Annotated in this window: 41 protein-coding genes (1 of these 41 running past the window's edge); 23 read left to right on the top strand and 18 right to left on the bottom strand. The window is 56.0% G+C overall.

The features are described 5' to 3' along the window. The 3 genes in view from BXY66_RS19715 to BXY66_RS19705 are tightly spaced (at most 28 nt apart) and all read left to right on the top strand, a layout consistent with a single transcriptional unit that may run on beyond the window. Nucleotides 1-1,242: the 3' portion of a sugar ABC transporter permease gene (locus BXY66_RS19715; protein WP_132862134.1), read on the top strand. It extends 24 nt beyond the left edge of the window; the window shows 1,242 of its 1,266 coding nt (coding positions 25-1,266); its start codon lies beyond the left edge, outside the window; it ends in the stop codon at nucleotides 1,240-1,242. 22 nt (nucleotides 1,243-1,264) lie between these two features. After that, nucleotides 1,265-2,029: an ATP-binding cassette domain-containing protein gene (locus BXY66_RS19710; protein WP_132862133.1), complete on the top strand. Its 765-nt coding sequence runs from the start codon at nucleotides 1,265-1,267 to the stop codon at nucleotides 2,027-2,029. 28 nt (nucleotides 2,030-2,057) lie between these two features. Further along, nucleotides 2,058-2,981: a glucokinase gene (locus BXY66_RS19705; protein ID WP_132862132.1), complete on the top strand. Its 924-nt coding sequence runs from the start codon at nucleotides 2,058-2,060 to the stop codon at nucleotides 2,979-2,981. A 53-nt stretch (nucleotides 2,982-3,034) separates the two neighbouring features. On the opposite strand, the gene katG is transcribed toward BXY66_RS19705, so the two are convergent. Next, a complete protein-coding gene (katG, locus tag BXY66_RS19700) occupies nucleotides 3,035-5,218 on the bottom strand; it encodes a catalase/peroxidase HPI (RefSeq protein ID WP_132862131.1) in 2,184 nt (727 codons plus the stop codon). Between the two features lie 112 nt (nucleotides 5,219-5,330). On the opposite strand from katG, the gene BXY66_RS19695 reads away from it, so the two are divergent. The 3 genes from BXY66_RS19695 (at nucleotide 5,331) to BXY66_RS19685 (ending at nucleotide 10,304) form a co-directional block, all read left to right on the top strand. Beyond that, nucleotides 5,331-6,260: a hydrogen peroxide-inducible genes activator gene (locus BXY66_RS19695; RefSeq protein WP_132862130.1), complete on the top strand. Its 930-nt coding sequence runs from the start codon at nucleotides 5,331-5,333 to the stop codon at nucleotides 6,258-6,260. Nucleotides 6,261-6,384: 124 nt separating this feature from the next. Further along, nucleotides 6,385-8,787 (top strand): GcvT family protein, encoded by a 2,403-nt coding sequence (locus tag BXY66_RS19690; RefSeq protein WP_132862129.1) that lies wholly within the window; start codon nucleotides 6,385-6,387, stop codon nucleotides 8,785-8,787. Further along, on the top strand, nucleotides 8,784-10,304 hold the full coding sequence (locus tag BXY66_RS19685) for a trimethylamine methyltransferase family protein (RefSeq protein ID WP_132862128.1): 1,521 nt from the start codon (nucleotides 8,784-8,786) through the stop codon (nucleotides 10,302-10,304). Before BXY66_RS19690 ends, BXY66_RS19685 begins: the two co-directional genes overlap by 4 nt. Nucleotides 10,305-10,363: 59 nt before the next feature. Here the strand turns inward: BXY66_RS19685 and BXY66_RS19680 are convergent, their stop codons facing one another. From BXY66_RS19680 to rlmJ, 9 genes are all read right to left on the bottom strand, one after another. Beyond that, nucleotides 10,364-13,498 carry an efflux RND transporter permease subunit gene (locus BXY66_RS19680; RefSeq protein ID WP_132862127.1) on the bottom strand — a complete coding sequence of 1,045 codons (3,135 nt, stop codon included), beginning with the start codon at nucleotides 13,496-13,498 and terminating at the stop codon, nucleotides 10,364-10,366. Nucleotides 13,499-13,501: 3 nt separating this feature from the next. Then, nucleotides 13,502-14,638 carry an efflux RND transporter periplasmic adaptor subunit gene (locus BXY66_RS19675; protein ID WP_132862126.1) on the bottom strand — a complete coding sequence of 379 codons (1,137 nt, stop codon included), beginning with the start codon at nucleotides 14,636-14,638 and terminating at the stop codon, nucleotides 13,502-13,504. A 161-nt stretch (nucleotides 14,639-14,799) separates the two neighbouring features. Then, nucleotides 14,800-15,189: a Na+/H+ antiporter subunit G gene (locus tag BXY66_RS19670; RefSeq protein WP_132862125.1), complete on the bottom strand. Its 390-nt coding sequence runs from the start codon at nucleotides 15,187-15,189 to the stop codon at nucleotides 14,800-14,802. 7 nt (nucleotides 15,190-15,196) lie between these two features. Further along, a complete protein-coding gene (locus BXY66_RS19665; protein WP_132862124.1) occupies nucleotides 15,197-15,466 on the bottom strand; it encodes a K+/H+ antiporter subunit F in 270 nt (89 codons plus the stop codon). Continuing rightward, complete coding sequence (locus BXY66_RS19660) at nucleotides 15,466-15,954, bottom strand: Na+/H+ antiporter subunit E (RefSeq protein ID WP_132862123.1); 489 nt, start codon at nucleotides 15,952-15,954, stop codon at nucleotides 15,466-15,468. Before BXY66_RS19660 ends, BXY66_RS19665 begins: the two co-directional genes overlap by 1 nt. Next, nucleotides 15,951-17,486, bottom strand: a complete 1,536-nt coding sequence (locus BXY66_RS19655) for a monovalent cation/H+ antiporter subunit D (protein WP_132862122.1) — start codon at nucleotides 17,484-17,486, stop codon at nucleotides 15,951-15,953. Before BXY66_RS19655 ends, BXY66_RS19660 begins: the two co-directional genes overlap by 4 nt. After that, a complete protein-coding gene (locus tag BXY66_RS19650) occupies nucleotides 17,483-17,851 on the bottom strand; it encodes a Na+/H+ antiporter subunit C (RefSeq protein WP_132862121.1) in 369 nt (122 codons plus the stop codon). The genes BXY66_RS19655 and BXY66_RS19650 overlap by 4 nt, the downstream gene beginning before the upstream one ends. After that, nucleotides 17,851-20,715 carry a monovalent cation/H+ antiporter subunit A gene (locus BXY66_RS19645; protein ID WP_132862120.1) on the bottom strand — a complete coding sequence of 955 codons (2,865 nt, stop codon included), beginning with the start codon at nucleotides 20,713-20,715 and terminating at the stop codon, nucleotides 17,851-17,853. The genes BXY66_RS19650 and BXY66_RS19645 overlap by 1 nt, the downstream gene beginning before the upstream one ends. 178 nt (nucleotides 20,716-20,893) lie before the next feature. Continuing rightward, nucleotides 20,894-21,685, bottom strand: coding sequence for a 23S rRNA (adenine(2030)-N(6))-methyltransferase RlmJ (gene rlmJ / locus BXY66_RS19640; protein ID WP_132862119.1), 792 nt, complete (start codon nucleotides 21,683-21,685; stop codon nucleotides 20,894-20,896). A gap of 190 nt (nucleotides 21,686-21,875) precedes the next feature. Between rlmJ and BXY66_RS19635 the strand changes: the two genes are divergently transcribed. The 7 genes from BXY66_RS19635 to rodA all read left to right on the top strand — a co-directional run bounded on the left by BXY66_RS19635 (nucleotide 21,876) and on the right by rodA (nucleotide 29,163). Beyond that, nucleotides 21,876-22,532 (top strand): TorF family putative porin, encoded by a 657-nt coding sequence (locus BXY66_RS19635; RefSeq protein ID WP_132862118.1) that lies wholly within the window; start codon nucleotides 21,876-21,878, stop codon nucleotides 22,530-22,532. A 191-nt stretch (nucleotides 22,533-22,723) separates the two neighbouring features. Next, on the top strand, nucleotides 22,724-23,368 hold the full coding sequence (locus tag BXY66_RS19630) for a TorF family putative porin (protein ID WP_165929255.1): 645 nt from the start codon (nucleotides 22,724-22,726) through the stop codon (nucleotides 23,366-23,368). Nucleotides 23,369-23,530: 162 nt separating this feature from the next. Further along, nucleotides 23,531-24,571, top strand: a complete 1,041-nt coding sequence (locus tag BXY66_RS19625; protein ID WP_093324244.1) for a rod shape-determining protein — start codon at nucleotides 23,531-23,533, stop codon at nucleotides 24,569-24,571. A 79-nt stretch (nucleotides 24,572-24,650) separates the two neighbouring features. Beyond that, nucleotides 24,651-25,544 carry a rod shape-determining protein MreC gene (mreC, locus tag BXY66_RS19620; RefSeq protein WP_132862116.1) on the top strand — a complete coding sequence of 298 codons (894 nt, stop codon included), beginning with the start codon at nucleotides 24,651-24,653 and terminating at the stop codon, nucleotides 25,542-25,544. Next, complete coding sequence (locus tag BXY66_RS19615) at nucleotides 25,537-26,073, top strand: ATP-binding protein (RefSeq protein WP_132862115.1); 537 nt, start codon at nucleotides 25,537-25,539, stop codon at nucleotides 26,071-26,073. The genes mreC and BXY66_RS19615 overlap by 8 nt, the downstream gene beginning before the upstream one ends. Then, nucleotides 26,070-28,013, top strand: coding sequence for a penicillin-binding protein 2 (mrdA, locus tag BXY66_RS19610; protein ID WP_132862114.1), 1,944 nt, complete (start codon nucleotides 26,070-26,072; stop codon nucleotides 28,011-28,013). Before BXY66_RS19615 ends, mrdA begins: the two co-directional genes overlap by 4 nt. A gap of 10 nt (nucleotides 28,014-28,023) precedes the next feature. After that, nucleotides 28,024-29,163, top strand: a complete 1,140-nt coding sequence (gene rodA / locus BXY66_RS19605; RefSeq protein WP_132862113.1) for a rod shape-determining protein RodA — start codon at nucleotides 28,024-28,026, stop codon at nucleotides 29,161-29,163. Here the strand turns inward: rodA and BXY66_RS19600 are convergent. Beyond that, entirely contained in the window at nucleotides 29,160-29,993 is an 834-nt protein-coding gene (locus BXY66_RS19600; protein WP_132862112.1) for a LysR family transcriptional regulator, read from the bottom strand. The genes rodA and BXY66_RS19600 overlap by 4 nt on opposite strands. A gap of 95 nt (nucleotides 29,994-30,088) precedes the next feature. Here BXY66_RS19600 and BXY66_RS19595 point away from each other — a divergent pair, with 95 nt between their 5' ends. Both BXY66_RS19595 and BXY66_RS19590 read left to right on the top strand, forming a co-directional pair. Further along, entirely contained in the window at nucleotides 30,089-30,499 is a 411-nt protein-coding gene (locus BXY66_RS19595; RefSeq protein ID WP_132862111.1) for a VOC family protein, read from the top strand. Further along, on the top strand, nucleotides 30,496-31,425 hold the full coding sequence (locus tag BXY66_RS19590; RefSeq protein WP_132862110.1) for a 2-hydroxyacid dehydrogenase: 930 nt from the start codon (nucleotides 30,496-30,498) through the stop codon (nucleotides 31,423-31,425). The genes BXY66_RS19595 and BXY66_RS19590 overlap by 4 nt, the downstream gene beginning before the upstream one ends. A 27-nt stretch (nucleotides 31,426-31,452) precedes the next feature. Here the strand turns inward: BXY66_RS19590 and BXY66_RS19585 are convergent, their stop codons facing one another. Continuing rightward, a complete protein-coding gene (locus BXY66_RS19585) occupies nucleotides 31,453-32,205 on the bottom strand; it encodes an SseB family protein (protein WP_132862179.1) in 753 nt (250 codons plus the stop codon). 47 nt (nucleotides 32,206-32,252) lie between these two features. Further along, complete coding sequence (locus BXY66_RS19580; RefSeq protein WP_132862109.1) at nucleotides 32,253-32,834, bottom strand: uracil-DNA glycosylase family protein; 582 nt, start codon at nucleotides 32,832-32,834, stop codon at nucleotides 32,253-32,255. An 85-nt stretch (nucleotides 32,835-32,919) separates the two neighbouring features. Between BXY66_RS19580 and BXY66_RS19575 the strand changes: the two genes are divergently transcribed. The 6 genes from BXY66_RS19575 (at nucleotide 32,920) to BXY66_RS19550 (ending at nucleotide 39,221) form a co-directional block, all read left to right on the top strand. Continuing rightward, complete coding sequence (locus BXY66_RS19575) at nucleotides 32,920-33,264, top strand: ArsR/SmtB family transcription factor (protein WP_132862108.1); 345 nt, start codon at nucleotides 32,920-32,922, stop codon at nucleotides 33,262-33,264. Beyond that, nucleotides 33,257-34,291 (top strand): permease, encoded by a 1,035-nt coding sequence (locus BXY66_RS19570; protein ID WP_132862107.1) that lies wholly within the window; start codon nucleotides 33,257-33,259, stop codon nucleotides 34,289-34,291. The genes BXY66_RS19575 and BXY66_RS19570 overlap by 8 nt, the downstream gene beginning before the upstream one ends. A gap of 264 nt (nucleotides 34,292-34,555) precedes the next feature. Next, nucleotides 34,556-35,215 (top strand): ABC transporter ATP-binding protein, encoded by a 660-nt coding sequence (locus tag BXY66_RS19565; RefSeq protein ID WP_132862106.1) that lies wholly within the window; start codon nucleotides 34,556-34,558, stop codon nucleotides 35,213-35,215. Further along, on the top strand, nucleotides 35,193-36,863 hold the full coding sequence (locus tag BXY66_RS19560; protein WP_132862105.1) for a KpsE/RkpR family capsule polysaccharide export protein: 1,671 nt from the start codon (nucleotides 35,193-35,195) through the stop codon (nucleotides 36,861-36,863). Before BXY66_RS19565 ends, BXY66_RS19560 begins: the two co-directional genes overlap by 23 nt. After that, entirely contained in the window at nucleotides 36,863-37,696 is an 834-nt protein-coding gene (gene kdsA / locus BXY66_RS19555) for a 3-deoxy-8-phosphooctulonate synthase (RefSeq protein WP_132862104.1), read from the top strand. Before BXY66_RS19560 ends, kdsA begins: the two co-directional genes overlap by 1 nt. A 28-nt stretch (nucleotides 37,697-37,724) precedes the next feature. Next, complete coding sequence (locus BXY66_RS19550) at nucleotides 37,725-39,221, top strand: phosphomannomutase/phosphoglucomutase (RefSeq protein ID WP_132862103.1); 1,497 nt, start codon at nucleotides 37,725-37,727, stop codon at nucleotides 39,219-39,221. Nucleotides 39,222-39,294: 73 nt separating this feature from the next. Here BXY66_RS19550 and BXY66_RS19545 read toward each other — a convergent pair whose 3' ends face one another. The 5 genes from BXY66_RS19545 to glpD all read right to left on the bottom strand — a co-directional run bounded on the left by BXY66_RS19545 (nucleotide 39,295) and on the right by glpD (nucleotide 46,697). Further along, complete coding sequence (locus BXY66_RS19545) at nucleotides 39,295-40,245, bottom strand: NAD(P)-dependent oxidoreductase (protein WP_132862102.1); 951 nt, start codon at nucleotides 40,243-40,245, stop codon at nucleotides 39,295-39,297. A gap of 114 nt (nucleotides 40,246-40,359) precedes the next feature. Next, nucleotides 40,360-41,172 carry a HEAT repeat domain-containing protein gene (locus BXY66_RS19540; protein WP_132862101.1) on the bottom strand — a complete coding sequence of 271 codons (813 nt, stop codon included), beginning with the start codon at nucleotides 41,170-41,172 and terminating at the stop codon, nucleotides 40,360-40,362. A 379-nt stretch (nucleotides 41,173-41,551) separates the two neighbouring features. Continuing rightward, nucleotides 41,552-42,454, bottom strand: a complete 903-nt coding sequence (locus BXY66_RS19535) for a hypothetical protein (protein ID WP_132862100.1) — start codon at nucleotides 42,452-42,454, stop codon at nucleotides 41,552-41,554. A 265-nt stretch (nucleotides 42,455-42,719) separates the two neighbouring features. Next, nucleotides 42,720-44,936 carry an NADP-dependent isocitrate dehydrogenase gene (locus BXY66_RS19530; RefSeq protein ID WP_132862099.1) on the bottom strand — a complete coding sequence of 739 codons (2,217 nt, stop codon included), beginning with the start codon at nucleotides 44,934-44,936 and terminating at the stop codon, nucleotides 42,720-42,722. 177 nt (nucleotides 44,937-45,113) lie between these two features. Further along, nucleotides 45,114-46,697 carry a glycerol-3-phosphate dehydrogenase gene (gene glpD / locus BXY66_RS19525; RefSeq protein WP_132862098.1) on the bottom strand — a complete coding sequence of 528 codons (1,584 nt, stop codon included), beginning with the start codon at nucleotides 46,695-46,697 and terminating at the stop codon, nucleotides 45,114-45,116. Nucleotides 46,698-47,035: 338 nt separating this feature from the next. Between glpD and BXY66_RS19520 the strand changes: the two genes are divergently transcribed. Then, a complete protein-coding gene (locus BXY66_RS19520) occupies nucleotides 47,036-56,644 on the top strand; it encodes a DUF7933 domain-containing protein (RefSeq protein ID WP_132862097.1) in 9,609 nt (3,202 codons plus the stop codon). A 142-nt stretch (nucleotides 56,645-56,786) separates the two neighbouring features. After that, a complete protein-coding gene (locus tag BXY66_RS19515) occupies nucleotides 56,787-57,551 on the top strand; it encodes a DeoR/GlpR family DNA-binding transcription regulator (RefSeq protein WP_132862096.1) in 765 nt (254 codons plus the stop codon). The last annotated feature ends 120 nt before the right edge of the window (nucleotides 57,552-57,671 follow it).

Here is a 57,671-nt window from a genome sequence, read left to right as displayed (position 1 = left end):
ATCAACAAGCTGGGCTTGGATCCTCGCCTGCTTGGCATGATCGGCGCGCTTGTGGTGATTTGGATCGTCTTCGGCATCGTCACCGAAGGCCGCTTCCTGACACCCCGAAACTTTTTCAACGTCTCAGTACAAACCGCTTCCGTCGCCGTTATGGCCACCGGGATGGTCTTTGTCATCGTAACACGCCACATCGACCTCTCGGTCGGCTCCATGCTTGGCTTCATCGGCATGACCGTCGCTGCCCTTCAGGTGCAGGTTCTGCCGGATCTCCTCGGCCTCGGCCATTGGTCCATCTGGATCATTGCAGTGTTCGCAGCCATTCTGATGGGCGCTGCACTGGGTGCGTTTCAGGGCTGGGTCATCGGTTACCTCGCCGTTCCGGCCTTCATCGTCACTCTCGGTGGGTTGCTGGTCTATCGCGGCGCGATGTGGTGGGTCACCAAGGGCCAGACGCAAGCTCCTCTGGATACAACTTTCCGCCTTCTGGGTGGTGGCGCCGAAGGCACCCTCGGCGAAACACTCAGCTGGGTTTTCGGTATTGTCGCAGCAATCGCGGCAGTCGTGATGATTATCCTGAGCCGCCGTAACAAGGCGAACCATGGCTTTACCGTGAAACCCGCCTGGGCCGAAGGCATCCTGATAGCCATCGCTGCTGGTGGTATCATGCTTTTTGTCTGGATCATGAACAGCTATCCGATCCCGAAAGGTGCAATGAAGCGCATCACAAAGGCACAGGGCATCGAATACACAGACGGCATGGTCTGGAACCATGGCGTAGCCATTCCTGTCGTGATCCTACTGATCGTTGCCATCGGCATGACCATTGTCGCAACCCGAACCCGGTTTGGCCGCTACATCTATGCAACAGGCGGCAACCCAGAAGCAGCCGAACTCTCCGGCATCAACACCCGCTTCCTGACGGTGAAAATCTTTGCCCTGATGGGCGCGCTGACCGGCATCGCCGCGGTGATCGCATCAGCCAGACTGAACGCCGTTGACGTTGGCCTTGGAACACTGGACGAACTGCGCGTCATCGCAGCAGCCGTTATTGGCGGGACCGCTCTGGCCGGTGGTGCCGGCACCATCTACGGCGCAGTTATCGGCGCACTCATCATGCAATCTCTGCAATCGGGCATGGCTTCGGTGGGCGTGGACGCGCCGCTTCAGAACATCGTCGTAGGTGTAGTGCTTGTCTTCGCGGTCTGGGTCGACATCGTCTACCGTCGCCGCACCGGCGCATAACCGCAGAAAAGGGAGAACCATTATGGACACTCAAACCCCTCTCGTAGAAATGCGCGACATCCACATCTCGTTCGGCGGTATCCACGCAGTAGACCACGTGTCTGTTGACCTGAAACCGGGTGAAGTTGTCGGCCTGCTCGGCCACAACGGCGCTGGCAAATCCACGCTGATCAAAATTCTGTCTGGCGCCTATCAGGCCGATGGCGGTGAAATCTATATCAACGGTGAAAAAGCGGAAATCCACAATCCGCGCGACGCGCGGCGTTACAACATCGAGACCATCTACCAGACTCTTGCGCTGGCCGATAACCTCGATGCCGCCTCCAACCTGTTCCTTGGTCGGGAACTCGTCACGCCTCTGGGCTTTGTCGATGACGACGCAATGGAGGCCGAATGTCGCAAGATCATGGGCAAGCTCAACCCGAACTTCAAAAAGTTCAACGAGCCTGTCTCCGCCCTGTCGGGCGGTCAGCGTCAATCCGTGGCAATTGCCCGCGCGGTGTACTTCGACGCAAAAATCCTGATCATGGACGAACCGACCGCAGCTCTTGGCCCCCACGAAACCCAAATGGTTTCCGAGCTGATCCAACAGCTAAAGGCACAGGGCATCGGCATCTTCCTCATCAGCCACGACATTCACGATGTTATGGAACTTTGCGATCGAGCCAGCGTCATGAAGAACGGAAAACTGGTGGGTACCGTTGATGTGAAAGACGTGACCGACGACGACCTGCTGGGCATGATCATTCTGGGCAAACGCCCCGAAGGCGTGAACGTTCAGGGCTAAGACTACTTAAAGAAAAGGTTGCGGGCGCATGGCATTTCTGGTCAGCGACATCGGTGGAACAAACACTCGTCTGGCTTTGGCTGACGGAGACGGCGTCAATGCAGATACTCTGATGCGCGCCCGCAACGATAATTATGCCAGCTTCGACGATGTGCTGGCAGACTACCTCTCCAAACACGACGCCGCCGATGTGGACGGCATTTGCGTGGCGATCGCCGGCCCAGTGCAAGGCACAATGGGGCGGCTCACCAACCGTGACTGGTCACTGAAAGCAGGCTCGTTCGGCGCCCAATGCGGCGCGGCGCGCGCCGCCATCATCAACGACCTTACAGCCCTCGGTTTTGCGCTCTCACGCAACACTCCGGAATATTTTTTCGGCGCAAAAGACGGTCCGAAGAACGGTCAGGCGCTGGTTGTTGGCATGGGTACCGGCTTCAACGTCAGCCCGACCAAGCGCAGCCTCGCGGGGGCGACTGTCGCGATGGAGGCCGAACTCGGCCATGCCGAACTGCCCTACTCAGTAGCTGCAATCATGCGCGATGATCTTGGTGAGGCCGCCACCGAATTCCAGACCTTCGAGGACATTTTCTGCGGGCCTGGGCTCGAACACCTGCACACAGTGATCAGCGGCAAAGAGCTGGGCGGCGCCGACATCATGGCCGCCTTTGAGGCACAGGATACAGACGCACAACGCACCGTACGCCTGTTCGCACGCGCGCTCGGCCAACTTACCCGCGCCATGATGCACCAATATATGCCGCGCGATGGCATCGCCTTTGCCGGTAGCGCATCGCGCGGCGTTCTGTCTTCCGATGCCTTGCAGGAGTTTATTTCCAGCCTGACCGCCGACGGCCCCGGTATCGTGGACGCCGCCAGCTTCCCGCTCGGCATCATTACCGACGACGCAGCAGCGCTGGAAGGCTGCCGACAGTATCTGGTTCAAACCAGTTGAACAAAGAAAGGCGCGACCAAAGCCGCGCCTTCTGATGTCTCTGATCACCAAGATCACTTCAGATCAAAGCGATCCGCGTCCATGACTTTGCACCATGCGGCAACAAAATCGTTCACCAGCTTGGCCTCGCCATCGGACTGTCCATAGACTTCTGACAGCGCCCGCAGTTGCGAGTTCGAACCAAAGATAAGATCGCAACGGGTCGCGGTCCACTTCGTGGCCCCGGACGCGCTGTCCTTGCCTTCAAACGACCCGTCTCCGGCGTCTGTCCATGACGTACCCATGTCCAGAACGTTGACGAAGAAGTCGTTGGTCAATTGTCCAACGCGGTTGGTGAACACACCGTGGGCCGATCCGCCATGGTTCGCGCCCAGCACGCGCAGGCCACCAACCAGAGCCGTCATTTCCGGCGCGGTCAGGGTCAGAAGCTGCGCCTTGTCCACCAGCAACTCCTCTGGCGACACGGTGTATTGTGCCTTTTGGTAGTTGCGGAAACCATCCGCCGCCGGCTCCATCACCGCAAAGCTTTCGGCATCCGTCTGCTCTTGCGTTGCGTCGCCGCGACCCAATGTGACAGGAACGGAAACGTCGTGTCCTGCGTCCAGCGCGGCCTTTTCGACCCCTGCGGCCCCCGCAACGACGATCAGGTCGGCCATGCTGACTGGTTTGCCAAACGATGCCTTCACGCCTTCCAGCGTGTCCAATACACGCGCCAATTCGAGCGGCTCGTTTGCTGCCCAGTCTTTCTGCGGAGCCAGACGCACCCGGGCCCCATTGGCACCGCCACGCATATCACTTCCGCGGAAGGAAGACGCGCTTGCCCAAGCCGTTTTTACCAGATCGCTCACCGACAGACCCGTGGCCATCACGGCTGCCTTCAACTCTGCAACATCATCTTCGGACAGATCTGTTTCAGACGCTGGAACAACATCCTGCCAGATCAACTCCTCGCTGGGGACTTCTTCGCCAAGATAGCGTGCACGCGGGCCCATATCACGGTGGGTCAGTTTGAACCAAGCGCGCGCAAAGGCATCCTGGAACTCTTCGGGGTTTTCATGGAAGCGCTTTGAAATTGGGCCATAGATCGGATCCATACGCATCGCCATGTCGGCGGTGGTCATCATGGTTTTGACCTTTTGGCTCGCATCGTGGGCTGCCGGGGCCATGTCCTCTTCGGTCACTCCGACCGGTTCCCAAATCCACGCACCGGCAGGCGATTTTGTCAGGTTCCAATCGTACCCGAACAACAGGTCAAAGTAGCCATTGTCCCACTGCGTCGGGTTTGCTGTCCAAGCGCCCTCGATTCCCGATGTCGTGGTGTCACCGCCTTTTCCAGAGCCATGCCCGTTGATCCAACCAAAGCCCATGGCTTCAATTGGAGCAGCTTCCGGCTCAGGGCCAACAAGAGCCGGATCACCAGCACCATGGGCTTTGCCAAAAGTATGCCCACCAGCCACCAGAGCGACCGTTTCCTCGTCGTTCATTGCCATGCGGCCAAAGGTTTCACGAATGTCACGGCCAGAGGCAAGAATGTCGGGTTGCCCATCCGGACCTTCCGGGTTCACGTAAATTAGACCCATCTGCACCGCTGCCAAAGGGTTCTCCAGATCACGGTCGCCGGAGTAGCGCGAATTCTCACCGCCTGACTCTTCGAGCCACTCAGTTTCAGCGCCCCAGTACACGTCTTCTTCCGGCTCCCAGGTGTCGGCTCGGCCACCGGCAAAGCCAAATGTCTTGCCGCCCATGCTTTCGATGGCAGCGTTACCCGCGAGAATAAACAAATCCGCCCAGCTGATCTGATTGCCGTATTTCTGCTTGATCGGCCACAAGAGGCGACGCGCCTTGTCGAGGTTGCCGTTGTCTGGCCATGAGTTCAGAGGGGCAAAGCGTTGCTGACCAGTGCCGCCGCCTCCGCGACCATCTGCTGTGCGGTAGGTGCCCGCCGAGTGCCACGCCATGCGAATGAAAAGGCCACCGTAGTGACCATAGTCTGCCGGCCACCAATCCTGGCTATCTGTCATCAACGCATACAGATCTTCTTTCAGGGCCTTATAGTCCAGCTTTCCGAACTCTTCGGCATAGTCAAAGCCTTCGCCCATCGGGTCAGACTTCGCGGAGTTTTGGTGCAGGATGCGAAGGTTCAGCTGGTTGGGCCACCAGTCGCGGTTCCCGCGTGCTTCGTTGCTCACCGCACCGTGCATTACCGGGCAGCCGCTCGCTTTCATGTCTCCGTCCATAGGGTCCTCCTAAAATCAAATAGTGATGTCACGCGATTCTCTGGAATTATTCTAACAAGCGTATTTCATTGATCGAAGTTGCATTTTCCGATCACATTGATAACTCAAGGCTATGAATAACCTTACACTCCGACAGCTCCGCTATTTCGACGCAGTTGCAACCCATGGGCATTTTGGTCATGCGGCAGACGCCTGTGCCATCTCGCAGCCTGCTCTTTCGGTTCAGATCAAAGACCTCGAGGAAAGCTTTGGTGCGCCGCTGCTTGAACGCACAACGCGCCGGGTTCGGCTGACGGCGTTCGGTGAAGACGTGCTCGGGCGGGTCCGCGAAATTCTGCGCAGCGTGGATGAACTCGGCGACATGGCGCGCGCGGCGCAAAGCGGTCTCGCCGGTCGCCTGCGCCTTGGTGTCATTCCCACAATCGCGCCCTACCTGCTGCCGTCTCTCTTGCGCGACGTAAAATCAACCTTCCCGGAAATGTCGCTGATGGTCCGTGAGACAATGACCGCGAACCTGATTTCAGAACTACATGCGGGTAAGATCGACACGGCCATCGTTGCACTGCCGGTTTCGGAACCCGCCTTCGCTGAAGTTCCGTTGTGGTCCGAGGAATTCGTACTGGTGCGCCCTCATTCCGAGGCCCGCTCGCCCGTACCTGCACCAGAAGCCCTGGAGCGGGAGCGGCTCCTGCTACTTGAAGAAGGACACTGCTTCCGAGATCAGGCGCTGTCTTTCTGTTCCCTGCCCACGGCACGCCCGCACGAAGGTCTGGATGGGTCATCCTTGTCCACGCTGGTGCAAATGGTAGGAGCGGGACTTGGTGTCACCGTAATTCCGGAAATGGCCGTGCCGGTCGACACGCCTTCGGCCAATGTCAACGTCGCGCGTTTTTCCGGTGCACAACCAGCTCGTACAATTGGCATGATTTGGCGAAAGACCAGCCCGCTCTCCGGTCAACTGACATCTCTGGCGGATGTCGTCCGTTTGTCCGGCGAGTCGCTTTCTGCAGGCTACAAAGCCGTCCGAACCACGGAAAAATAGGCCACCGACCGAAAACCGACGTTTTACCGACGTGAAACCGACACTCCCAAAACGCCGCCATTGACGCGTTGCAAACGGCCTCCCTAACGTCAGGAAATCACCAATGGCAATGGGGAGGATCGCCATGAAGTCCCACTACCGTGTTGTCGTGATTGGCGGAGGCGTTGTTGGCGCTTCCGTGCTTTATCACCTCGCCAAATTCGGCTGGACAGATGTCTGCCTGGTTGAAAGATCCGTTTTGACGGCTGGTTCTAGCTGGCACGCGGCCGGCGGTTTTCACGCGCTGAACGCCGATCCTAATATTGCAGCACTTCAAGCCTATACCATTGACCTACTTGAGGAAATCGAGGAGGAGAGCGGGCAATCTGTCGGTATGCACATGACCGGGGGCCTGACGCTGGCGGGCACGCCGGAGCGCTGGGAATGGCTTCAGTCGGCCTATCGGGTTTTCCAAACCATTGGCATTGACGACTGTCGCCTCGTCACCCCGGAGGAAGCAGTAGCTCTAAACCCTGTTATGTCCGGAGATGGAATCCTAGGCGGCCTTTGGGCAGATCGCGAAGGATACATTGACACCACAGGAACCGTTCACGCTTACGCAGGCGCCGCCAAGAAACTTGGCGCGCAAGTCATTGAACACAATAGAGTAATCGAACTCGTTGAAAAGCCTGATGGGTGGGAGGTTGTCACCGAGAAAGGCACGATCACCTGCGAGCACGTGGTCAATGCAGCGGGCCTTTGGGCCAAGCAGGTCGGCCGCATGGCGGGAATTGAACTGCCGGTGTCACCGCTCAATCACCACTACCTGATCACCGACTCCATCCCCGAAGTGGCGGAGCTGGATCGCGAGCTGCCGATGACCGTTGATTTGGAGGGCTTCACCTATATGCGGCAAGACCAGAACGGCATGTTGGTGGGCATTTATGAAATCGACCACGATCACTGGATGATGGACGGAGCCCCATGGGACTATGGGTTTGAGCTGCAACAAGAAGATCTCGGCCGGATCGAAAATGAACTGATGCTGGGCTTTCAGCGGTACCCCTGCCTGAATGACGTAGGCATAAAGACATGGGTCAATGGCGCCTTTACTTTTTCTCCCGATGGAAACCCTTTGGTTGGGCCAGTAAGAGGCAAGCGCAACTACTGGACCGCCTGTGCGGTTATGGCCGGATTCCTGCAAGGCGGCGGCGTTGGAAAGTCTCTGGCCGAATGGATGATACACGGCGAACCGGAAGCGGACGTCTATGGCATGGATGTGGCTCGCTACGGCGATTACGCCCAGAACAAACGCTACATAAAAGAGACAACCGGACAGTTTTATTCACGCCGGTTTGTAATGACTTATCCCAACGAACAACTGCCCGCCGGTCGCCCACTCAAAATGGCGCCAGCGCATTCCGAAATGTCAGCGGCCGGATGTAAATGGGGTGTCAGTTATGGCCTTGAAGTTCCACTATACTTTGCACCCCAAGGCTTTGAAGAAACCCCCTCTCTGCGTAGATCAAATGCGTTTGAAATCGTGGCGGAGGAGAGCCGTGCTGTCCGTGAAAATGTCGGGCTCCTCGACATAACAGGATTTTCTCGATTTGAGGTTTCCGGCCCAAACGCTGCCCGTTGGCTCGATCACATTATGGCCTCCAAACTTCCAGCGCCCGGGCGTGCTCGATTAGCCCCAATGTTAGGGGAGAATGGCAAGCTCAAGGGCGATTTGACGGTCTTCAACTGGGGCGACGAGACTTTCTGGATAATGGGCAGTTACTATTTGCGCGAATGGCACATGCGATGGTTCCGCGATCACATGACGGACGGCGTCAAAGTGCGGGACTTGGGGGACGAAATGGTCGGGTTCTCCCTTTCAGGACCGAAATCTCGAGAGGTTTTGCAACGTGTTGCGGACACTGATGTCTCGACCCTGCCCTTTATGGGATGTGCAGAAATGGATGTTGGCCTCGTCCGCGCCAAAGTTGCGCGGCTTTCCGTGACCGGCGAGTTGGGCTACGAAATCAACTGTCATGCAAGTGACCATATCGCGCTCCGTCGCCTCTTGGTGGAAGCCGGCAAAGACAGCGACATTCGTGAAGTCGGTTTCAACACGCTTTTGTCTTTGAGGATTGAAAAAAGCTTTGGCATTTGGTCCGCGGAATTCACGCAAGGCTACACACCGGGCATGACTGGCATGGATCGCTGGATCGATTGGACAAAACCCTTTGTTGGCAAAAGCATGGCCGAAGCCGAGCGCGACGGGAATGGCCCACCGCAGGTTCAGGTCACCTTAGAGATCGACGCTAAAGACGCTGATGCCAGCGGGTATGAACCGATTTGGCGCAATGGCGAACGCGTCGGGTTTGTGACTTCCGGTGCCTACGGCCACACTGTCGGCAAATCGCTAGCCATGGCACTTGTCGATCCTTCTTGCGCAGAGGTTGGCACGGCACTGACAGTTCACATTGTCGGAGATCAGCGCACTGCTCGCGTTATTCCTCCGTCTCCGTACGATCCTGATGGCAAGGCAATGCGGTTATGAGGCGCGGAGGTCGACGGAGGCCGAGAACCGCTGCATCTGATGCTGTGCGCAAGGTCGACTACCACAACCTTCGCAACCCGTTTCCGCAGATGAAGGTTTTTTCAGACGACCGTATCGCGGCCATTCACGATGCATCGCTCACAGTGCTACGGGACCTTGGCATCAAGGTGCTGTTACCCGAGGCGCGGGAGATATTTCGAAAGGCGGGCGCACGGGTAGTTGGAGAGATGGTCTACATTAACCGGGACCTCGTTGATGCCAGCCTGTTGACGGCTCCCCGTAGCTTTAGGTGCAAAGCGGGGACACGCGCCAAAGACCTGAATATGGAACCCGGCGCGCTATTTTTTCAACCTGGAGCAGGCGCCCCGCATGCCACAGACCTTAAGCGGGGACGACGCCCTGGGACAGGTCAGGATTTTCGTGAATTTGTGCAGATTACGCAGGCGTTTGACGTTTTGCACATGATACCTCCTGTGGTCGAGCCACAGGATATCCCGATGAATTTGCGCCACTACTTCATGATGGATGCGCAGCTGACCTTGGCGAACAAGCTTCCGTTTGTCTTTTCTCGTGGAACACCGCAGGTCATGGAGAGCTTCGAGATGATCCGTGATTTCAGAGGGCTATCGGACGTAGACTTTGCCGCCGATAGCCATTGTTACACGATCATCAACACCAATAGCCCTCGTACGCTGGATGTCCCGATGGCCCAAGGTTTGATCGACTTTGCGAGACATGGGCAGGTTTCGATCGTAACACCCTTTACTCTGATGGGCGCCATGGCGCCCATCACGGTAGCCGGCGCATTGACGCTCAGCCATGCCGAAGCCTTGGCTTCGATCGCTCTGACGCAACTTACAAACCCGGGCGCACCCGTATGCTATGGCACGTTTACATCAAACGTGGATATGAAATCCGGCGCGCCTGCCTTCGGAACACCTGAACACTTCAAAGCGTCTCTGGCTGCTGGGCAGTTGGCGAGGCTTGTTGATCTGCCATGGCGATGTGCGGCGGGCTCGGCTGCGAATGTGAACGACGCTCAGGCGGCCAACGAAACTCAATTCGGGCTTTGGGGATGCCTCATGGCCGGTGCCACAGTCGTTATTCATTCTGCGGGCTGGCTTGAAGGTGGGCTGACGGTATCCTTTGAAAAGATGATCACAGATTTGGAAGTCTTGCAGATGGTCGCGGAAATGTGCGCGGAAACCTCTGCGGATGACGCGGAAATTGCACTTGATGCACTGGCAGAAGTCGCACCTTCAGGGCACTTTTTTGGCGCAACCCATACAATGGAACGTTACCAGACCGCCTTTTACGAGCCACTGGTCGGTGATTGGTCAAACTTCGGTACTTGGACAGAGCGCGGGTCTCAAAATGCGAATGATCGCGCGACGGCGATCTGGCAACGCATACTAGAAGAAGACCAGCGCCCAGACTTAGACACGGAGCGTGTCGGCGCCTTGCAGGATTATATCGCTCTAAGAACTGAAGCCGGTGGCGCCAACCCGGAAAGCTGAACAACGAACCCGCGCCAAAACACATTCGGCGCGAGCTGTTTTCAAACTATCGCCTCATTCTAGGCCGTGTCAGCAGCGCTTTTCTTGCCAAGCCCTTTAACCCACTCGCGGGTGGACTGCAGGATCACATAAAGAACCGGGACAAGAACAACTCCGACAACGGTTGCCGCAAGCATACCGCCAAACACGGCAACACCGATCGCCTTCTGGCTTGCCGCGCCTGCTCCGCTGGCGACTAGCAGCGGAACCACGCCGAGCAGGAACGACAACGCAGTCATCATTACAGCTCGGAAACGCTGGCGGGCAGCTTCAAGCGCAGCCTCTTTTATCGACAACCCGGCTGCCCTTCGCTCCATGGCGAATTCGACAATCAGGATTGCGTTCTTGGAGGCCAATCCGATCAGCATGATCATCCCGATCTGGGTGTAGAGGTTCACATCCCCGCCGGACACCAGAACTGCTGCCAAGGCCCCGAAGAGTGCCACGGTTACCGAGAGCAGAATGCCAATAGGCATCGTCCAACTCTCATATTGAGCCACTAGGAAGAGATACCCAAACACAACTGCCAAGAGCAGAATGACAATGACCATTCCCCCCGCAGATTGCTGCTGGAAGGCGGTGCCAGTCCATTCATAGGCATAACCGGGTGGCAACGCAGTCTGAACTTCTTCCTCCAAGACGCGAATGGCGTCGCCCGTCGAAAGCCCCGTGACCGGTACTGCCGTCACAGTCGCGGCACGGAACATGTTGAAACGGTTAAGAGCCACTGGCCCAAGTTCGTTCTTTACATCGATAATCGTCCCCATCGGGACCATCTCGCCGGTCTGAGAACGCACGTAGAGCGAATTGAGGTCCTCAACGTTGTCCCGGTACGCGCCATCCGCCTGTATCATGACGCGATAAACGCGCCCGAACAGGTTGAAGTCGTTCACGTAGAACGAGCCCATGTAAGCCTGAAGCGTTATGAAAACATCCGAAATGGCGACATTGAGCGATTTGGTCTTCTCCCGATCAAGATCAACGAAGACTTTCGGCACGTTAGCTCGGAAGGTCGAGTATGCCTGCGCCAGTTCCTCTCGCTGGTTGGCAGCGTAGACAAGGGACCCAACAGCACTCGCCAGATCCTGCGCTGAACCGCCGCCGGTTTGCTGAACTTTCATCTCCACGCCCGCGCTCAAACCGAGACCAGAGATTGGCGGCGGATTGAACGCAATCACGCTGGCAGAGATTTCCTGACTGGCGAGGGCGTATACTTTCTTGAGAATTCCGTCCGCGCTTAGTTCGTCCGTCGTCCGATCATCCCATGGTTCAAGATTGAGAATGATCATGGCACCGTTTGAACCGGCGCCATTCATCAGACTGAAACCGTTCACATTCACCGAACCAGCGACGCCCGGAATTTCCAGAAGCTGCTCATTCAAACGCTTGGTGACCGTCTCGGTCCGTTCAAGCGATGCGGCATCCGGAAGCTGGACATCCACAAACAGCGCTCCGTTGTCCTCGAGAGGAATGAAGCCCGCAGGGATTTTGCTGAGTAGCGTGCCGGAACTTGCGCCCATCACTGCCAGCAGCAGCAGCGCAAGGACCGGGATGCGAACCAGGCGCTTAACAACCCCCACATAAACTCCGCGGGACGTATCAATACCGCGTTCGAACACTGCCAGAATACCCGTCGGCCCACCTTCTTTGCGCGGTTTTAGGATCAGCGAACAAAGTGCTGGAGACAACGTAAGTGCGTTGACAGAAGAGATCACAACAGCGGTGGAGATTGTAACCGCGAACTGCGTGTAAAGACGCCCCGAGATGCCGGGCATGAACGTCACCGGCACAAAAACGGCCAATAGAACAAGCGTCGTTGCAATCACCGGACCGGTGATTTGCCCCATTGCTTTGCGTGTCGCGTCTGCAGCGTTCAAGCCTTCTTCTGCGATGATCCGTTCGACATTTTCCACAACAACGATGGCGTCATCCACCACGATCCCGATGGCGAGAACCAAGGCGAACAGAGATACGGTGTTCAATGACATTCCGAACAGAAGCAGGAACGCAAATGCGCCAATCAGGGACACCGGAATTGCGACCGCAGGAATGATAGTAGCCCGCCAGCTTCCAAGGAAGATGAAGACAACCGAAATCACCAGCGCAAACGTCATGATCAATGTCGAGATCACGTCCTTGAGCGACTGCTCCACAAACAGGGTCGAGTCGTATGGAACCTCATAAACCACATCATCCGGGAAAGCCCGTGCAAGTCGCGCGAGTTCTGTTTTCACGCCCTCTGCAACGGCCAGCGCGTTTTCACCCGGTGCTTGATATATCGCGAGGACTGTCGCCGGGCGACCGCTCGCGCGGCCAGAAGCGTTGTAGTAATTGGCACCAAGTTCAACGCGTGCAACGTCGCTGATGCGTACGATGCTACCTGCCTCGCCGGCGCGCAGAACAATGTTCTCGAATTCCTTGACCGACGTCAGGCGGCCCTTGGATTTAATCGTGTACTGAAACTGCTGACCGCTTGCGATGGGTGGCGTGCCGATCTGACCAGCGGAAACCTCCAAGTTCTGTTCCCGTACCGCATTGATAATGTCCGACGGGGTCATACCGAGACCCGCCATACGATCGGGGTCCATCCAAAGACGCATTGAATATTCAAAGTTTGTCATCACCTCCGCCTTGCCGACACCGGATACTCGGGCCAGTGCGTCAGCGAGGTTGATTGAGGCGTAGTTGGACAGGAATACTTCGTCGTAGGTGCCCTTGGGAGAAGACAAGGTCACGATCAGAAGCATGTTTGACGAAGATTTCTGGGTCACAACCCCCGAGCTCGTCACCTCGGTCGGCAAACTCGCAGTGGCCTGCGCCACGCGGTTTTGCACGTTAACAGACGCAATATCCGGATCTGTACCCACTTCGAATGTGATTTGCAGATTGTAAGCACCAGTGTCGGTGCTATCAGAGGACATGTAGATCATGTCATCAACACCGTTGACCTGTGCCTCAATCGGCGCCGCCACGGTGTTTTCAACCGTCTCCGAGTTTGCCCCGGTATAGTTGGCACTGACGTTCACAACCGGTGGCGTGATGTCCGGGAATTGCTCTACGGGCAACGCAATGTAGCCAATAATGCCCATCAGCGTGAGCACCAAAGAAATCACAAATGATGTCTTTGGGCGCGCAATAAAAATTGACGAGAACACGGATCAGTTCTCCTCTGTGGGAGAACCGGCGAGCACTGCGTCGACCTCGACGCCCGGGCGCACCCGCTGCAAGCCTTCGACGATCACAGCTTCACCTTCACGCAAGCCGCTCTCGACAACTACTGCAGCCTCAACTTGTCGACCAAGTTCGACATATCGCTGTTCGACAGTTCGTTGCTGACCAACAACAAGAACGAAGTCACCTCGCTGGTCACGCTGCACGCTGGCCTGCGGGATCATCAGGAACTCGGAAGGTTTTTGGCTTTCGAGGCGCACGTTCAGGAACGAACCGTCCACGATCAAACCGGACTCGTTTTCAAACTTTGCGCGCAGCGTTATCGTGCCAGTCGCTGGGTTGATGACATTGTCAACGAAAACGACTTTGCCAATCTCGTCCACTTCGTCACCATTTGGAAGAACCGCGATGACGTTCGGGATGTCGTCCGCTGCATCATGCGCACCAACCATATTCTCCTTGTGTTCCAGCAGGTCGATCAACTGTTTTTCTGACAGCGCAAACTCCACGTGCATAGGTTTGACACGTACCAAGTTGATCAGTGGATCTGTGCTAGGCCCCACAAGCTCTCCAACACTGACAACCGACTTACCCACGCGGCCGTCAAATGGCGCATGGACCTCGGTGTAGCTCAAATCCAGCTGTGCCTGCTGGATGGCCGCTTTGGCGATTTGGACTTGGGCAATCGCTACTTGGTTATCAGCAAAGGCGACATCTCGATCAGCCTCTGTGCCTACATCTCTTTCAAACAACTCGGTTTTACGGGCCAGTTCCACTTCGGTTAGCTGCAGATTAGCTTCGGCCTGAGCAAGATCAGCCTGCCGGGCAGCCAGAGCAGCCTGATAGACCTCAGGTTCGATCTTGTAGAGTTGATCCCCAGCAGAAACGGCATCGCCGTCCGCAACATAAATCTCTTCGACAAATCCGCTGACACGCGCACGAATATCGACTTTGTCAATCGCAGCGCCCTTAGCAATAAACGTCACTTCGCTGATCAGTTCGTCGGTGTACGCGGCCGCAACCGTAACCTTTGGCGCCTGCGCGTCTTGCGCAAAACTCAAACTCGCGCCCAATGCAGCGATCAAAGCAATAGCAGGCGTTCGAAATCTATTTTTTGTGAACATTATAGGCCGTCCTGATTACCAATTAGGAGGCGGGCTCGATTCCGTAGTCTACGGTACGAGCCACGCAGCTAAGGGCATCAAATCACGGCCATAGCTTGCAAACAAGCTTCGCCTTGTGTCAGGCGAAAAAAGTGAAAAGCGCGCTCAGAGAAACACGGCCATCAATCGTCCTGAGGTCCGTCGTCCTCGGGATGAGACGGGCTGTCGTCATACACCGCCCAGCCATAAGGACTTTGGGTTTCCGGAAGCTCTTTCTCTCGAACGCGGCTTTGGATGTATGTTTTCGCTATGAAGTGGGCGCTGACTGGCGCCGTCAGGAAAAGAAAAATTGTGATCAGCAGTTCGTGAAAACTCAGGCTCTCCTTGATCAGGGCAAAATAGAGCATGGATGCTATCAATACCCCTCCCACTCCCACGGTCGTCGCCTTTGTCGGAGCATGAAGACGCTGCATCGTATCCTCGAGCTTGACGAGGCCAAAACTCCCTACAAGGCCGAAAACTCCGGCAATGACGAGAAAGAATGCAATCAAGGCTTCGATCAGAAATTCCATACCGACCTCACTCAATAATGTCGCCGCGCAGAACGAAGCGGCAATAGGCTACAGTTGAAACAAAACCGACCATGGCAACCAACATGGAAGCTTCGTAGTAGACGGCAGTGCTTTCGTAGATCCCGTACAAAACCAGTAGGGCAATGACGTTAATGACCATCGTATCCAGCGCAAGAATACGGTCTGCGTTGCTTGGCCCGCGCGCAATTCGCCAGAGATTGAAAAGCAGTCCAAAAGCAAAACAGAAAACCGCGAACAGAGTTGCAAAGGTCAACATCAGAAAATCTCCTTCAGACGACGCTCATAGCGGTTTTTGATTTCGTCTCGAACGGCCTGTGGTTCATCACAATCCAGGCAATGTACAAGGATACTTCGACCGTCAGCGGACAGCATCGCTGACACCGTGCCGGGTGTCATTGTGATGGTTCCAGCCAGTATGGTGATGGCCTCGGGTGTCGTGATTTCCAGCGGCACAACAACCCAACGGGAATGGATGTTTCTACGGCGCTTGAAGAGAATAATCGCCGCAACCTGAAAGTTAGCGACAACAATGTCCCAAAGCACCACCGCCATATATTCAAGAACACGCACCCCGGATTTCACGTGGGGATGCCCCGGCCAATATGGAGCCGTCAGAATTGGCACGAGGATGGCTAAAATTGAACCTAGTAGGATATTGCCCACGGTGACCTTGTTCACCAGCATCAGCCAGATAATCACCAAAACAAAACTGAAGAACGGATGCGGCAAAAAACGCTTCATCATTCCTGACCCTCCCCAGCACGGGACAACACCGCGGACACATAATCGCTGTTGTCAAACAATTGATCCGCGGTTGCCTCCAGGTAGCGGGACGCAGGACCCGCGAAAATGCTCAGGATCGCAAGCATACCGAGGGCAGCCAGTGTTGGAACAACCTGCAAAGCCCCAATACGTTTCTCCGTTTCCACCTCATTGCCGGTCACTTCGGCAGACATCGATGTGGACTTCCAGAAAAGCATGCTGCCTGCCCGCGCGAAGCCCACAATCGTAACAAGAGAGCCGAGCAGAATGGCTGTCCAAGCAAGCACCATCCAGCTTTGATCACGTACGCCGTCCATCACCATCAACTTGCCCAGAAAACCGGACAACGGCGGCATTCCGGCCATGCCGATCGCCCCAGCAAAGAACAGGGCAGCAAAAAAGCCGTTCTGCAACACAGGAGGTTGGGCCGTTAGCGCGTCATTGCCGCGTTGGCTGACAACCAAATCGGCCAAAAGGAACAATGCGGCGGCTGCGAAAGTCGAATGCAGCAAATAATACAAAGCCGTTGAAAGAGCGTACGGCGTGAAGGCTGAAACGGCCAGCATCAGTGTTCCCATCGAACCGACAACTGAAAATGCAAGAAGTGGCATCAGACGTTTCGCTCCCAACACCCCGATTGCTCCAGCAAACAAGGTAACGACCGCAGCAGGCATCAACCACTCTGTGACGATGCCCTGCGTTGCGGTGACGTCTGGCCCGAATACAACAGTGTAAATACGAATGATCGAATAGGCACCCACTTTGGTCATGATCGCAAATAGCGCCGCAACGGGCGCAGGTGCGTTGGCATAAGTTCCCGGCAGCCAGAATTGAACTGGGAAGAGCGCTGCTTTGATCGCAAACACAATCATGAGCAGGATTGCGGCAACCCGCACAAGCGCAACATCATCAGAAGGCATCGCCTGCACTTTTACTGCAAGGTCAGCAATATTGAGGGTGCCCGTAGTCGCGTAAAGCGTGCCAAGAGCAAACAAAAACAGCGTCGACCCTGCCAAGTTCATCACCACATATTGGAGGCCAGCACGCAATCGTACGCGCCCCCCGCCGTGGATCATCAGGCCGTAGGAGGCAATCAGCAGGACTTCGAAGAATACAAATAGGTTGAACGCATCGCCGGTCAGGAAAGCGCCATTGATGCCCATCAACTGGAACTGGAAAAGCGCATGGAAATGGCGACCTCGGTTGTCCCATCCTGTGGCGATCGCGTGCCACAACACCAACAAAGATAGCAGCGAGGTCAGCAGAACCATGATTGCGGAAAGACGGTCCAGTACCAAAACTATGCCAAACGGTGCTGGCCAATCACCCAGGAAATAGACCTGCGTGCCACCCCCCGCTTCCAAAGCTGTTAGCCCAATCGCAATTCCTGCAAGAACTACTGTACCGACGGAAGAAGCAACACGCGCAAGTACGATGTCGTGGCGCATTACAAACGCCAGAAGCGGTGCCAAAAGCGCGGGCAAGATTACAGGCGCAATAATCCAGTGGTTCATGCGCCCTGCCCTTCAGTTGAGGTCTCTTCGGGTTCATCATCCTCTCGGATGTTGATCCGGTCGTGATCAGCTTCGAGGTAGGCACCCAGCGCAAACATCACCAAAACTGCCGTCATGCCAAAAGAAATCACGATTGCGGTCAGCACCAGGGCCTGTGGAAGCGGATCGGAATAGGGCACGTCGGCGTATTTTTGCAAAATCGGGGGCGCATCCACTGCGAGCCGGCCTGTCGAAAAAAGGAAAACGTTGACTGCATATGACAGCATCGAAATCCCGAGAATAACCGGAAAGGCCCGCAATCGGAGGATCAAATAGACCCCCCCGGCGGTCAACGTCCCAATCGCGCTTGCGACGAGAAATTCCATTACTTTGCCTCCGCTTCAGTTTCATCGGCGGACGCCGAAGGATCGTGATCCATGGGTTCAATGTTGATGGTTTCGCCAGCGAAGCGCGCGATCCGACTGAGGCTGTAAAGCATCAACATGACCGCCCCCATGACTGCGAGAAAGACACCAAGGTCAAATGCGATCGCAGTGGCCCACTCAAACTCCTCGATCGGTGGCCAGTGGATATAGCCATAGGCGCTCGTCAGGAATGGCTTGCCTGCGAACCAGGCACCAACCCCGGTTAGCCCGGCAATCACAACACCCCAGCCCAATAAAGAATGGTACTGAACACGTTGACGCAGCTGCGTCCAGGCAAAGCCCGAAGCCATGTATTGCATCAGGAAGGCAATGGAAACGACCAGACCTGCGATGAACCCACCGCCTGGTTGATTGTGCCCACGCAAGAAAATATAGGCCCCGACCATCAATGCAATCGGCAGCATCGCGCGCGTGGCGACCACCATCATCAGCGGGTGACGGTCACGGGACCTGTCCTGCGAGAAGTCGCGAGCCCGCAACCGCTTTGCTGCTGGTCCGCGCAACAGGGCATCCATCAGCGCATAAATGGTCAACCCAGCGATCCCAAGCACGATAATCTCGCCGTAGGTGTCATATCCTCGGAAGTCGACAAGGATGACGTTCACGACATTCGTACCGCCGCCACCTTCGTATGAGTTTGCAAGGTGATATGCCGAAATGGTGTCAAAGTCCCGCATCAGGAATGCCATGGTTAGCGCAGCCACCGAAACACCCGCGGCAATCGCAATACCAGCATCGCGGATTTTGATGCCTTTAGAACTCTCGCGAGGCGTGGATTTCGGCATGAAATGCAGCGCCAGCAACAGAAGCATTACCGTCACCGTCTCAACCGATATTTGAGTCAGAGCGAGGTCGGGAGCGGAAAGATATACAAAGCCAGCGGCAATCGCCAATCCGATCATGCTGATGAATACCAGTGAAAGAAAGCGTTGGTGATGGTTTGTCACGACAAGCGCAACTGCGCCGACAAGCAGCAACCAGCCAATCGCCACAGGAATTGGAACGGGCAACATCTCGCGAGTTTGCGGAGCAATTTCCCCACTGGAGAAGGCCAAATAGCCAAGCACCACCGTTGCGCTGACAAAGACTGCCAAGTAACGGCTGATGGCGCCATTGTGAACAGTTTCGGTAAACCAACGCGCGAAAGATGCGCAATGTTCCATGAGCCAATCAAAAATCGCCTTGGCTTCAGGTCGGCGCGTTGACAGCCAAGCCCGGTCAAGAGGCGCATGGATCGACAAAAGTATGCCACCAATCACAAAGGCAATCACCGACATCCAGAGCGCCGGTGTCACACCATGCCAAAGCTTGAGATGCGGGTGCGTATCCAGCCCCGTCACCGCGTTCGCAGCAGCCGTCACCATCGGCTCTGCCAAAACTGGCAGCAGTCCGATCAACACAACGAACACGGTCAAAAATGCCGGTGCTGCGTATAGACCAAAAGGAGGATCATGCGGATGGGTGGGATAATCATCCCGTACTTTTCCACCAAATACATGGAAAATAAAACGGAACGAGTACGCCACCGACAGTCCGGCCCCGATCGTGGCCAGCAGCGGTACGATCCAAGGGTTCCCGTACCACGTGGTGTGAGCCGCTTCCTCAAGCATCATCTCTTTTGAAATGAACCCGTTGAGCGGAATGGTCCCCGCCATGGATAGCGCCGTGATAATCCCAATTGTCGCTGTTATGGGCATCAGCTTGGCCAACCCGCCCAACCGTTTTATGTCGCGAGTATGGGCCTCATGGTCGACAATGCCCGCCGTCATAAACAAAGCGGCCTTGAAAGTCAGGTGGTTGATGATGTGAAACACAGCGGCGATGGCAGCGGCTTTGGTTCCAAACCCCAAGAGCATCGTCAAAAGGCCAAGGTGGCTAACGGTAGAGAAGGCCAAAAGCGCTTTGAGGTCATCTTTGAAAAGAGCAATCAAAGCCCCGACAACCATCGTCACCAAACCAGTCGTCGCAACTATGTAGAACCATGCGTCCGTCCCTGCGAGGGCCGGCCACATACGCGCCATCAAGAACACACCTGCTTTCACCATCGTGGCTGAGTGCAGGTAAGCTGACACTGGAGTGGGCGCCGCCATTGCGTGAGGCAGCCAGAAGTGGAACGGGAATTGCGCTGACTTGGTGAAAGCCCCGATCAAAATCAGGATCAAAGCAGGCAGATACCACTCGCTGGCCTTGATGGTGTCTCCTGCAGCGAGAATGTCCGTCAGGTTGTAGCTGCCGACAATATTGCCGAGGATCAGCATGCCCGCGATCATTGCGAGCCCGCCTGCCCCCGTAACGGTCAGTGCCATTCTCGCCCCTTGGCGGCCTTCAGGCAGGTGCTTCCAATATCCGATGAGCAAGAATGATGAGAGACTTGTTAACTCCCAGAAGATAAGCAAAAGCAGTATGTTGTCGGATAGTACAATACCCAGCATCGCTCCCTGAAAGAGCAGAAGGTAGGTATAAAACTGCCCCATCGGGTCATCGGCCGAAAGATAATAGCGCGCGTAGAGGATGATCAGAAGGCCGACCCCCAGGATCATCAACGCAAACAGCAATCCAAGGCCATCAAGGAAGAAACTGACGGACAGCCCAAGAGAGGGCAACCACTCGTAAGACGTGTGGATGACGTCTCCTTGAAGGACCGCAGACGTCAGAGTTCCCAGAAGGATAAGCGCAAGGATCGACGGAATAGCAGCGAAACTGGCGCAAGCGTTGCGCCCTGCTCTGATCATCACCCCTGGCACCAACGCACCAAGAAAAGGGAGAATGGCAATGATCGCCAACAGGTTTGTGCCGTCCGTCATGAACGCGCCTCCTATGAGGATCCGTTTTGGATTTTGTAACAGTTGGGTAGATAAAGCCCGCATATGCAAGGCACAATCCTCATCGCGTCGCAATCTGGCGATTTGAGGTGGCGCGAATTCACGACACTAATATGTGTCAAAAAACCTCAAAAAAATTTCGTGATCTGCCTGAAATTGGTCAGTGAGGCGTTCCAAGTCCGGAAAAATGCGCGTTCAGCCGGTCACATTCGTCTTGAAGGCCGAATGGCGCGTTTACAAAAAACATGCCGGATCCGACCATTCGGTGTCCTTCCCGAGCGGCGGGAAACCGGACTTCGTGGCGCAATGCTTTTGGAAGGCTCAAATCCTCCAGAGCCTTCAGCATTGGAGCATGCGGATTGTCGGTTAAAATAGGATACCAGAGCGCAACAATACCAACGTTCCACTTTCTGTGCAGTTTTGAGATGAACTTCGGGATGGCTGCATAGTCGGCTTTGATCTCATAACTAGGATCAATCAAAATGATACCACGACGCGGCGTTGGTGGACAAAGTGCTTGGGCCATCTCGAAGCCGTCCTGCTCATAGACACGGACCGAATGCATGGCCATCGCGTCTTTTAATGCACCGCATTCTCGCGGATGGAGCTCAGCAAGTTGTATCTTGTCGATGTCTCTCAATAGTGTCGATGCGATTGCGGGAGAGCCGGCATAGGTGGCGTCGCCATGTTGAACCCGCACCTGTTCGAGGGCCCGCGCATATGGATGATCCTTGTCGAACCAGTTGGAAACAGCTTCAATCCCAACCCTTGCTTCGCCTGTTTTCACGGCTTCTGGTGAGTCCAGTTGATAAACTCCCCGCCCCGAATGCGTTTCTAGATAGCTCAGCGGCTTGGGCTTTTGCGTCAGGTATTCTAACGCAGTCGCCATTAATGCGTGCTTGTGAACGTCAGCAAGATTCCCTGCGTGGAAGATGTGTTGATATGACAGCATACCGGCCATTCAATCAGATCAAATCAGGCGCCACAACGCGTTAACTAGATTGAGAGAACTTGCCGTAGTCTTGGGCGATCGAGCCAATTCACAGCTATGCACCGCTGACCCTATTGCCCGTTGAAATTAACGGGTTCATACCGTTCCAGACTACCACCACTCCCCAAAGAAAAGTTCGAGGACTTTAGACATGAAACTCAAAGCAACAGCCGCAGTCGCCGCCTTTTGTGCTCCAATTATCGCCGCAAGTTCAGCTTCGGCCCAGGAGATCACCTGGTACTATGGCGTTGATTTCGTCAGCGACTACATTTCCAGCGGTGTTACCAACTCCGATGGCAAAGCGGCCATCCAGCCTTGGGTCGAGGCCGAGATCGGCAACTTCTACTTCGGCACCTGGATGTCAAACGTGGACTTCGGCGCTGGCGATGACAACAGCTGGGAAACTGACCTCTATTTCGGCTACCGCAACTCGATCAACGATCAGTGGTCCTATGACATCGGTTACGCGCGCTATCTTTACGATGGTAACCTCGGCAACTGCTGCGGTGAAATCGTTGGCCAAGTCTTCTTCTCACCAACTTCGGCTCTCGATCTCACTGGCTACGTGGCATACGATCCAGAGTTCGAATTCTTCAACTACCGCGCCGAAGTTGGCTATGCGATCAACGACAATATCTCGCTTGAAGGCCAATACGGTCACTCTGAATCCCTCGACCATGACTACTGGCTCGTTGGCGGCTCCTATGCATTCAACGACTTTGCTGCTGCGAATGTGACCTACCACGGTACTGCAAACAGCGTCTTTGATGACGCAGGTTGGGTTGCGACCGTCAGCTTCGCGTTCTGATCATCATCGGATCAAAACACTAGCCGGGCAGCCTACGGGCTGACCGGCTTTGGCGGATTCATGCCGCCTTTTCGCAAGATTGCGCCTAAAACCGACCGCTTCCAACAAGTCACGTTGAACCCTTCGTCCCTTGAAACCATATGCGCGTTGAAACGCCATCACTCCCCAACGGAATATCAAGGAAGACGACCATGACCCTCCGCAAAACAGCCGCCATTGCAGCCCTTTGCGCACCGATGATCGCTGCCGGTGGTGCCCATGCCCAAGGCATTACCTGGAACTACGGTGTAGATTTCACATCCAACTACATTCTAGACGGCGTTAGCCAGTCAGACGGGCGGGCTGCAGTACAGCCTTGGGTCGAAGCCGAAATCGGCAAGTTCTATGTTGGTACATGGATGTCCAACGTAGATTTTGGTGCCGGCGACAACAACAAGTGGGAAACCGATCTCTATTTTGGCTATCGCACAGAACTCGGCAGCTCGTTCTTCTACGATGTCAGCTATGCGCACTACTTCTATGACCGTACTGGGTCCGACTACGGTGAGATCAAAAACGAGCTGACCTACTCCGCTTCGGACCGTGTCGATCTGACAGCCTATGTGGCCTACGATCCCGAGAACAAAAACTGGAACTATCGTGGCGAGATTGGCTTTGCCGTAAACGATGCGATCTCGCTTGACGCGCACTATGGTCACTCCGACTTCTACGACCACAAATATTGGCGTGTCGGTGGTACTTACGCCTTCAACGACATGGCAATGCTGAACATCTCCTACAATGGAAGCGAAACCAAAGATGAAGGATGGGCCGCCACTGTCGGCTTCGCATTCTGATCGACAAATCCGGTTGCGGCGGCCAAAGCGGGCGCCGCAACGTGGCGGAAACACGCCAAGGCCAGACACAAGGTCTTTTACAATGCCAAAAGGCTACATATAAGAGCACAGCCCGGACTTGGGAGAGTCGCGGGCTTCGTGAATTTGTGGGAAAGTAATCACATGCTGGGAAATCTGGGCGGGCTGTTCACCTCTGACATGGCCATCGATTTGGGAACCGCGAACACGCTGGTTTATGTCAAAGGCAAAGGCGTCATTCTCAGCGAGCCGTCAGTGGTCGCATACCATGTAAAAGATGGTGTGAAGAAGGTACTTGCCGTGGGCGAGGACGCAAAGCTTATGCTGGGCCGCACACCTGGTTCCATCGAAGCCATCCGACCTATGCGAGACGGCGTGATCGCTGACTTTGACACTGCGGAAGAGATGATCAAGCACTTCATTCGCAAAGTGCACAAACGCTCTACCTTCTCAAAGCCCAAAATCATTGTCTGCGTTCCCCACGGCGCGACACCGGTCGAAAAACGCGCGATCCGCCAGTCGGTTCTGTCTGCAGGCGCCCGGCGCGCCGGATTGATTGCGGAACCGATAGCTGCCGCGATCGGAGCAGGCATGCCGATCACAGACCCAACTGGCAACATGGTTGTCGATATTGGCGGCGGCACAACAGAAGTTGCGGTTCTTTCCTTGGGTGACATCGTGTACGCCCGTTCGGTACGCGTGGGTGGCGACAGGATGGACGAAGCGATCATCAACTACCTCCGCCGCCAGCAGAACCTACTGATCGGCGAGAGCACTGCCGAGCGCATCAAAACGTCGATCGGCACCGCACGTATGCCGGATGATGGCCGAGGAGCGTCGATGCAGATCCGCGGCCGCGATCTGTTGAATGGCGTACCGAAGGAAACCGAGATTTCGCAAGCGCAAGTGGCCGAGGCTCTCGCCGAGCCCGTGCAGCAAATCTGCGAAGCCGTAATGACCGCGCTGGAAGCCACACCGCCGGATCTGGCTGCTGACATTGTCGATCGTGGCGTCATGCTGACAGGTGGTGGAGCGCTGCTGGGTGAACTGGATCTCGCGCTGCGCGAACAGACCGGTTTGGCCGTATCCATCGCCGACGAGAGCCTGAACTGTGTGGCAATGGGCACCGGCAAGGCGCTGGAATACGAAAAACAACTGCGCCACGCGATCGACTACGACAGCTAAGGGTCTGACCCACATGTGAGTTTGGTCGGCGCGCCTCGGCGTGCTACACCTGTAACCACCATCTGATATCGGGGGCACGTTGGCACGGGATCGCAATCAGGGCGAAGACTTTTCTGGCCCGCTGAAGCGGTTGCTTCTCGGTGTGATCCTGCTGGTCCTGATTGGTGTTTTCATCGTCTGGCGTATCGACAGCCCCCGCGTGGAACGCTTCCGCGCGCAAATCACCGACGCTGTGGTTCCGAGCTTTGATTGGGCCATGTCGCCTGTGACCGGCGCAGTGAATTTGCTGCGCGATTTCCAAAGTTATCAGAGGATCGTCGAGCAAAACCGCGAGTTGCGACGCGAGCTTCAGCAAATGAAGGTCTGGAAAGAGGCCGCGCTCCAATTGGAGCAAGAAAATGCGCGACTTCTTGACTTGAACAATGTGCGGCTTGACCCTCGTCTTACATTCATCACCGGGGTCGTCCTTGCGGATAGCGGATCTCCATTCAGACAATCAGTTCTTCTGAATATCGGGCAACGTGACGGTATCGTTGATGGCTGGGCGGCAATGGATGGTGTTGGTCTCGTCGGCAGGATCTCCGGCGTGGGCAACAACTCGTCCCGCGTTTTGCTACTGACTGACAACTCGAGCCGCATTCCGGCGGTAATTCAGCAGTCTGGACAGGCTGCTTTGATAGTCGGAGACAACTCCGTTGCGCCTTTGATAGACTTTGTTGAGACACCGGATTTGGTCCGCCCGGGAGATCGGGTCGTGACCTCTGGAGATGGCGGCGTGTTTCCCGGCGGCCTCCTTATTGGGCAAGTTGCCGTTGACCCATCGGGGCGTTTGCGAGTGAGGCTGGCAGCCGACTACGAAAGGCTCGAGTTCTTGCGTGTCCTACGACACCACGGTCAGGAGCGCATAGATACCCACGGCAGCATCGTTCGACCAGATGGTCGCCCAGGCGGAGCGGGAGAGCGTGATGGCTGAAGGTGTCACATCCCGTGTTTGGGGAATGCGGATTCTGTTCGTGTTCCTGTGTCTGTCGATCATCTTTTTCAAGTTGATGCCCTTTAGCACTGCACCACAACTCTGGGCTGGTCCGAACTTGATGGTGGTTTTGTGCATGGCTTGGGCGGCCCGTCAGCCCGACTATACACCTGCGTGGCTGGTCGCCATTTTGTTTCTCCTTGAGGATTTCTTGCTGATGCGACCTCCAGGACTTGGTGCTTTTGTGATGGTTCTGGCCGTGGAAGTGCAACGCAAACGTGCCCCAACGATCCGAGACGCAACCTTTGTTTCGGAGTGGGCTACTGCGGCGGCTTTGATGGTGGCTATCGCGTTGGGCGCACGGCTTGTTTTAATGATGTTTTTTGTCGATCGACCCTCGCTGGGCCTGACGCTTATTCAAGCGATGATGAATGTAGCAGCCTACCCGTTGGTCGTTTTGTTGTCGCAAGTGTTTTTCGGCGTGCGCAGACAGGCGGCCCGTGACGGTCAGTTCGGAGCGGCGTCATGAGAAAGAACCCGCAAGAAAACGCTGAAACCCATGCCCGTGTGACACGCCGCGCCTTACTGCTCGGAGGAGCGCAGCTCGCGTTTATGGGCGGCCTCGGGCTTCGGATGCGCCAACTGCAACTCAACCAAGCCGACCAGTTTCGTCTGTTGGCCGAAGAAAACCGCATCAACATCCGACTGATACCTCCGGCACGTGGCGAGGTTTTTGATCGCAATGGGGTCGTGCTTGCCCGCAATGAGCCTGCCTATCGCATCACCCTCGTTCCAGAGGATGCAGGTGACGTGGACGCGGTAATAGGTCGCCTATCGTCTCTGATTGAACTCGATCCAGGAGAACTCGAGGCCGCCGCAACCGAAATGGAGCGTTCCCCGCCCTTCTTGCCGGTGACAATTGCTGATCGCATTTCGTGGGATGAACTTTCCCGAGTGGCCGTCAACACTCCCGCCCTTCCCGGTGTAACGCCGGAAGTGGGCTTATCCCGCTTCTACCCCTTGCGCGGCGACTTTGCTCATGTCGTCGGCTACGTCGGACCGGTGTCAGATTACGATTTGTCAAAAATCGAGAACCCAGATCAGTTGCTGCGCATTCCGCGGTTTCAAATCGGCAAGGTCGGACTCGAAGGAAAGCTCGAGACTTCCCTGCGAGGCAAGGCCGGCACAAAGCGTGTCGAAGTCAACGCAGTCGGACGCATCATGCGTGAGTTGGACAGACGGGAAGGCCAGCAGGGCGACGACGTCCAACTGACCATTGATCAGAGTTTGCAGAGCTATACGCAAGCCCGTCTTGGTGAAGAGAGTGCCGCCGCGATCGTTATGGATTGCCGGAATGGCGATCTTCTTACAATCGCCTCTGCACCAACGTTTGATCCAAATCTCTTCGTCGAAGGCATTTCGGTTGCTGACTATCGTGCTCTGACAGACAACGACCACCGCCCGTTGGCGGCCAAGTCCGTTCAAGGCACTTATCCGCCGGGCTCTACTTTCAAGATGATTACGGCACTGGCGGCGCTGGATGCGGGCATAGCACATCCGGAGCAAACGGTCTGGTGCCCTGGCCATTTGGAAGTCTCGAACCGTCGTTTTCACTGCTGGAAACGCGCCGGCCATGGCCATGTCAACCTGGCTCAGGCGCTCCGGGAAAGTTGCGATGTCTATTTCTACGAACTGGCCCTCGAAGTGGGGATCGACAAGATTTCGTCAATGGCGGCTCGTTTTGGTATCGGTCAACGCTTCGATCTTCCTTTGTCGGGTGTCGCATCCGGCCTGAACCCAACACGCAACTGGAAAAATCAGGTTCGGGGAGCCGACTGGGTGGTTGGCGACACAGTCAACGTGTCCATTGGCCAGGGGTTCGTGCTTACTTCTCCGCTACAACTAGCGGTCATGACTTCAAGGCTTGCGACCGGACGGGACGTCGTGCCGAGAATTGTCAAATCAATAAACGGCAAAGATATGCCATCTGCGCCAGCTGAACGCTTGGGTATCAATGAGGCCTTTCTGAACGAGGTCCGACGCGGCATGTACGAAGTCTCCAACCATAGACGCGGAACCGCCTATGGCAGCCGGATTATCGAGGACGGCCTCAGGATGGCCGGCAAAACGGGCACGTCGCAAGTCCGCAACATCACTGCGGCCGAACGAGCACGCGGAGTGACCCGGAATGAAGACTTGCCTTGGAACCGCCGCGACCACGCTCTCTACGTCAATTACGCCCCTTATGATGATCCACAGATCGCCGTAGCAGTCGTTGTCGAGCACGGAGGCGGCGGATCAAAAGCGGCGGCACCAATTGCACGCGATATCACGCTTCAGGCGCTATATGGCGGCCAGCCGCCGCTCGCGGCCTACCCCGCCAAGGACAGGAAACGCATCGAGGAGCAACAAGAAGAACTGCGTGAACTCCTCCCCGGACGGAACATCACTCGTCGGGATCGAGTTTGAGGAGAGCACCGTGAGTTATCTTGAGTACTCCGTCAAACATGTGCCGTCAGGCCCACGCAAAATCCTGCATCTGAATTGGGCGCTTTTTCTGCTGATTTCCGCGGTAGCAGGCGTCGGCTTTCTGATGCTGTATTCTGTCGCGGGCGGGTCGTTTTCCCCTTGGGCAGAACCTCAAATGAAACGGTATGCCATGGGCGTGGTCCTCATGCTCGTCATTGCAATGGTACCGATCTGGTTCTGGCGCTCGATCTCGGGCGCGGCATATCTTGGCTCGCTGGTTCTACTTGTTCTGGTAGAAATAATTGGCAGCGTCGGCATGGGAGCCCAGCGCTGGATTGATCTGGGCTTTATGCGCCTTCAGCCGAGCGAATTGATGAAAGTCACTTTGGTTATGGCTCTCGCGGCCTATTACGACTGGTTGCCACCGCGCAAAACGTCACGCCCTCAATACGTTCTTCTGCCCGTTCTTCTGATCCTGATCCCAACGGCACTGGTTTTGCGTCAACCGGATCTTGGTACGTCTATTCTTTTGCTAACCGGTGGAGCGATTGTCATGTTCGCGGCTGGTGTTCACTGGGGGTATTTCACGGCTGTCCTTAGCATGGGTGTTGGCCTGGTGTTTGCTGTGTTCCGGTCACGCGACACGTCTTGGCAATTGTTGAAAGACTACCAGTATCGTCGCATCGATACCTTCCTTGATCCTGCGTCAGATCCTCTGGGCGCCGGGTACCACATTACACAGTCCAAAATTGCGCTTGGATCAGGCGGATGGACTGGCCGAGGATTTATGCAGGGAACGCAAAGCCGCCTGAACTTCTTGCCTGAAAAACACACCGATTTCATCTTCACTACTTTGGCGGAAGAATTTGGCTATATTGGCGCGGTGTCGCTTCTGGCTCTCTATGCCTTGATCATTCTGTTTTGCGTGGCTTCCGCCGTCACAAACAGGGACCGTTTTGCTTCCCTGCTTACAATTGGGATTGCAGGTGCTTTCTTCCTGTTTTTTGCGGTCAATATGTCCATGGTCATGGGATTGGCACCCGTCGTCGGTGTGCCTCTGCCTTTAGTAAGCTATGGTGGATCTGCAATGCTGGTCTTGATGATGGCCTTTGGCCTTGTGCAAAGCGCCCATGTACACCGCCCTCGCTAGCAAAGCCCCAGAGCTTCCCGGACAAGCCTATTGACCGGCTTCTCTATTTCCCTTTGCCAGCTAACCAAACCGACCTCTCTCAAGTGGCCAACAATCGGTTCGAAATTCAACGCCTCTGCATTCCGTTGGAGCCCGTCCCACCAAGGCAAAACAGCCTGTCCGACACCTTCAGCAACAAGTTGCGCGATTGCCTCCACAGCGTCCATCTCGCATAGCACACGAGGGGTGTTGTGCAATTCCGTCAACGCATCGAAGCAAAGCTTTCCGCCCCAGCTATCTCTGGCGTATATTACGAAGGGAATATCCCGAGGTGCATCACGCGGGCGAACGAGACCAATTGGATGGCGAACAACCGAGTCAAAACGCACCGTCTTGGGCAATTCAAATGGCGGCTTAACCACTAACGCCATGTCGACGGTTCTTTGGGTGAAGCTTTCGTAAGTCGCCTGTGACCCACCGGGGAAAACTTTTAGTTCGAGGTCCGGAGCACTTTTTCCCAGACTTGCAATTATGGAAGACCCAAACTCCCCAAGCGCCGTTGATATCGCCCCAAGTCTCAGCGTGCCGGACAACACCTCGCGCGCCAGCTCAGCTTCCAACCCCGCCCTCAAAGCCAACATTTCCCGCAAATCCGACAGAATTGTCTCACATGCAGGTGTTGCCGCCATATTACGGCCGTTCCTTTGCAGAAGGGACACTTTCAATTCTGCCTCAAGCGCTCCCACTCGTTGCGTAGCGGCCGCTGCTGTAATCCCTTGGGCACGCGCGGCTGCAGCAATCGAACCGCCATCAATCGTCGCCAGAAGCGTCTCAACAAACCTTAAATCCATAGTTTTACTTATGTCTGAAAGTTGAAAAACAATCTATCCTATTGTCACAGCTCCGACTATTCCTGAACGCACACTCTGTTTTCGAGGATCTCTTCATGAGCGTTTTTCACCTTGCCTACCACGTAACCGATCTGAACGAAGCCCGTGCGTTCTATGGCGAACTACTTGGATGTCAGGAAGGAAGAAGCACGGATACCTGGGTGGATTACAATTTCTTTGGGCACCAGCTTTCGCTTCATCTCGGAACACCATTTGAAACAGCTGCAACCGGCAAAGTCGGTGACCACATGGTTCCAATGCCTCACTTAGGAGTGATCCTACCAAAACCCGAATGGGATGAATTGGCAGAGAAACTGAAGGAAGCTGCCGTCGACTTCGTGCTTCCCCCTTTCACTAGGTTTACCGGGGAACCTGGCGAACAAAGCACTATGTTCTTTCGGGACCCTTCGGGCAATCCAATCGAAATCAAGGGGTTTGCAGATATGGCCGGAGTTTTCGCCACATGATCAATGCGCTGTTTGCGGCTCTTCCAGAGCGATGGACGCAATATGAGAAAACGCTGAACGACGCCTTCTTGGAAGCCGGTCTTCAAGTCGATCTCAGAACAAGTTTTGCGCCTGAAGTTGTAGATTACATTATTTATGCCCCGAACAGTCCAGTGCAGGACTTTCGTCCTTACACAAGATGTAAGGCCGTTTTAAACCTCTGGGCTGGTGTAGAAAACGTTGTCGGCAACGTCACTTTGACTCAGCCGCTGGCTCGAATGGTCGATCCGGGCATGACACAAGGCATGGTGGAATTTGTGATCGGCCACGTGATGCGTCACCATCTGGGGATGGACCTGCATATCAACGGTCAAGACGGGCAATGGCGCGACCACGTCCCCCCCCTCGCCCAAGATAGGCGTGTGACGGTATTGGGCCTTGGGGAATTGGGATTGGCTTGTGCTCGGGCACTTTCAGAACTCGGCTTTCCCGTCACCGGATGGAGTCGCCGCGAAAAGTTTGTAAATGGTATTGCCTGCCTAAATGGCGAACACGGTTTGCAAACAGCTCTGGAAAATGCGGACATCCTTGTCCTGCTTTTGCCCATGACCCCTGCAACCGAAAACCTTCTGAACACTGATCGCTTGGCATGGCTACCCAAAGACAGCGTCATCATAAACCCTGGACGGGGTCAGCTTATCGACGATGGTGCGCTCCTTGAATCCTTGGATGCCGAGCACATCGGCCACGCTACACTGGATGTGTTTCGAGTGGAGCCTTTACCCACCAACCATCGTTTCTGGTCGCACCCGCGCGTGACGGTCACGCCGCATATCGCCTCGGAAACTCGTGCAAAAACCGCGTCACAAGTGATCGCTGAAAACATCAGGCGCGGTGAGGCGGAATTGCCTTTCCTGCATTTGGTTGATCGCGCGGCAGGATACTAGCTGCCGGATTGGAGACAGAAAGGCAACTTACTTAAGGATCGGTGGTTTACTTGGATCACTCCCCGGCTTTACGGGATTGTATTCCTGCAAGGTTTCCGGCTCAGGCAGGTCAAAACGCAAACCAGCTCGCGCCAGTTGCGCCGCAACAGGGTCATTTGCCGAAAAAAATCCCACGTCCAAGGCACCTGCTTCGATACCCGAAAATGTGAGTGCCTCGTTAACGGCTTTGGCCAATGCTCCCTGAGCCGCTTCGATAGCGTCCACAAAACCGAGCATATGCGATCGCGCGCCGTTTTCGTAGGTTACGCCGACCAAATAGGCCATCTTTGCAAGTCCGCCGGTTGTGGCCAGTTTGGCATCCAAGGCCGTCACCAGCACCTCAGGAAGGCCGGCTGGTGCTGTGAAGGCTTCGACTTTGGCCTCAACCTGATCCGGCGCGTGCGTGAGTGTGTTGACAAGCCACCCCAAAGCTTCCGGAGGCACCAACATCGAAGACGGCGCAACCTCTGGGTTCAATGCAAGTCCAATCCCCTGATCAGCGAGCATTGTGGCAATGATCCGACCGGACAAAGCTGCATAAGGCGCGACGCGCCCGACGAATTGGCTCAGACGCTCTTCGGTGTCAAAAACCAGAACAAAAGACGCATCCGACGTTTCGAAAATTTCAGGAGCAATACGTTCACCTTCAGGCTCTTTCTCCAGCAAAAGAAAAAGCTCGGCATCTGCAAGCCTTTCAAAAAACCTGAGCCGTGCGCCGTCATCGTCCGGCGACGCCGACATGGCATCGTGAAACTGGTCTAGGGGGGTTATGGACGATGGTTTGTCGCTCACGCCAAGGTCTCCTGAATGCGTCTCCGCAGTTCCGGCAATAGTTCTGCCTCAAACCACGGGTTTTTCTTGAGCCATGCCGTATTCCTCCACGATGGATGAGGCAAGGGAAAGAGCGCCGGTGCGTGATCACGCCACGCCCTAACGGTCTCGGTCACACCGATCTTTGTGCCGATGTGCCACTTTTGCGCATATCCGCCAATGGCCAGAACGAGCGGTGCCTCGCCTAACTGCGTCAAAACTCTCGTTCGCCAGGTTTTGGCACATATAGGTGGCGGAGGCAGATCGCTTCCCTTGGCGTTGTAGCCAGGAAAACAGAATGCCATTGGAACAATCGCAACACGGGACTGGTCATAAAAAATCCTTTCATCAACGCCCATCCAATCCCGCAAACGATCCCCGGACGGATCCGTGAATGGTTTGCCGCTTTCATGCACTCTTGCGCCAGGCGCCTGACCGACAATCAAGATTCGGGCACCAGACTTAAACCAAACCACGGGACGCGGGGTATGTGCTGTCGCCGTTGTCGCAAACCGGTCGGCACAAATGCGACATGAACGAATTTCTTCAAGCAATTCCATGAGCTTGTGATACCGTCAAAACTTTATTTCGACAATTATCGAAATAATGCTTGCGCAACAAAATCATTTCGATAATTCTAGAAACATGAAACATACAGATCCAACAGACATCTCTCTGGAAATTGCCGCTTCGACCTTCGCTGCGCTTGGTTCGGAACAGAGGCTTTCCGTCTTGCGCTGCCTTGTGCGTGCCGGCTCGGACGGACTTTCCATTGGCGAACTCGGGCAACGCAGCGGAGTGACTGGCTCCACTTTGACGCACCACATGAAAATTCTGACGCAAGCCGGCCTGGTCAAACAGCAAAAACAAGGGCGGTCGATCATTTGCGCTGCTGTTGCCTATGACGCGGTGCGGGATCTTTCTTCTTTCCTTCTCAAAGAATGCTGCGCCGACAGCATCAGCCCCAACGAGGACCACACTCATGGCTGACACAACTCAAACCCCATCACCACTTGGCCAGCGCTTGGCAAAGATAGACAAGGCATGGGCTGCTTTTGCTCTGATCCTTGTGAGTGTGGCCCTGTTTGATCCCGGACAGTTTATGCCAACCGTGGATTTCACCGCTTCCGCATTGTTGCACACTGCCCCGTTCATCCTGTTTGCCGTTTTCGCAATTGGATACCTCAAGGCAACCGGTGCGGAGAACCTTCTTGCCAAGGCATTTGAAGGGCGTGAGACGCGCATGATTGTCCTTGCTGCCCTACTGGGCGGCCTTTCGCCATTCTGTTCCTGCGAGGTGATCCCTTTCATCGCGGCACTCCTCGCGGTTGGCGCGCCTCTGTCCGCGGTCATGGCATTTTGGCTAGCCTCGCCTTTGATGGACCCGGCTATGTTTGCCATCACCTCAGGTACGCTTGGCTATGAGTTTGCGATCGCGAAAGCCCTATCGGCAATTGGTCTTGGACTGCTCGGCGGGTTTGGAACCATGCTCCTGAAATCCACGCCGGTGTTTGCTGACCCGCTGCGCGAAAAACCACAGGTGGGCGGGTGCTGCGGTGTTACAAAACCGTTCTCCGACAAACCTGAGTGGAAGTTCTGGCAAGAGCGGGCCCGTCGCGAGACATTCCGCGAAACGACCATCGAGAACGGTATGTTTCTTCTGAAATGGCTGGCTTTGGCGTATGTCATCGAGGCTTTGATGATCCACTACGTACCCGCAGAATGGATCGCCCAGGTACTTGGTGGCGAAGGGTTCCAGCCCATTGTTCTCGGCGCACTTGTGGGCGCACCGGCCTATCTGAACGGTTATGCCGCTGTTCCATTGGTCGCCGGCTTGCTGGAGCAAGGAATGTCAAACGGGGCGGCCATGTCCTTTGTCATCGCCGGAGGTGTAAGCTGCATTCCAGCCGCCATAGCGGTCTGGGCACTGGTGAAACCCCGAGTTTTCGCTGCTTACCTTGGCTATGCTATGCTTGGAGCCCTCATAGCCGGCACCCTTTGGCAAGCCGTAGCTTAACCGGTTTCCCAAAAGAACTTTTCCAAGGGCGCCTTCCGGCGCCCTTTTTTCGACTCACCGCATTCACAGGGAATTTCGGAAAAATCCGCGCCAATTCGCAACACATTACCGTGTTTCCGACGTGTTTTTCGGGCCGTATGCCCAATTTATGCCGCAAGCCGTTGCTAAAACCGCTTGTAATCCGACATATTAGGCCAAACGCCGACAGAGCGTTAACCTTGTTACGATATTAAAAAGTCGGAAGAGCAGTCGCAGGAGCATCAAATGCTCGAATTCGAGAACGTGAGCAAGTCCTTCTGGACGGGCACGCAGCGCAAGGTAATCCTTGATCGCGTGTCGTTTCGCGTGGAACTGGGTAACTCACTCGGCGTACTTGCACCGAACGGCACAGGCAAAACGACTCTCATCAACATGATGGCCGGACTGGAAAAGCCAGACGAGGGCGTAATACGCCGCGATTGCCGCATCTCCTTCCCTTTGGGCTTCATGGGCGGTGTTGTGAACAAGCATACAGCCGTAGAAAACAGCCGTTACATCGCGCGCCTTTATGGCCTTGACCCCGACTACGTCGAGGCATTCTGCCGTTGGCTCTGCAATCTGGGTGAATACTTCGAACAACCACTCGGTACGTATTCCTCTGGTATGCGGGCCCGTTTTACATTCGCCCTCATGCTGGCTTTGGATTTTGACATCTATCTGATCGATGAGGGCATGCCCTCCTCAACGGATGTGGAGTTCAATAGAAAAGCGGGCGAAGTCCTCCGCGAACGCCTGCGGACCACAACCATCATAATCGTGTCGCACCAACCTCAGGTGCTGGAGAAATTTGCCCGATCCGCCGCGGTTCTGCTAAACGGCAAGCTCTATATGTTCGACACCTTGGAAGAGGCCAAGCAGCTCTATGACTACCAAACCCAAGGCTAAGAAGTTCCGTATCCGCAGAAGCGTGCCGCAATCGGCCGCTGAAACCGGCGCTCCTGCGCCTAAGCCCCGCGTCGTTACGGGTGGCGCCACTCCGGCGCAGCCGGTTGAGTCAGTGCAACCACAGCAGGCCGCGCCGCAGCCAGCCCAAGCCGCCACGCCGAAGCCGCCTGCGCCATCCACAAGTGGTTCTCCGGACACGGACATCGATGCCATCAAGCGTGAAGGGCTGACCGGACGCCAACTGCGCCTCGCTCGTCGTATGGCCCAGAAACATGGTTTGGCGGCCACTTCTGACTATGACGCTGTGCGTTTGTTGCGCAACGCCGGTATTGATCCTTTCCAGCGCACAAATATGCTGGACCTGCTACCCAACGACCAGGGCTCGGAAGGCAACGAAGAAACGGGCAAGTCCAACAAGATGTCAATCGGGCGCATTCAACTGCCTCAGACAATGCCTGTGGACAAGGCCAACCTGCCTTCAACGGAAACCCGCTCCCCTGCGGAGATGCGGGCCATGGAAATTGGCGAGATTCAAAAAGACATCGCACGGCGCCGTCGTCGTCGGCTCCTGCTTTTGCTGGCCCGCCTGTCAGCCTTTGTGTTCCTGCCAACCATTTTTGCAGCATGGTACTTTTACGGCGTTGCGACACCAATGTATGCGACCAAATCCGCGTTCCTTGTCCAACAGGCAGACAGCACCGGTGGCTCCGGCCTCGGGTCTCTTTTGCCGAGCCAGCTAAATGCCAACCAGGATGCGATCGCTGTTCAGGACTACCTGACGTCAAAGGATGCGATGATCCGACTGGACAGTGATGTTGGCTTCAAATCGCACTTCTCTGATCAATCTATTGACCCAATTCAGCGCCTAGACCCGACCCCATCAAACGAGGAAGCCTACAAACTCTACAAGAAGTTTGTGAAAATCGGCTACGACCCGACCGAAGGCTCCGTACGCATGGAAGTCATCGCTGCTGACCCTTCTGTGGCAACTGCATTCTCTCGCGCTTTGATCACCTACGCCGAGGAGCGCGTTGACGCGCTGTCTCAGCGTAAGCGGGAAGACCAAATGCGTGATGCGCGCCGCAGCCTCGAGGAAGCAAAAGACGAAAGACGCGAAGCGCAGCTTGCCCTTGTGGAGAAACAGCAAAACGCCGTGGTCGATCCCGACGGCGTGATTGCGTCTCGTCGCCAACAGATTTCAAACGTGCAAGTTCAGCTTCAGGAAAAAGAACTCCAACTGGCGGCGCTGCTTGATAACACTCGTCCCAATCAGGCACGCGTCGAAGGCGTCAAGGGAGACGTGCGACGCCTTGAAAACCTGCTGGCCAATCTCGAAGCACAAATGAGAGAAGCCACAGAAGGTGAAGCGTCGTTGGCGGCACAAGCTGCAGAGATTCAAATCGCACAAGCAGACCTTGCAACTGCGGATTTGATCATGCAGTCGGCATTGCAAACCCTGAAGCAGACCGAACTCGAAGCCAGCCGTCAGGTTCGATATCTCACAACTTCCGTCGAACCAGTGGCATCCGAGGACGCGTCTTATCCGCGTAGTTTCGAGAACACGATCTTGGCCTTCCTGATTTTTTCAGGCATCTATCTGATGATATCGCTCACAGCGTCCATTCTCAGAGAACAGGTGTCTTCGTGATGAAAACTGTCGAGGTCGCGGACCTCAAGATCGGCAACGATCAGCCCCTGACCGTCATCGCCGGTCCGTGCCAGCTCGAAAGCGCGGACCACGCGCAAATGATCGCTGGCACCATGCAAGAAGCCTGCGCAGCAGCCGGTGCGCAGTATGTTTTCAAGGCTAGTTACGACAAGGCGAACCGAACGTCGCTCTCTGGCAAGCGAGGCATGGGGATCGACGCCGGGCTTTCGGTTCTGGACGGCATCCGAAAAGAATTTGGCGTTCCAGTCCTGACGGATGTTCATACAGAAGCGCAATGCGCCGTGGCCGCAGATGCGGTGGACATCCTTCAAATACCTGCTTTTCTATGCCGCCAAACCGACATGTTGCTGGCGGCCGGAAATACCGGCGCTGCGGTAAACGTAAAAAAAGGCCAGTTTCTTGCGCCATGGGAAATGGGGAACATCGTCACCAAGATCGAAAGCACCGGTAACAACCGCATCCTGTTGACAGAACGTGGGACGTCCTTTGGGTACAACACTCTGGTTGCAGACATGCGGGGGCTGCCACAAATGGCGCAAACCGGATACCCCGTGGTCATGGATGCAACCCACTCGGTCCAACAACCCGGGGGCAAAGGCGGCAGCACCGGGGGGCAGCGAGAATTTGCTCCGGTCATGGCAAGGGCCGCGGTTTCGCTGGGTATCGCCTCTGTTTTCATCGAAACTCACGATGATCCAGACAACGCACCTTCTGACGGCCCGAACATGATCCCGATTGACCAGATGGCAGATCTGGTCACGACCCTGATGCAGTTCGATGCTCTGGCCAAAGCCAACCCAATAAACATTTGAATACCCTGTTCAGTACAAGAGACATGTTATGAAAAAACCATTGCCTGAAGTGCGCCCGAACACTTGGGAATTCCTCCGGGATCCCATGATTGCCCCTACCGGCTTCCGCGAATATGACGCGCGTTGGCAGTTCCCCGAAGCCATCAACCTACCGGGTATGACCGCCCTTGGTTTCGGCCTCGGAACCCAAATGCAGCGACGCGGTATCGAGCCTGTGATCGCCGTGGGCAACGATTACAGAGACTATTCAGTGGCTATCAAAATGGCGTTGATCGTTGGCCTGATGAAAGCCGGAATCCACGTCAAGGACATTGGCCCCGCGTTGTCGCCAATGGCGTATTTTGCGCAATTCCACCTGGATACACCAGCCGTGGCAATGGTCACCGCGTCCCACAATCCCAATGGCTGGACCGGGGTGAAAATGGGCTTTGAAAAACCTCTCACGCACGGTCCGGACGAAATGGCAGAGTTGCGCGACATTGTCCTGAACGGCGACTTTGACGCCCACGATGGCGGCAAGCACGAAGTCGTTGACGGTGTTCGTGAAGCCTACATCGATGACCTCGTCGGCGACTTCAAAATGACACGACCGCTCAAGGTTGTTTGCGCAACAGGCAACGGTACCGCTGCGGCTTTTGCTCCGGAAATCTTCAGACGCATGGGCGTGGAGGTCGTCGATAGCCACAATCGACTTGACTATACATTCCCCAACTACAACCCAAATCCAGAGGCGATGGAAATGCTGCACGACATGTCGGACAGCGTCAAAGCCTCCGGTGCAGACCTCGCCCTTGGTTTTGACGGCGATGGCGACCGGTGCGGCGTGGTAGACGACGAAGGCGAAGAGATCTTTGCCGATAAGGTTGGCGTGATCATGGCCAAGGATCTTGGCAAGATTTACCCCAACGCCACCTTTGTCGCAGACGTCAAATCTACCGGCTTGTATGCTGCCGATCCCGACCTTTTGGCCACTGGTGCCAAGACGGACTACTGGAAGACCGGCCACAGCCACATGAAACGCCGCGTTCACGAACTGGGCGCACTCGCAGGCTTCGAAAAATCCGGCCACTATTTCCTCTCCGGCCCAATCGGGCGCGGCTATGACTGCGGCATGCGGGTTGCGGTCGAAATCTGTAAAATGCTCGATCGCAACCCCGACATGAAAATGTCGGACATGCGCAAGGCGCTGCCAAAAACATGGTCCACTCCGACCATGTCGCCTTATGCCGCCGATACCGAGAAATACGACATTCTCGACCGTCTGGTGACCAAGCTGGTGGCCAAACACGAAGCCGGTGAAACCATCGCCGGTCGCGCGATCAAAGAGGTTGTGACCGTGAACGGCGCCCGCGTCATTCTGGACAACGGCAGCTGGGGGCTGGTACGCGCCAGTTCCAACACGCCGAACCTTGTGGTGGTGATAGAAAGCAACGAAAGCGAAGACGAGATGCGCCAGATTTTTGCGGAAATCGACGCAGTGATCCGCACCGAACCCGGCGTTGGCGACTACGATCAGACCATCTGATCCCTTAAAGGATGTTCTCCCGACCCCTTGCGGGGTTGGGCGTGGCTCACGGCTTGCGCCGTGAGCCTTTCCGTTAGACGCGACCCGTGGGGATCACCTCATAGCCAGGCTCTTCCGGCTCATCATCGAGCATCTCCGGCGGAAACCCCGGCGCAAGCACCTCGACGCCCGCCGCCTCTTCCAGCCGCTTGATGATGTTCGGGCTGAGTTCGCGTTCACCATAGCGCGCAATGCCGTCGTCAAACATCTTGATCATCAGCGGGTTCAACTCCAGCGGCACACCCGCCCGATTAGCGACCTCCTGAAACAGGCCAATGTCTTTCTTCACGAGGTCCATGGTGAAACTGATGTCGCGGCTCCCGTTCAAGATCACCTGACTCTCCGTCTCATGGCTGAACGAATTGCCCGAACTGATCTTGATCGCCTCATAGGCCGTGTTGAGGTCCATCCCCGCCGCCGCACAGGTGGTCAAAGCCTCGGCACTCGCCACCAGATGCGCCGTGGCAAGGAAGTTTGTAACCACCTTCAACACCGAGGCCGACCCCAAATCGCCGGTGTGCAAAATCCGCCGCCCCATGGTGGTCAACAGCGGGAGAATCCGCTCAAAAGTCGCCCGATCACATCCTGCGAAAATGGCGATATTGCCGGTATCCGCCCGATGACAGCCGCCCGACACCGGACAATCAACCGCCGCTCCGCCTGCCGCGATCACCGAACCGCCCAGTCGCTTGACCTCTGCCTCATCCGTGGTGGACATCTCCATCCAGATCTTGCCCGGCCCAACTTCCGGCAACATCTCCTGCATGACGGCATCGGAGGCCGCAGGCGACGGCAGACAGGTGATCACCGCATCACAATCGCGCATCATCTGCGCAGGGTTCTCGCCCGCCGATGCGCCAGCTGCAACCTTTGCAGCCACGAGATCGGCGTTCAGGTCATAGACCGTCAGGTCCACGCCATTTCGCAGCAAACTGCCACTCAGCTTGCCGCCTACATTGCCAAGGCCGATAAATCCGATTTTCATGGCCGCACTCCTTGTTGTGTTTTTAAACAGGCTGCGCGGGCGGAGTAAGTATGTCACGCAGTTTTGCGACACGATGAACGCCGCATTTGGACAGACAGCATTCTAGTGAAATCTCTATTGCCCCGGTGCCGACCAGCCAAAATGCACGATGCAATTGTCTTTCAGGGTCACAGATACACTCTCGACTTTTTGAATGGGGTGAACAGAGAAATTCGCGACTTGAATGCCATCCTCGTCACCGTTCAAGAGATTGATCGGAGTTCGCGTTAACTCGGCGTCTCCCCAATCATCCCCATCTTCGCTGAGGACGTAGGCCATGTAAGACTTCGCTGACGCAACAAGTTCTACGTCGCTGAAGGCGCGCCCATCTGGCGGGCAGCTGTTCTTCCACCCGCTCCATTGCTTGGCCTGAAGAAAAAACACAGCACAGACCCACGCGATCGCCGCGAACCCAACAACCAAGAGATTATCAAAGCGTTTGTTGCGTTTGGGCCTTTTGTTTTCTGCATACTCTGGCCAAACTTGCTGCTTTTTCGGCGCCAAGCGTTTCGCCGCGAATCCTCGCACTTTTGGAATGTCACATCGCGACAACCGCTCCAATGCACCCCGCGCTTCCGGCGTTCCAATGTCGGCAAGCGCCCATGTGCATTTGCGGGCAAGCGCAAAATTGTCGTCCCACTCTAGATAGTCCGGACAACTCAAAGCACGCGCTTCAAGTGCCGCTACCGCTGAAGGACACCGCAATTGCTGAATCGCCCGCGCAAGATCCTCGTGGCGAAAATGCCAGTCGCCCGACAGCGCCTCCGTCAAAACATCACAAAGCCCATCCAACTGATTGGCCTGAGCGCATGCCGCCAACGCGTCTTCAAACGCGCCAGCGTTTTCCGCAATAACAGCCTCTCTCACCGCGTAATGGAGTTCTGTCATTTGTCTCTTTCAGTCTGCCCACCCAAAAGATAGGCGAACCGATGCCCGCATCACAACCATTGCGTTATCTCACGTGGACAATACCCGAATAAATGCCGCCCCGCTTGGGAAGGCTCTCATTCTCAAGCTATCGTTCAGCCTTAGCCGATAATTACGTTCAGCTTCGCAGACGGGCTCGTCACTTTCGCCTTCAGTTCCGCCGAAGGACGGAAGTAGCCGCTGCCTGGACCCTACGCCGCTTCCAACTCTGCCAGAGTGGCCGCTTCGCTCTCTGCCGGCGCCTTGGCCACACCCGCGAACTCTTACGCAACAGAGTCGCGGTTACAACGCAAGTTTTGCTTCGGTGTCCAAACCAAACATCTGCGACCTGATTGGCAAATTACATCCATCGCTTTTTGGTTTTTGCGAGCCGGTTGTATTCCGACAAGAAAATCCGAGCTCTTCGATGCATTGGAACTCCAGAGCTCCACCAAGCAAAAAAATCCTCCTCGATATCGCTCACCAACTGCGCGACATGCTCGCTACTTTGCAACTCAAGTCCATTATTTGGTGGCACGTATGGCGAGAACGGATGGTCCAGCTTGCCTAACAACCAGTCTATATCTGGCGCCGACCCGTGAAGCGAACTCTCGATCAACTCAGGCGCTAAAGAAAACTGGCTTTGCCCAAAGCCAAGAACCCCATTTGCCAACTGCCTCGCAAAAGCGCTGTATTTGCACTCGTTAATGATCCAACGGCGTTTTTTCTCTGCCAGTTGATGGAAATGGTTCGCCAAGATAATGGCTTCGCCGGAGGGCGAAACATTGTGCTTGGTTTTGTAAATTTGCGAAGGTGTAATTCCCATTTTGAAACAATAGTCTAATACGACATCCCCTTCGTGCAGACGGTCTTTTTCGAAGGGGACCAAATCGACATTTTCAGCACCTAGGCACTTTAGCCAGGGAGAAAGCTTTGACTGAAATTCTCTGGGTCGAACCACTTTTTCAAACGAACGCGAAGAAGTGGTCCGCATGATTTGCTGCGTTCGGCTGACCAAATCTGACGCGGGTTCCCTGATATACGCAACCGCCGAAATCTGACCGAACGCTTCACGCAAATCAGAAACCATGCGCTCGATAGCGGCTTTATTGAAAGACTGCGTTAACTCTTCAGCGGAAATGATTACGTCGCGGTCGTCCTTTTTCAGCTCCGCGATTATTGCCCGCCTTGCATCGCTCGCCGCCATGCCTCCTTGACCGAGGATATTTCGGGCCGAACCCTCTAGATACGCCGCCATCAGCATCTGGGAGTGATTGGCATCACTAAGTCTCAGATATCTGACTCTGGAGTTTTCAAACCCCTTCAAAGCTTGCTGAATCGACGTTGACCCAGTCTTGTGCAAGCCGAGATGGATGTGACACGTCCTCTTTTGCATCAAACTCACAATATCCCGAGATAAGAAAGACGGTGTTTGGAGCAAAACCATACCACCCCGTACACCTCAGGCTAGACCCCAACAGAAAAACAGGCCACCCAAAGGTGGCCCGCTGATAAAACCGCTTTCGTTCTTAGCCGATAATCGCGTTCAGAGTCGCGCTTGGGCGCATCACTTTCGCCTTCAGCTCCACCGACGGACGATAGTAGCCGCCGATCTCCGCTGCCGGACCCTGCGCCGCTGCGAATTCTGCCAGAATGGCTGCTTCGCCCTCTGCCAGCGCCTTGGCCACACCCGCGAACTCTGCCGCCAGATCCGCATCGTCAGACTGCGCCGCTAGGGCTTCGGCCCAATAACGCGCGAACCAGTAGTGGCTGTCGCGGTTGTCAGGCTGGCCCACTTTGCGCGATGGCGAACGGTTGTCGTCCAGAATGCCTTGGGTTGCGGCCTCGGCAGCGACACCCAGAACACCAGCCTTAACGTTGCCTTTCACGTCCGCGAGGAAGTTCAGGCTTTCGCCAAGTGCGCAGAACTCACCCATGGAGTCCCAACGCAGGTGGTTTTCTTCGACCAACTGCTGCACGTGCTTGGGCGCGGAACCACCGGCACCGGTTTCAAACAGGCCGCCACCTTTCATCAGCTTCACGATGGAGAGCATTTTGGCGGAGGTGCCGAGCTCAAGGATCGGGAAGAGGTCGGTCAGGTAGTCACGCAGCACGTTGCCGGTGATGGCGATGCTGTCGTTGCCGGCGGTGATGGTTTTGAGCGACTGCGCCGTGGCTTCGCGTGGGGCCATGATCTGGAACAGGTCGGCTTTGCCAGCCGCTTCCAGAGCTGGGGTCACGTATTTGATCAGCTCAGCATCGTGGGCGCGGTTTGCGTCCAGCCAGAAGATCGCCTCAGAACCGGTCAGGCGCTGACGGTCCATCGCCAGCTCGATCCAGTTCTCGATGGGGGCTTTCTTCACGGTGCAGGAGCGCCAGATGTCGCCGGTCTCCACATTATGTTCATGCAGCACGTCGCCATTTTCCAGCACGATACGGATGGCCCCCGCCGCTGGTGCTTCGAACGTGGTTGGGTGAGAGCCGTACTCTTCGGCCTTCTGTGCCATCAGGCCAACGTTGGCCACAGAGCCAGCGGTCGTCACGTCAAGCGCGCCATTGGCTTTGAAGAAATTGATGGTTTCGTCGTAGACGGAGGCGTAGCAACGATCCGGGATCACACAGTTGGTGTCACCCTTGTTGCCGGCTTCGTCCCAGCCTTTGCCGCCAGCGCGGATCACGGCGGGCATGGAGGCATCGATGATCACATCGGATGGCACGTGCAGGTTGGTGATGCCTTTGTCGCTGTCGACCATATACATGGACGGACGATCCAGCGCGGCGATTTCAGCTTTGATCGCCTCGGCGTTGTCCAGCGTGTCGATCGCGGCCAGAACCGCACCCAGACCGGAATTCGGGGAACCGCCGGCGGCTGCAATCGCGTCGCCGTGTGCGTCCCAAACCGGACCCAGCCATGCTTTCACGGCGTGGCCGAAGATGATCGGGTCGGAGACCTTCATCATGGTGGCTTTCATGTGCAGGGAGAACATGGTGCCGTCGGCCTTGGTGTCATCGATCGCGCCTGCAAGGAAGCTGCCGAGTGCTGCTGCAGACATGAAGGTCGCGTCGGCCACGGTACCTTCTTCCAGCGGGTAGCTGTCTTTTAGCACTGTCACGTCGCCGTCTTTGGCGACAAATTCGATTTTCGCGTCACCAGCCTGAGCGGCGGAGATGGTGGCGGAAACTTCGTTTGCATAAAAGTCGTTGCCTGGCATGGAAGACACCTTGGTCTTGGAGGAGCCTTCCCATGCGCCCATGGAGTGAGGGTTGTTCTGAGCGAAGTTTTTCACCGCACGAGCAGAGCGACGATCCGAGTTGCCTTCACGCAAAACCGGGTTAACAGCGGAGCCCTTGATAGCGTCAAAACGTGCGCGTATCGCCTTCTCGTCGTCGGTCTGTGGATCTTCCGGGTAAGACGGGATGTCGTATCCCTGACCTTGCAGTTCTTCAATGGCCGCCACCAGTTGGGGCACCGAAGCAGAGATGTTCGGCAGCTTGATGACGTTGGCGTCCGGCGTTTTAACCAGTTCGCCCAGAGCAGCCAGATCGTCGGATTGGCGCTGCGCGTCTGTCAAATTCTCCGGGAAGGTCGCGATGATGCGGCCCGCGAGAGAAATGTCCGGTGTACCCACAGTGATACCTGCAGCGGATACGAACTTGCGAATGATCGGCAGGAAAGAGGCCGAGGCCAGCTCGGGCGCTTCGTCTACAATTGTATACAGAATGTCGGGGGTCTTGTTTTCTGCCATTTTTCTCACAACCTTTTTTCGGGTTCGGGGTGTCTGTGACTGGTCCTTCGAAGGCGGATACCGCCGGAATTCTCGTCAAAATCTCCTCAGCTGCCGCAACAGAAAAGCCTGCACGACAGCAACGTGCAGGCTTCCTATATGCCGCCAACGGGCAAAGATCAATTGTATGGGGTGTCTCTAGGCAGGAGCATTTTGCCGCGCTGCCGCAACATGCGCGTCAAGTGCCTCAATCTCCGCGTTCGACATCCGCAAACCTAGCTTGGAACGACGCCAGACGATGTCTTCAGCAGAGGTGGCGTATTCTCTTTGCATCAACCATCGCACTTCCCGTTCCGTGAGGGTCGCGCCAAAGGAAAATCCCAGGTCTTCGGAAACTTTCGCGTCCCCAAGCATCTCCTGCGCCTCGGTTCCATATGCTCGCACAAGCCGCTTCGCCCATGCTGCGGTGAGGAATGGGTATCTGGATTGAAGCGATGCAATGAGGTCCTCGACACCATCAACTTCAAAATTTCCACCCGGCATTGGAACACCCGCCGTCCAAGCGCTGCCTGCATCCTTAAAGAACGGCATCAGCTTTTCCATCGCTGCTTCTGCGAGCTTGCGGTAGGTCGTGATCTTTCCGCCGAATACATTCAATACCGGAGCATCATCCCCTTCCAGCTTCAGCACATAATCGCGGGTCGCGGCAGTCGCGGAACTTGCGCCATCATCATAAAGCGGACGAACGCCACTGTATCGCCAAACGATGTCGCTCATTGAGACAGGCCGTTTGAAATACTCCGACGCGAAGTTGCAAAGATACTGGGCTTCCTCGTCTGTGCACTCCGGTCTTGCGTTGGCGTCTTCGTGCTCTTTGTCGGTCGTGCCGATCAGCGTGAAGTCTTCCTGATATGGAATTGCAAAAATGATCCGTCCGTCAGAACCTTGAAAAAAGTAACATCGGTTATGGTCAAACAAGCGCTTGGTTACGATGTGGCTACCGCGGACCAGTCGAATTCCTGCGCTTGTGTTCTGGCTCAGGACGCCTTCGATCACATCAGCGACCCAAGGCCCGCCCGCGTTGACCAATGCCTTGGCGTAACTCACCGAACTTGCGCCTGTGTCCAAGTGCTCTTTTTCAATCCGCCAGACGCCGCCGTCGCGACGAGCCGAAACAACTTTTGTTCCTGTTTGGATAACTGCGCCGCGAGCCTCGGCATCCCGAGCGTTCAGAACAACAAGGCGGCTGTCTTCTACCCAACAGTCACTGTATTCGAAAGCCCGCTGAAACTTGTCATGGAGGGGCACACCCGCTTCGTCTTTGGAAAGATCCAGCGTTTTGGTGCCCGGCAAAATTTTGCGACCACCCAGATGGTCGTACATAAACAGTCCGAGACGGATCAACCATGCGGGACGCCGTCCCTTCATCCAAGGCATGACGAAACTCAATATGCGGGATGTCGGAGTATCGTTGTCAAAGCGCATGTCGCGATGCATGGGAAGCACGAAACGCATTGGCCAACTGATGTGCGGCATTGCGGACAAGAGCGTTTCCCGCTCGATCAATGCTTCTCGCACCAACCGGACCTCGAAATATTCCAGATACCTTAGTCCACCGTGAAATAACTTGGTCGATGCGCTGGATGTTGCCCACGCAAGGTCTTTCATTTCGGCCAGTTCCACGCTCAGCCCGCGGCCGGCAGCGTCTCGCGCAATCCCACAGCCGTTAATGCCGCCGCCAATGATGAAAATGTCTTTTGGGTTTTCTTTGGTCGATGCCATGTGTTCGCTCACGAAAAAATACGAACCCTTTCGAACTTAATTTGACGGTCATCGTCAAGCTAAAACCATAAAAAATTCAAAAAATATGGCAAACTGGCAAAACCACCAGCGCACAATAAAGAACAAATTGGAAAATTTTCGCCGCGCACAACCTGCACAAGATTTCAGCGCCTGTATCCCCCAAGCAACGCAACCGATGGTAAGGTAAAATTCGAATCAGATTGTATTCTTGAGTCACGAGTGCGGGTGTAGAGGGAATTCAAATCATTAATCGGCCAAAAGCCGAAATAAGTTAGAGGCGCCGAACGGACAAAAGGCGCCCTGAGGGATGGGAATAAATGGAATTCACGACCTTGAAGCGCTTCGTGGCGGCGTCGTTGTGCGCGGCTGCGATCTTTTCGTCTTCCGAAGCGTTCGCTCAGGCAAGTGAGCCGGCGCCGACATTCTTTCAATCGTTCGGTTCTACGGCAATAGGGCCCGGCTCCACGACCACGACGACCTTCACGCTGACAAACAATTCGGCCACGCCACTTACCGAAGTTGAGTTCAATCACGTTTTCACGAGCACTCCCGGCGCTCTTCAATTGGTCCCTGGCCTCGGGCAAACTGACTGCACTGGTGCAATTGACATCTTTGCCGCCAATAACTTCGCATTTTATGACGGTTTTCTTGGCGGAAACGAAACCTGCACGATTTCTTTCAATGTAACCGCCTCCACTCCGGGCGCATACACCGATACGGCGACCACTCTCACGACGCTGGAGTCCGCGAGCGCCACACTGTCGCCAGCCAGTATAACAGTCGAGGCCGCACGCCCGGTTTTCAGCAAGTCCATTTCGCCCAACGACATCAACCCTGGCGAAACCGCGACAATCACCTACACGATCGATAATTCTGCTGGGGGCAGCGTCGTCAGCAACATGACCTTTAGTGAGACGCTCCCGACCGGTGTCATTGTTGCGTCGCCTTCCAACGCCTCTAGCAACTGTAGCGCCTCTTTCTACACAGGCGGTGTGTTTTCCCCGGTCTCAGGCTCCAACTCGATCTCTCTTGCGAGTGGTGGCGGACTAAACGTCGCCGCGGTCGACAGCGCCTCTACCTGTACGCTTACGGTAGACGTGGTCGGTTCCGCTATCGGCTTGTATGAGCTGAGTTCTAGTTCCCTAGCATACTTAAATGGGTTCACGCCCGGAACTACGGGCCTGTCCACCGCGCTTTTCAACGTCGAAGTTGATGCGCCAGACGATGCGCCGATCCTTAGCAAGTCGTTCACAGACGACCCCGTTTCTGCCGGCGCTTTAGCGACATTGGAATTCACTATCCAAAACCGTGAAAGGAACTTCTCAGCCACCAGTGTCGCCTTCACCGATGACCTCAACAGTATGCTCGCGGGCGCTACATTCGAATCTTTGCTCGGCAATACCTGCGGAGGAGCCATCACCGGTGTTGGCAGCGCCAGTCTCGGCTTGTCCGGCGGCACAATCGCCGCTGCCAGTGACTGTAAGATTTCTGCAAGCATCCGCATCCCTGGCGCAGCTGCTGCAGGCGAGTACACGAATACCACTTCGGATATTACCGCGGTCGTCAATAGCGTTGCCGTAACAGGCAACACTGCGACTGCACCACTCTTTGTCCGCTCGGCGTCGACACCGTCCTTTACCAAATCCTTTATCGACGATCCCGTTGCAAGTGGAGGCGCGGTCACGATCCGCTACGAGATTACCAACAATGATGGCGCGCAGGCTTTAACGGGCGTTAACTTTACGGACAATCTCAGCGATTTTGTTGGCAACACGGCTCAACTTGTTCCCGGCACTCCTCCGGCAAACTGTGGCGGTTCCGCAGTTTTCGCGAGTTACACTCCGTCGATATCCTCTGCTGGAATACTCTTTTCCTCCGGCGAGATCCCTGCCGGCGCAACCTGTACGCTTGACGTTGTGATGACTTTGAACGACGGCTTGGCCAGCGGCAATTACGCCAGCACTACGGACGAGCTCTCCGGTCAAATTGGCGGCACAGCCGTGTCCGCCGGTACTGCGTCAGACACACTCGTCGTCAACGCCGGAGGCGTCTCTCTCTCGATGTCCAAGTCGTTTGACGCGGACTCTGTATTGCCCGGTGGCACAGTCAATGTGACCTTCGAAATCGGCAGTGGCGCAGAATCGGCAGCCGACGCTGACGCGCTAACATTCTTTGACGACCTGTTCGCGTCAGGCAACGACTTCCCGACGGGGACCACATTCCAGGGAACTCCGACAAATTCCTGCGGCGGTTCCGTTGCGCTGGAGAATTCGAACTCCTTGCTGCGGCTGACGGGAGGATCTATTTCCCCAAACAGTACCTGTACGGTTTCTGCCGCAATCAGCATTCCGGCAACTGCAGGCACCGCTGTCTACAATAATACAACGTCTGAACTGACGGGCACTTCCGGCGGCAACCCTGTGTCAGCACCGGCAGCAACCGATGAACTCACCATCGTTGGCTTCGATCCCAGCGGCATCACCCGCAGTTTTGTTCCAAACTCGGTCGTTCCCGGCGAAACGTTCCTTGTGAGGTACACCTATGCCAATTCCAGTGCGCTTCCGGTCACAATCGGCGCAAATCTGGATGTTTTGGTCAATCTTCTTTCTGGCCTCACTTTAAATCCAACACCAGTCACCGACACTTGTTCGATTGCCCCCTCAATTTCGACGTTCGTCTTGTTCGCCTCGGGGACAATCCCAGCTAATGGACAATGCATCATTGAAGTAGAAGCCACGGTTCCAGCGGGTTCCACTCCTGGAACATACGGCCAGGGCATGTCCGTTGCCTCAGTGGGTGGATTGGACTTTGCGCCCCTCACCGCGACGCTGACCGTTGAAAGCATCACTCCGGAACTTTCCAAGTCCTTCACAGACCCCGACATCGAACCCGGCGGATCCTCGTCAATCACGTTCTCGATGGCAAACACCAGCGATCGAGCGATGTCCGACATCAGCTTTACGGATAATCTGGATGCGATGCTTTCCGGTACCATCATTGACTCGGTCAGCGACACCTGTGGCGGAACGCCCACAGGCACCGGATCTGGCTCATTCGCTTACTCTGGCGGGTCTTTGGCAGCATCAAGCAGCTGCACTGCAACGGTCAATTTCACGATACCGGTCGACGCGTTGCCAGGCAGTTATTCCAACACCACCTCGGCAATCACCGCCGTAGTCGGCGGTATCGGATATTCCGGTATTGCGGCAACAAGCAATCTAACCGTCACCTCGCCGGGCGCGCCTACGTTCAGCAAGTCGTTCTCCGGCCCCGCTGCCCCGGGCAGCACGACGACGCTTTCTTTCAGCATCACAAACACAGACGCCTCGTCGTCGATAAACAATCTCCGTTTTTCCGATGATCTTTCTGCTGTGATCTCGGGATTGACCGCGACGGTCCTTCCCTCGACCCCATGTGGGGCGGGATCGACACTAACCGGCACCAGCACATTGGTCCTAGACGGCGCGAACTTGGCGGCATCTGCCACCTGTAATTTCGACGTGACTTTGCAGGTCCCTGCGTCGGCAACCGCAGGGGACTACACCAACACGACCAGCGCGCTGTTCCGCTCGGGTGTCGCGCTTGCGTCCCCGGCTTCGGCAACCCTCTCAATCGTGCCGCCGCCTGCATTCTCAATGGCCTACGCAACGCCAAGCATTGCGCAAGGCGGCACCTCCAACCTCGTTCTGACGATCGACAATACGTCTGGCGTCCTGCCCGCGAACGCATTGGATTTCACCTTTACGCTTCCAGCGAACACGACGCTCTCGACGCCCAGCGCGGCGGCCACGACCTGTACAGGCGGTACCCTGACCGCGCTCAACGGCGGAAATACTATCGCCTACACAGGAGGCACAGTGGCAGCTGGAGCGACCTGTACAGTGTCAGCGAATGTGACGTCCGTCACCACCGGAAGCTATCCCAGCACCACAGGTGATCTCACGTCTTCCCTTGGCAATTCCGGCACTGCCAACGCGACCTTGGCTGTGACCGCCGCCCCAGTGCCCGCCTTTACCAAAGCGTATGCAAGCAGCACCCTTGAACAGGGCGCAACAACCACTCTGACCTTTACCATCAACAACACGGCTCTGATCGCCGCCAACACACTCGATTTCACTGACAACATGCCCACCGGCTCTGTAGTTGCGGCCGTTCCAAACGCATCTTCGACCTGTACGGGCGGGACGCTCACAGCAGTCGCTGGCACGGGTGTTATAAGTTACACAGGTGGCTCCCTAGCAGCGAGCAGCCAATGTCAAATTGCGGTGGACGTTTACGGCAACGCCCCACTTAGCGCGACGAACACAACTGGCGACCTTACGTCTTCTCTCGGAAACTCAGGCCAAGCGACAGCCGGGCTCTCGGTAACGGCTGCGCCGACACCAGGATTCAGCAAAGTTTTCGCGCCAGACACAGTTGTTCAGGGCGCAAATTCCCGCCTGACATTCACGATCAACAACACTTCACTCTTGCCGGCAAATAGCCTGTCTTTCACGGACACGTTGCCTGCCGGAATGATTGTTGCAGAGGCCGGAAGCAATGTTTCTGCAGATTGCGGCGGCACCGTCACTGCGGTGGCATCAAGCGGGTCCATTTCCTTGTCTGGTGGAACCTTGGCTGCAGGAACAAGCTGTACAATTGCGATCGATGTCCAAACCACCGGTAGCGGTGCAATGCTGAACACCTCGTCCGCTCTTGGCTCTTCCCTAGGTGCCGGCGGGACAGCATCGGACACCCTCAATGTAACCCCAGCTCCCATTCCTTCACTTACTGCGGCTTTCTCTCCTGCCGCCGTGGCAGTTGGCGGAACATCACGCCTGACCCTCACCTTGAGCAACGCGACAGCTCTCCTTGCGGCAAGTGATCTCGAAATGACCTCTGCCTTGCCAACGGGGCTGGAACTCGCCAATCCGGTAAACCTGTCCGCGAACTGCACAGGCATCGCTGTGACTGCTGCGACAGGAACAACAGCCCTCGACACGGATGGCGGCAGCGTCGACGCGGGCGCGACCTGTACGATAGCCGTGGATGTCGTTTCAACGGGCAGCGGTGCGCTAGGATATGCGCCAGCCATCGCAACCAGTTTGGGAACCACCCCGACGGCTTCAGCGACACTCAACGTGAACCCGTCGCCGGTACCGGTATTCTCTAAGTCTTTCTCACCCTCAACGATCGATCAGGGCGGGACATCAACGTTGACTTTCCAGATCGACAACACAGCCGCGTTCCTTGCAGCTACGGCGCTGGCGTTTGACGACGACATGCCTGTCGGTATGCGGGTAGCGCCAACTCCGAATGTGGCGACCACCTGTGGAGCGGGTGTGCTTACAGCGCCGGCCGGCGATGACGAGATTTCATTCAATGGCGGAACTGTCGCCGCCGGAACAAGTTGTACTGTGCAACTGGATGTCGTCGCCGAAACGTCCGGTGTTCTGAACAACTCGTCCGAACGTCTCACATCAAGCGCAGGCACTTCGGGTGAAGCCTCCGCCACTTTGCGCGTTAATCCGGCGCCTAGCCCTATGTTCTCAAAGGCCTTTGCACCTGCTTCAGTGACTTTGGGAGACGAGTCCACGCTGACCTTTACGATCAGCAACCCGGCAACTCTCGTCTCGTCCACGGGCATAGCCTTCACTGACCCCTTGCCCGCCGGCATGACAATTGCAAACGATAGCACAAATGCCACGACAACGTGTTCCGGCGGCAGCGTCACCGCGGCCTTGGGCGGAAGTTCAGTTTCCTTCTCCGGCGGCTCGCTCGCACCGGGAGCGAGCTGCACCATCTCCGTTGATGTTGTCTCTACTGCAAATGGTGCTCTGGTGAATACCTCAGGTCTGCTGAGCTCGAGCAGTGGTCAGGCAGGCCCTGCTATCGCCACGCTCAGCGTGGGTGGAGCAGATGTTCCTAGTTTCTCAAAGTCCTTCTCGCCAAGCACAATTCCCTTCGGCGGGACATCGACGCTCACATTTGAGATGCGCAACACCGCGGCGGTAGACGCCACCAACGCGGCCTTCACCGACACTCTGCCCACCGGCGTTACGGTGGCTGCGACTCCAAACGTCACGTCCAACTGTGCCAGCGGTTCCGTCATCGCATCCGGAAGCTCGATCTCGCTTGCATCGGGCACACTCTCTGCTCGTTCAAGCTGCACCATCTCTGTGGATGTTGTGGGCGCGAACGCCGGCACCGCCATCAATACGTCTGGGGCACTAACGTCCAGCCTCGGCAATTCGGGTGGCGCGAATGCGTCTTTGCAAATTGAAACGCCGGTCGTGCCTCTGATCAGCAAGACCTTTGCGCCCAGCACCATCAACGTTGGCGAAACCGCGGCAATGACGATCAACATCGACAACTCCGGTTCTCTGGCCGACGCGGCTTCGATGCTTCTGATCGATAATTTGCCGACAGGCGTTGTCGTAAGCGGCACGCCAAGCACGACCTGTAGTGTTGGCGGTTCGTTTACCTCCACGGCGACCCAGATCCAATTGACCTCCGGCACTGTGCCTTCGTCGTCCAGCTGCCAGATCAATGCAACTGTTCAAGGTGTGGCAGCGGGCAACTTCACCAACGTTACGAACCGCGTGACCAGTTCGCTCGGTAACTCCGGAAGCGCTTCAGCGACACTGACGGTAAACGCTGCGCCGACACCCGGATTCAGTAAATCCTTTAGCCCGTCGTCCGTGGCACAAGGCGCTGAAAGCACTCTGACGTTCACGATTGACAACTCTGCCAGCGCAGTAGCGATCACAGGCTTGGCCTTTACGAACAACCTGCCCTCGGGCATCACCATTGCGACTGACTCCGCAAACGCTTCGACTACGTGTTCGGGTGGTAGCATCTCCGCCGCAACAGGCAGTTCGGTAATTTCCTACAGCGGTGGCAGCGTTCCCGCAGGTGCGACCTGTACACTGAGCGTCGATATTTTGGCCGCCGGTGGCACCTCGGTTACGAACACCACATCTAACCTCTCTACCGACATCGGCAACTCCGGCGTTGCCAGCGCAAGCCTGTCGATCAGCGCAGCACCAGCACCGGCATTCTCCAAGGTCTTTAGCCCCAACACGGTGGATCAAGGCGTCGAAACGACCCTGACTTTTACGATCGACAACTCGGCAAGCCTTGTTGATGCAACTTCGCTCGATTTCACCGACTCGCTTCCCGAAGGCATTACCGTGGCAACCGACAGCGCGAACGCGTCAACTACTTGTACCGGCGGCACGCTGACGGCGGCGACCGGCAGCGACACCATCTCCTATTCGGGAGGTACAGTTGGCGCTGGCGCTGTCTGCACAATTTCGGTGGATATCCTGGCGGCGGGGTCCAACAACGTGACCAACACGACCGGCAACCTGACCTCTAGTCTCGGTGACTCCGGCACAGCGTCAGCGAACCTGTCAATCAATGGCGCCACGCCTCCTGCCTTCACCAAGGTGTTTGCTCCGGACAACATCGCGCAGGGCGACAGCACCGTGATGACCCTCACATTCGACAACGGTGCAAACTTTATTGATGCGACAGCGGTGTCCATAACCGACAACTTCCCGGCGGGCATGCAAGTGGCGGCCACTCCGTCGGCATCGACAACCTGTATCGGCGGTACCTTGACCGCAACGGGTGGCGCATCAACTGTAACCTATTCCGGGGGCACGATCCCAGCCGGCAGTTCCTGTGAAGTTAGCGTTGTCATCACCGCGACAGCGTCCGGGAACCTGACCAACACAACCGAAGCTTTGACCACATCGATCGGTAACAGCGGAACTGCCACCGACGTTCTGTCGGTCACGGCCGCTCCGGTTCTGGCATTCACAGCTGCCTTCGATCCGGCTTCAATCGGCCAAGGCGGCACCACGACACTGACGCTGACGCTCGACAATGTTGGCCGCTTCGTTGACGCGACTGCCGCTGCGGTCTCGGGAACTTTGCCTGCGGGTATCAGTTTCGCGGCGTCGCCGAACCTGTCCAACACATGTACCGGAACTGCGACGGCGTCTGGTAGCACCTTGTCTCTTTCCGGAGGCTCAGTCGCGGCGAACACATCGTGCGAGGTGTCGGTGGACGTGACGTCCACGACCATCGCAAGCCATGCATTCAACACAGGTGACCTGACTTCCTCGCTTGGAAACAGCGGGCCAGCAAACGCAGCGCTGACCGTAACCACTGCTCCAACCCCTGAGATTTCTTACGCATTTGCGCCAACAACAATCGAACAGTTCGAAATCTCGACACTGACGCTCAACATCGACAACTCCGGCGCATTTATCGGCTTCTCTCCGTTGACCTTTGACTACGCCTTTCCGGCTGGCCTCCAAATCGCTCCGGATCCCAATGTGACGTCGACCTGTACCGGCATCAGCACCACCGCAACGGCAGGCGGTACGTCTATTGCAACTTCCGGCGGCTCACTCGCAGCCCTCTCAAGCTGCGAGGTCACAGTGGACGTAACCTCGAGCACCATCAGTGTGATTGACGCTTCGGCCGGCACTCTTTCGGGGTGGGCCGGCCGCGAGGCAACCGGCTCCGTCACTCTGACCGTACTGGAAGCCACGACCGGAACCATCACAATCGTACAGAACGCTGATGTGGACGACACGTTCCGTTACACATCCGCGACACGCGGTCTGAACTTCTCCATCGCGACAACAGCCGGCACGGGTCAGTTTGGCCCCTACACAATCCCTGCGGGGTCTTACCAGATTGCGCAACAACGCCCCTCCGGCAGCGGCAACACCTCTCTCGTTTGCAGCGATGACGACAGCGGCACCGATGCGGAAACAGGGGTCATAAACATCGAACTTGGTGTCCGCGAGAACTTGGTCTGTACTTTTGTTTCGATCAACACACGGCAGAAAACTGTGGACACGATCAACGAGTTCCTGTCCCGTCGCGCAGATCTGATCCTTGCAAACGAACCGTCAAACGGGCGCCGCATCGGACGCCTGAACAAAGACTATGATACGGCAACTCGTGCCTCCTTTAATGACGGCGACCTAAAGGCGCTCAACCCGTTTGAATTCGATCTGACCACAATCGGAAGCGGCAACTACAGCTTTGCCACCTCCCTGGCTGCAATCGAGAACTCCGTGTCACAAGCTGGGCTTGTCTTTGGCGGGGATGCTGGTGGCGGCACGTGGATCGAAAACCGCAGGTGGGATATTTGGGCCGAGGGTATCTGGCAAAGGTTCGAAGGCGGCACAGCCTCTTCCGGCCACTTTGGTATGCTCTCGCTAGGCGCGGATTACGTTCTAGACCGCAACACTTTGGTCGGTGCCATGCTGCAGATCGATGATATGGACAATACTGACTCCTCGGCCAATTCGTCGACCAAGGGCACCGGCTGGCTGGTTGGCCCATATCTCACCAAGCGCCTGTCGGAAACGCTCTATTTCGATGGCCGCGTTGCATACGGCCAGTCCCGGAACACTGTCTCGCCATTTGGCACCTACGCCGATGATTTTGACGGTGAGCGCTGGCTGGCACGCGCTCAGATCACCGGCGATTTTGACCGAGGAAACTGGACAATTCAGCCCAACGCGTCTTTGGCGTATTTCCAGGAAATGCAGCGCTCCTATACAGACAGCGTCGGAGTTGTGATCCCGAGCCAAACTGTTGCGCTAGGACAGTTCAGTTTCGGGCCGACCATCAAAGGCAATTTTGCTGCCAGCGGTGGTCTTGCTTATCAACCGGTGTTCGCGTTGGACGCCATCTATAACTTTGGCGACACATGGGGCACCACAGTAACCAACCCGAATGCGCCTCAAACCCAAGGGTGGCGCGGTCGTCTCAAGGCGGGCGTGAACTTCACCACGGCCGGTGGAGCGACGTTCAACTTTAGCGGAACTTATGACGGCATCGGTCGCAGTGACTTTGAAGCTTGGGGGCTGTCATTCGATATCAACATTCCAATCGGAAGCGGCCCAGCTCGTTAATCAGTTCCACTTGCACTCCAAAAGGCCAGACGCTCTCCCGTCTGGCCTTTTTTTGATTGGCGCAGCGGCGCATTGAAACTTCATTTAGCTTGCAAACCGGACGGTCCCGCGCAAAGTTTCGGCACCCACATAGGACAGGCATATGCACAGCTCTTTTCGCGAACGCGATATTCTCGAAATCGCCCGAACTCAGGGCAAAGTCACCGTCGAAGCGCTTGCCGCGCATTTCGACGTCACAGTGCAAACCATCAGAAGAGACCTGACACAACTGGCCAACGCAGGACTGCTTGAGAGGGTTCACGGCGGAGCTATGCTCCCTTCTGGCGTTCGCAACATCGCCTACGAGGAGCGGCGGCGCGTAAATGCCGAAGCCAAAGATGCCATGGCGGCCCAAGCGGCCAAATCGATCCCGAACGGGTCTGCCGTTTTTGTGAACATCGGCACGTCAACAGAAGCGTTGGCTCAAGCACTCCTTGGCCATGACGGGCTTTTGGTCGTCACCAATAACCTGAATGTTGCGCGAATTCTCTCCGCGAATGAGCGATGCGAAGTTCTTTTGACCGGAGGACGTCCCCGCGCAGAAGACGGTGGTCTTGTCGGGCCCGTTGCCGCGCAAATGGTGAGCGGATTTGCCTTTGACTATGCTGTGCTTGGGTGTTCCGCCCTGTCGGAAGACGCGGAAGCCTTTGACTTCGACATTGACGAAATAACCGTCAGCCAAACCGCTGTGGCGCGAGCAAGCGAGGTCTGGCTTCTGGCTGACCAATCCAAATACCAGCGCCACGCGCCGGTCCGAATTGCCGGCCCAGAGGCATTCGACCGCCTATATACCGATGTCATTTCAAATGAACTGGCCGCAAAGTGCGCGGCTCAGAACACTGACGTGGTTCTCTGTAGCACCCATTAAAGCTCTTTACCCGAACGCGCGGGTTGCTTCGAAACGCGCGGCGACATCGCGGGCCAAGTCCTTTCGGTGCAGGAACTGGCGGGCGGTTGGGCCGTAGACTTCAAGCGCACCAAGGTCAGC

This window comes from Shimia isoporae, assembly GCF_004346865.1.
In the GTDB taxonomy this organism is placed as follows: Bacteria; Pseudomonadota; Alphaproteobacteria; order Rhodobacterales; family Rhodobacteraceae; genus Shimia; species Shimia isoporae.
Note: the sequence above shows the minus strand (reverse complement) of the source record. Positions and strands in the feature narration are given on the sequence as shown.

Excerpts from the sequence above, each read along its gene's own strand:
- BXY66_RS19550 (WP_132862103.1), top strand. The coding sequence starts at position 37,725 with ATGAAAAAACCATTGCCTGAAGTGCGCCCGAACACTTGGGAATTCCTC.
- BXY66_RS19690 (WP_132862129.1), top strand. The coding sequence starts at position 6,385 with ATGAAGTCCCACTACCGTGTTGTCGTGATTGGCGGAGGCGTTGTTGGC.
- mrdA (WP_132862114.1), top strand. The coding sequence starts at position 26,070 with ATGAGAAAGAACCCGCAAGAAAACGCTGAAACCCATGCCCGTGTGACA.
- BXY66_RS19645 (WP_132862120.1), bottom strand. The coding sequence starts at position 20,715 with ATGACGGACGGCACAAACCTGTTGGCGATCATTGCCATTCTCCCTTTT.
- BXY66_RS19625 (WP_093324244.1), top strand. The coding sequence starts at position 23,531 with ATGCTGGGAAATCTGGGCGGGCTGTTCACCTCTGACATGGCCATCGAT.
- katG (WP_132862131.1), bottom strand. The coding sequence starts at position 5,218 with ATGGACGGAGACATGAAAGCGAGCGGCTGCCCGGTAATGCACGGTGCG.
- BXY66_RS19590 (WP_132862110.1), top strand. The coding sequence starts at position 30,496 with ATGATCAATGCGCTGTTTGCGGCTCTTCCAGAGCGATGGACGCAATAT.
- BXY66_RS19580 (WP_132862109.1), bottom strand. The coding sequence starts at position 32,834 with ATGGAATTGCTTGAAGAAATTCGTTCATGTCGCATTTGTGCCGACCGG.
- BXY66_RS19565 (WP_132862106.1), top strand. The coding sequence starts at position 34,556 with ATGCTCGAATTCGAGAACGTGAGCAAGTCCTTCTGGACGGGCACGCAG.
- BXY66_RS19585 (WP_132862179.1), bottom strand. The coding sequence starts at position 32,205 with ATGTCGGCGTCGCCGGACGATGACGGCGCACGGCTCAGGTTTTTTGAA.
- rlmJ (WP_132862119.1), bottom strand. The coding sequence starts at position 21,685 with ATGCTGTCATATCAACACATCTTCCACGCAGGGAATCTTGCTGACGTT.
- BXY66_RS19535 (WP_132862100.1), bottom strand. The coding sequence starts at position 42,454 with ATGCTGATGGCGGCGTATCTAGAGGGTTCGGCCCGAAATATCCTCGGT.
- BXY66_RS19545 (WP_132862102.1), bottom strand. The coding sequence starts at position 40,245 with ATGAAAATCGGATTTATCGGCCTTGGCAATGTAGGCGGCAAGCTGAGT.
- BXY66_RS19685 (WP_132862128.1), top strand. The coding sequence starts at position 8,784 with ATGAGGCGCGGAGGTCGACGGAGGCCGAGAACCGCTGCATCTGATGCT.
- BXY66_RS19630 (WP_165929255.1), top strand. The coding sequence starts at position 22,724 with ATGACCCTCCGCAAAACAGCCGCCATTGCAGCCCTTTGCGCACCGATG.
- BXY66_RS19615 (WP_132862115.1), top strand. The coding sequence starts at position 25,537 with ATGGCTGAAGGTGTCACATCCCGTGTTTGGGGAATGCGGATTCTGTTC.
- BXY66_RS19635 (WP_132862118.1), top strand. The coding sequence starts at position 21,876 with ATGAAACTCAAAGCAACAGCCGCAGTCGCCGCCTTTTGTGCTCCAATT.
- BXY66_RS19675 (WP_132862126.1), bottom strand. The coding sequence starts at position 14,638 with ATGTTCACAAAAAATAGATTTCGAACGCCTGCTATTGCTTTGATCGCT.
- BXY66_RS19515 (WP_132862096.1), top strand. The coding sequence starts at position 56,787 with ATGCACAGCTCTTTTCGCGAACGCGATATTCTCGAAATCGCCCGAACT.
- BXY66_RS19600 (WP_132862112.1), bottom strand. The coding sequence starts at position 29,993 with ATGGATTTAAGGTTTGTTGAGACGCTTCTGGCGACGATTGATGGCGGT.
- BXY66_RS19560 (WP_132862105.1), top strand. The coding sequence starts at position 35,193 with ATGACTACCAAACCCAAGGCTAAGAAGTTCCGTATCCGCAGAAGCGTG.
- BXY66_RS19710 (WP_132862133.1), top strand. The coding sequence starts at position 1,265 with ATGGACACTCAAACCCCTCTCGTAGAAATGCGCGACATCCACATCTCG.
- BXY66_RS19595 (WP_132862111.1), top strand. The coding sequence starts at position 30,089 with ATGAGCGTTTTTCACCTTGCCTACCACGTAACCGATCTGAACGAAGCC.
- BXY66_RS19670 (WP_132862125.1), bottom strand. The coding sequence starts at position 15,189 with ATGGAATTTCTGATCGAAGCCTTGATTGCATTCTTTCTCGTCATTGCC.
- BXY66_RS19705 (WP_132862132.1), top strand. The coding sequence starts at position 2,058 with ATGGCATTTCTGGTCAGCGACATCGGTGGAACAAACACTCGTCTGGCT.
- BXY66_RS19520 (WP_132862097.1), top strand. The coding sequence starts at position 47,036 with ATGGAATTCACGACCTTGAAGCGCTTCGTGGCGGCGTCGTTGTGCGCG.
- BXY66_RS19650 (WP_132862121.1), bottom strand. The coding sequence starts at position 17,851 with ATGGAATTTCTCGTCGCAAGCGCGATTGGGACGTTGACCGCCGGGGGG.
- BXY66_RS19655 (WP_132862122.1), bottom strand. The coding sequence starts at position 17,486 with ATGAACCACTGGATTATTGCGCCTGTAATCTTGCCCGCGCTTTTGGCA.
- BXY66_RS19570 (WP_132862107.1), top strand. The coding sequence starts at position 33,257 with ATGGCTGACACAACTCAAACCCCATCACCACTTGGCCAGCGCTTGGCA.
- BXY66_RS19660 (WP_132862123.1), bottom strand. The coding sequence starts at position 15,954 with ATGATGAAGCGTTTTTTGCCGCATCCGTTCTTCAGTTTTGTTTTGGTG.
- BXY66_RS19575 (WP_132862108.1), top strand. The coding sequence starts at position 32,920 with ATGAAACATACAGATCCAACAGACATCTCTCTGGAAATTGCCGCTTCG.
- BXY66_RS19540 (WP_132862101.1), bottom strand. The coding sequence starts at position 41,172 with ATGACAGAACTCCATTACGCGGTGAGAGAGGCTGTTATTGCGGAAAAC.
- BXY66_RS19665 (WP_132862124.1), bottom strand. The coding sequence starts at position 15,466 with ATGTTGACCTTTGCAACTCTGTTCGCGGTTTTCTGTTTTGCTTTTGGA.
- glpD (WP_132862098.1), bottom strand. The coding sequence starts at position 46,697 with ATGGCATCGACCAAAGAAAACCCAAAAGACATTTTCATCATTGGCGGC.
- BXY66_RS19695 (WP_132862130.1), top strand. The coding sequence starts at position 5,331 with ATGAATAACCTTACACTCCGACAGCTCCGCTATTTCGACGCAGTTGCA.
- kdsA (WP_132862104.1), top strand. The coding sequence starts at position 36,863 with ATGAAAACTGTCGAGGTCGCGGACCTCAAGATCGGCAACGATCAGCCC.
- BXY66_RS19530 (WP_132862099.1), bottom strand. The coding sequence starts at position 44,936 with ATGGCAGAAAACAAGACCCCCGACATTCTGTATACAATTGTAGACGAA.